Here is a 57671-nt window from a genome sequence, read left to right as displayed (position 1 = left end):
TCCGTGGGCGCTGGCCGGGCCCTCGGGAGCCGACGCGACGGTGCGGCACTACAGCCACGACGCGTGGAACTCGATCAGCGCCAGCATCAAGCTCCCGACCCGCGGCGTGGCGATGGGCGCCCTGGCGCCGATCCTCGCCCCGAGCGAGTCCGGTGAGCGACGCTCGTTCGTCGTCGCCTTCCCGATCGTGTCCCAGTCCAAGGCCGACCGGCAGTCCGGCAACGCCGAGTGGGCCGCAGACCTGGCTGAGGGAATGAACGAGAGGCTCGGCCGCAAGACCCGTGCCAAGCAGCGCGAGGAGGCCCACAAGGCCCGCGGCCTGGACGCCAAGCTGGCCCACGGCAACGCGCTGGTCCGGCCTTACGCCGTGTGCACGGTCACGGTTCCCAAGACGCTGCGGATCACCGAGTTCGGCCGTCGCCTGGACGCCTCGATCCGCCGCGCCGGGTTTGCGCCCCTGCGGCTCGACCTGGCCCAGGACGTCGGTTTCGCCGCCTCGACCATCCCCGTCGGGATGAGCCTGACCCGGAGCGGAGACGCCTGATGCCCACCACGACCCGCCGGAACCGCGGCGGCGCCGATCGAGGCAGGGACATGGCGGCCTTGTTGTCCGACTTCGGCCACGACCTGCCCACGATCCCCCCGCTCGCCCCTGAGGCCAAGGAGCCCCGGATCTTCAAGTACGCCCCGCGCCGCGGTGCAGCCCGCCGCGGCCGCGGCTGGGCGCCCGCCACCGCCCCGGCGCAGGCCTGGCGGATGACGAGTGACCAGGCACCGGTGTTCTGGCCGTTCGTGTCCGCGCCGGCCCTGCCGCCGACCGGGGCGCAGATGGGCGTCGACCAGCTCTCCGGCGGCTCGTTCTACTGCGACCCCTTCGGCTGGGTGCTGCGCGACGACGTGTCGGCGACCAACCCGAACATCTTCCAGTTCGCCAAGCCGGGCACCGGCAAGTCCGGCACCACCAAGGCGTTCTGCACCCGGATGATGCCCTTCGGCTACCGCACCTTGGTCCTGGGTGACCCCAAGGACGAGTACGAGTCACTGTGCCGCGCGCTCGGCGTCGAGCCGTTCGTCATCGCCCCCGGCTTCTGGGCACGAATCAACCCGCTGGCCATGGGCCCGCTCGGCCACGACTGGGAGAAGCTCTCGGCCGAGGAAGCCCAACGGCGCACGACGATCATCTTCAAGCGCTGGCTGGTCCTGATCCGCGGCCTCGTCGGCAGCATGAAGCTCGACGACCAGCGCCGAGTGCCGTTCGGACCCGACGAGAGCGACGTCGTCCGCAACGCCTTGGCGATCCTCACCGGCTACGCCGCCGGCAACACTGTCCTGATTGAGACCACCATCCCGCGGCTGTGGGACCTGCTGCGCAACCCCACCGAGGAGCTCGTCCGGGCGTGTGAATACGGGAACACCCGCCAGTTCCTCGACCAGACCCGGCTGCTGCGCAACGCGCTCGGCGAGCTGGTCACCGGCACCCTCGCCGGCCTCTTCGACGACTTCACCAACATCGAGGTCGACTGGCGCGCCCCGATCCAGTCGTTCAGCCTCTCCCGACTCGATGGACTCGGCGACGAGGCGGTGGGCATCGCGCTGCTGTGCATGAACTCCTGGGGCCGCGGACTGCGCGAGATCGCCGAGCCCGGCGACCTGCGCATCGTCGTGCGCGACGAGGTCTGGAAGCAGATGCGCCTCGGCGTCTCCGCGGTGATGAGCTTCGACGCCGACCTGCGGCTCTCGCGCGGCATGGCCGGCAAGGGCGGCGACATCCAGTTCGCCAACCTCCACAAGCCCTCCGACCTGCTCTCTGTAGGCGACGCCGACTCCCAGGCCGCGATGATCGCCAAGGACCTCCTCGAGCTGGCCGACATCAAGATCCTCGGCGGCCAGAAGCCGCGGGTCGCGCGCGAGCTCGACTCGATGCTCGGCTTCGGCCCGATCGCCCAGGACCTCGTCTCCGGCTGGGCGATGCAGGACAAGGGCCGCGCGCTGTGGTGCGTCGGAGACGCCACCTACAAGGTCCAGACGGTGCTTCACCCGCTGGAGAAGAAGCTCTACTACACCAACCAGGCCATCGAGGCCGCCGGCTGAGGCGCTCGGAACTGACCTGTCGTGAAGAAGCTACTCCTCGCCGGACTGCCGGTCCTGATCGTCTTCATGGCCCTGCCGTTCGTCGTGACCCTGATGGTGGTCATGTCCACGACCGCGGCCGCCGAGTGCCGCACCCAGACCAGCGAGACCGCACCCACCGAGCTCGGCGACCTCGGTGTCATCGACGGCCCCGTGGGCGGCCCGGTCAAGGGCAACATCACCATGGCGCACGCCAACATCCCGCGCCGCTCCGGCCTCGACGGCTTCCGCGCCTCCATGCCCCGGGTGCTGTCGACCAACCCCGACTTCGTGAGCCTCAACGAGGCCAGCGGCTGGAGCTTGGCGCAGATCGAGGCCGCCGCCCCCGGCTATGGGGCGTTCCGGGTCACCGACCACACCGGCGACAACAACTCGATGGGCAACGTCGTGCTCTGGAAGCGCGACACCTGGTCCAAGGCCAACGGTGGCCGGGTCACCCTCGCCGTCGACGACAACACCTACTACAAGGGCCGCCCGGTCACCTGGGACCGGTTCGCCACCTGGGTGATCCTCGAACGCGCCGACGGCGCCGTGTTGTCGGTGATCTCCACCCACCACATGACCAACCCGCACAAGTACCCCCGCCAGCACGGGAACCCGCCGCTGACCCGGCCCCAGCAGTACGGCGCCGGCATGGACATCCTGCTGCAGCTGCGCAACTCCCTGGTCACACACGGCCCGGTACTCATCGGCGGCGACATGAACACCCACGCCTCCTACACCGACCTCCCGTGGACGGCGGCCGCCAAGATGAAGGCCGTCGGCTACGGCTGGCACAACCACTCGGTCGACTTCATCTTCTTCCCCCAGCACCAAGGCGTCCGCCTCGAGCAGGGCTGGGACGGGACCATGGTCTCCGACCACCACTGGATCGCCGCCCGCATCGCAATGAACGGAGCCGGCCCCGAGAGCGCTCCCACGACCGCGGCCACCAGCGAAGGTGTGGTGAACGCCGCCCACACCACAAGGACGTCGGCCGAGCCCCCGTCCGGCGACGTGCTCGCCCAGCTGATGCGACTGCGGTTCGCCTCCAGCTACCCGACCCTGACCACCGAGCAGGCCCGCAACGCGATCACCATCGCCCAGGTCGCCCGCGACCTCCAGGTTCCCCGATACGGGCTGCAGATCGCGATCGCCACTGCGATCCAGGAGTCCAAGCTGGTCAACCTCACCGGCGGCGACCGCGACTCCGGCGGCCTGTTCCAGCAGCGTCCCTCGACCGGCTGGGGGAGCCGTGCTGAGGTCACCAACCCAGTGCTCGCCGCGCGTGCCTTCTTCGGCAAGGCCCAGCACACCGGCAACCCCGGCCTGCTCGACATCCCCGGCTGGCAGGACATGCCGCTCACGCATGCGGCCCAGGCCGTGCAGCGCTCCGGCTTCCCCGACGCCTACGCCCAGTGGGAGGACGTCGCCGGCGACGTCACCGACCTCCTCGGCGGCGACCTACCCGACCTGCCAGACGTCGACGGCGCGGTCTCGAACGCGAGCAACTGCGAGGACACCGTCAACCCGATCACCGTCGGGACCTTGAACATCCTGGGCGCCGGCCACACCGACAACGAGGCGGGCGGCGGCAACGAGAAAGCCGGGTACGCCACCTGGGACAAGCGGCTGCCCGGGGCACTCAGCGCGATCGAGAACGCCGGCGTCACCATCGCCGGCCTCCAGGAGGTCCACGGCCCCCAGGCCAAGGCCCTGGCTGACCGCTACTCGGCCAAGTGGGGCATGTACCCGGCCACCGGAAACACCCAGAACAAGGTGATCTGGGACCGCGGCAGCTGGGAGATGACCGACTCACGCCTCGTCCAGATCCCGTACTTCAACGGCAAGGAGGTCGGGATGCCGGTCGTCCAGCTGACGGGTGCGGCCGACAGCGTCAACGCCGGGCAGGTCATCTGGGTCTGGAGCATCCACAACCCCGCCAACACGCAAGGGAACGCCGCCGGGCACCGCAAGGAGGCGCTGCGACGCCAGCTGGCCACCATGACGGAGCTCGCCGGCACCGGAACCCCGGCGGTGATCCTGGGCGACTTCAACGACGGCAAGGACGGCCAGAACTCCTCACACTGCGCGCTGACCCCTGAACTGAGCAACGCCTTCGGCGGATCGGCCGAGCCCTGCGAGAAGCCCAAGCAGGACGCGCCGATCGACCACGTCTACGGCGCCAACCTCACCTGGGCCAGCGCCGAGGTTGACAACAGCACCCAGGCCGACAAGATCGCCGACCACCCGCTGGTGACCGCCACCACCGCCGGCAGCAGCGCGGGCTGCGCGGTCGCGACCGAGACCAACTACAACCTCGGCCCGGTCAAGCCGCAGCTGACGCAGTTGGTCAACATCCTCGGCCCGATGTTCGACATCAAGACCGTGGGCGGCTACCGCGAGAGCGCCACCGACCCCCACGGTCACCCGGCCGGCCTGGCGGCCGACTTCATGGTCCCGCTGACTCCCGCCGGCAAGGCCCAGGGGGACGCGCTCGTGGCGTACGCCCAGGCCCACGCCCGCGAGCTCGGGATCGACTACATCATCTGGTACCAGCGCATCTGGTCGGTCGCGCGAGCCGACGAGGGCTGGCGGCCGATGGAGGATAGAGGCTCGGCTACCCAGAATCACCTCGACCACCCGCACATCAACGTGCTCCCCAACGTCCAGGTCTCCCCGGTCGGCCTCGAGGGCGCATCCTGCGACGAGGTGGTCTACCCGGTTCCCGCGCAGTACATCGGAACGGACCGGAAGAATTGGCACGACACCGGCCCCTACTGGATCAACTGGCACACCGGAACCGACTTCTCCGCCCCGTGCGGCACGACCGTCTACGCCGCCCACGCCGGCACCATCGAGATCGACACCAGCCAGGGCTGGGCCGGCCCGCAGCTGGTCAAGGTCACCACCGGCGCCGGCTCTCTGACCACCTGGTACGCGCACATGCAGAGCGTCACCGTCAGCCGCGGCCAGACCGTCGCTGCCGGCGAGCCGATCGGCCAGGTCGGCAAGGAAGGCAACGGCTCCGGGTGCCACCTCCACTTCGAGGTCCACCTCGAGAACGGCTCCATCTACGGACCCGACAACGTCGACCCCTCGACCTGGCTGGCTGAAAACGCCTCGAAGCCGAGTCGGTCTGTGTGATCGCTGCCGGGCCCTCCCGACACATAGGTGACCAGCCAGAACTTCGACCGCGAGGTGGAATCCAATGCAGCGAGAGCGACGACGCGACCCCTACCCCTGGACCTGGGAGATCCCTGTAGCCGTGGCCCTGGCGACCCTGTTCGTCATCGTCATCGGCATCCAGCTCGGCCGCTCCGTCGCTAACCTGTTCGCCGGCGCCGGCTGGACCTGGCCCGACGCCAACGCCGGCGCGTTCCCCTCACCCATCGGCACCGCCTTCTGGACCAGCCTTCCCGGCGTGGTCGGCGGGCACGCCGACGCCGGCCTGCCCACACCAACACCGGACGGCCTGGCTGGCCGCGGCCTGGTGTGGGTCAGCCTCGCGATGACCGAGGTCGCGCTGCTGACCGCCACCATCTGGGTCGGCGTCTGGGCCTACCAGCGGTGGGGCCCGGGACGCATGCGCGGCATGGCCACCGCCGCAGAGGCCGAGAAGATCCTGGGTGTCACTCGGCTACGCAAGGTCGCCGGCATCGTCCGCCCCGACCTCTACGGCAAGCACGCCACCCCCACGGCGGCACCCGTTCAGCGCACCGCCGGTGACCTCACCGAACGGACCGGGCCGCAGCTCGGCCACGGGCTCAGCCCGTGGCTCCTGAACGGCCGCCGAACGAAGGAGGAGCGATGAAACTGAGGTTCAACCCATGGGACGTGGGCTGGCGCATCGGGGACGCGCACGAGCCGCGTGGCGGCGAGCTGTGGGTGCCTTGGGACCGCACCGCCGGGGTGATCGGACCGCAGGGCTCCGGCAAGACCCTCGACCTGCTCACCCCGGCGCTGCTCAGTGCCCCGGGCGCTGCCCTGGTCACCCTGACGAAGGTCGAGGACCTGCTGCTCAGCCTCACCGAACGCTCCCGCGACGACCGGCCGTGCGTGGTCCTCGACCCGTTCGGCCTGGCCGAGGGCGTCGTCGACGAACTGATCTGGGACCCGATCGTCGGGTGCGTGGACCCCAAAGTCGCCGAGCGGCGAGCGAAGGCCTTCACGGCCGGCACCGTCAAGGGTGCGATCACCGGCGGCACCGGCGACGATGCTGCGCGCTTCTACGCCGCCGAGTCCGCGAAGGTGCTGCAGGGCTACTTCCACGCCGCGGCCCTGACCGGCAAGACGCTCGAGGACGTCCTGCAGTGGGTCGCGAACCCCACCGCGGCCAGCCAGCCGATGGAGATCCTGCGCCGCCACCCGCACGCCGAGCCGTTCTGGCACGGCCTGCTGCACGGGGCGCTCAACGGTGACGATCGCACCGCCGGCAACACGATCACCACGGTGCAGCAGGCGGTGTCGCTGTTCTTCCAGGCCGACATCCGCCGCCGCTGCGTGCCCAGCCCCGGACACCCCGCCACCGACCTGGCCGACGTGATCCGCCGCCGCGGCACCATCTACCTGCTGGGCCGCGAAGACCCCTACGCATCGGCCAGCCCGCTGATGACGGCGGTGGCCGAGCACGTCTTGGACACCGGCCTGCTGCTGGCCAACAGCTCCCCGTGGGGCGGGCGGCTGTGCCCGCCCCTGGCCTCGGTGCTCGATGAGCTCCCGTCGACCGCGCCGCTGCCGACGCTGCGCACCCGGATGGCCAACGAGCGCGCCCTGGGGCTCTCGTTCATCTGGGCCGCCCAGACCCGCCCCCAGCTGACCAGCATCTTCGGCGAGCACGAGGCTCGCGCGCTGCTCGGCCTCACCAACACCCTGGTCATGTTCGGCGGCTCCAAGGACGTCGCCTTCAACCAGGAGATCTCCGACCTCCTCGGCCAGGTCCGGATCGGCCGACGGACTCACCGTGGCAGTGGCGGTGGATACGAGGGCGACGACATCGCGATCATGCGGCCCGAGGAGGTCCGCCAGCTGCCCGAGCGGCGAGCCCTGGTGATCGCCGAGAACGGCAAGCCGATCATCGCCAAGCTGCACCGCTGCGTCGAAGGCAAGGCCGGCGAGCGCCTGCTGGCCAACCAGCGGGCGCTGCGAGAGCGCCTCACCAGCGACCGGCGCATGGTCATCACCCCCGAGGCCCGAGCGAGTGCCGCGCTCGTCGAGGCCCGCCGACTCGGCTTCGTCGACGACGAGAACGACCACGCAAGGAGTGAACTGTGACCACCGAGCAGCAGACCCGTCGGGCGACACCCACACTGATGGTCTTCCCGTTCCCCGTCCCCGGGGACCATGTCCGGCTCGCCTACCGCGAGCTCCACATCGCCATCAACGGCACCGAGGAGCAGAAGAAGGCGCTGGGCAACCACGGGCTGTTGCCGCGGCCCTGGGAGCCGGCGTCCTGCCTGGACCCCGAGCTGCGGCACGACCTGTGGGAGTGGCTCGACGACGTCGTGATGTGGCTCAACCGCGAGTACACCTGGGACGTCTCGGGCCTCATCCCCAGCTGCTGGCCCCTGCACCCGCACCTGGTCCACGAGATCGCCGTCCTGGCCGACCAGCGCCGGCGAGCCGGTCTGGCGCTGACCAGCGACGCGCTCGAGGAATGGCACCGCTACTGCCTGCCCGCCTTCACCGACCGCATGCGCAATCGGCTGCGCGCCCACTGCGAGGACGAGCACAAGAGCTGGCCGGCCAAGCCGCGGCACAACGAGCACCTGGCCGACGCCAGCCGCCTGCGCCGCGAGAACACCTTCGCCCACGACATCGACGCGCTGCCCGTCAACAGGCGAGCACACGAACAGCCGCCGGCGCCGGCCGGCCCGCCGCGGCTGGGCCTCGTCGACCTCGACACGGGCGAAATCCAAGACGACGAGCTGGACGGCGCGCAGCCGCGCACCCGCACCGAGAAGGGACCGAGGGAATGACACAGGCAACGATGCACGTGAAGGAGCGCTCCGAGGCGATCCAGCGTGCCCAGCGCGCACTCAAGGCGCTCGGCGAGCACCCGCGCTCGAGCAAGAAGGAACTCGGTCACGCGCGCGAGCACGTGAACGCCTGCTACTCCCAAGGCTCCGGCGAGTACGTGTGGAACGCCGTCGCGCAGGTTGAGGCGATGGCCGAACGCCGCTACGGCGTGCCGAGCGCACAGGAGCAGGTTCAGGTGGCGGAGGCGCGTGAGGACATCGAGGAGCCTGCGACAGCCGCCCGCGGCCGCGCAGCGGAGGACCGCGCAATCCCATCGACGTCGTTGACCACGGACGTGGAGCTCGCGCCCACCACATCGCGATGAAGTGGGTGCGACAGGCTCAAATCGCCCTCAGAACGCCGCTGAGACACGCTGAACCACGTCTTGAGGGCACTCTCGGCCCGCTCGGTTGTCAGAGAGCGATTTTGAGCGCCCCTCGTCGCGGCCGCCGCCACCGCCACGTATAGAACGGGGCTGATCCTGTTGGACTCGGCACTACTCCTCACCGTGGCGATCGCCTACCTCGGCGGCGCCTTCTTGGTGATCGCGGCGCTGGCGAAAGCGCTCACGTCCGTGTTCGCCAACTGGCGCACACGCCGTCACGCTGAGCCCGTCAACGACGCGCTGCAATGGCGGGCCGCCGCGGCGATGGCGGCCGCCGCCGCCCTGGCGAACGTCGCGCCGCCGGTGACGGACGTGGTCGCCTACCTCGGCACGCCCCCCGGAGACGACGCGGGCACCGCGGGCGATGGTGGCCTGGCTGTGACCCGCTTCCGGGCCGGGCGGCCGGCCACCGTGGTGTTCGCGCAGGCCGCGCTCACCGGCCTCAGCTGGGCCGCGGCGCAGAGTCTGGCCGCGCACGAGCTCGCCCATGTCATCCGGCGCGAGCGGTCCTCGGCCGCGGCGCGCTACGGCTGGCTGGTTGGCTACCTGGCTCTGATGCTGGCTGGCGCTGGGCTCACCGTCGCCGCCCTGGTGGCTGTGCCCCAGCTGGCCGGCCCTGCCCTGGTGGCCACGATGAGCTCCGCGGTTGCCTTCCTCGCTCTCCAGGTCGCCTTCGACCGGCGCGAGGAGATCGCCGCTGACCTGTTCGCCGTCGACCTGACGCGCGACCTCGAGGCCGCCGCCGAGCTGATGCGGTTCTACGAGGACAACGTCGCCAAGCCCCGGCCGGCCGGTCGTCTCGGCCGAGCGTGGGCGCAGCTCGAGCGCCGCTGGTTCGCGACCCACCCTCACCCGCAGGTTCGGCTCTCTGCGATGCGCCGCCACCTGGTCGACGAGCAGGCCGACTAGCTCTCGACGCCTCTCTCAGTCGCTCTCGCGGCTGCGGCTAACGAGCGCGGCTCGGCCCTCTCGGCGTCGCGGGTGGCGGTGTCGCGAGCAGCGGAGGAAGCCTCCGCGCGGGACTGTTGCTGCTGACGCCAGGCATCTTCGAAGACCTCCAGGGAGGGCGCGGCCCACCCGGGGGACTGCGCGGTCAGGTGGACTGCCAGGCGATGACGGGGAAGCCCGGGGCGGCCGGCGGCGCCGACCAGGCCGACGTACTCGGTCACAAGGTCGTCCGGGGGAGCGCCCTCATAGCCGGCAGCCGCGAGGAACTGCCGTACCTGTGCACGCGTCGCGCGCCGGGGCTGCTTCGTGTCGGGCATGGCACCTTGATCAGCCGGGGACTGGGCCGCCCAAGGCTAGCGACCGGGCCGGGTCGCGACGCGATTTCAGCGGCGCGGAGTGCCGCGGCGGGGCGGCCGCGGACGGTTCACGTCCTGGCGGTCTCGTGCCGCGCCCTGCGACTGGGCCGGAGCCGGGCTGCCTGCGCCGGTGTCGTCGATCGGGATCTCGAGGCGGGACACGATCCGGTACCGCAGGTCCCGGGCGGGGCTGTCGCCGAGCGGCTTCTCAGCAACCAGGCCGCGCGTGGCTGCGCCGACGTCGTGACCCTGCTCGTGGGCTTGCTGCAGCATCGCCGCGGTGGCGGGCCAGTCGCCCTGCTCGAGCAGCCGCGGGTCGAGCTCGCGAGCCAGCGGCGCCCACCGTTCGGCGGGGGTCTTCTCGGCCGCGTCCGTAAGCCGTGCGCGAACCTCGCTGCTGTTGTGCAGCTCGGCCAGTGCAGCCTTGCGCGGGTCGGCATCCCAGTTCTTGACCGCGTCGCGCAGGTCTCGGCGGGACTGCATCTGGGAGAGCTGCAGCCGGGCCCGGACCTGGTTGACGCCCGGCTCCCAGGCGCGGCTCGGGCGGGCCGACAAGATCTTCATGGCCGCCACGCGCGCCTGCTCGGGGGCGAGGTTGTCTAGGCGCTCGGTGAGCAGCTGGTCACCCAGGGACCGGAAGGCCGGCTGGCCGCTGGCCACCGCGGCGGTCAGCGCGGCGGGTCCCCGCTGGGCGAGCAGGTCGGCCGGGTCGAGGCCGTCGGGGAACCGGGCGTAGCCGGGGTCGAGGCCGTGCGGGGTGAGCATCCAGAAGTCCCGCTCGGCGGCGACCTGGCCAGCAAGGTCGGCGTCGGTGGCCACGATCGGGTCGCGGCCGACTGCCGCCAGCTGGGCGGCCTGCTCGTCGGTCAGCGACGTGCCGAGCGGGGCCACGCCGAGGTAGAGCCCGGCGCTGGCCAGCGTGACCGCGACGGCGTCCATCGGGCCCTCGACGATCACCGGGACGGCGCCCTCGTCGAGCAGCTCGTCGACGACGCCGAACAGCTGGGCGCCCTTGTGGAACAGCGGGGTGTCGGCGGTGTTGAGGTACTTCGGACCGCCCTTGTCCGCGTCGGTGAGATCGGGCCGGCGGCGGCCGACGAAGCCGAGCACCTCGCCCTGGTGGAGCACCGGGAACATCACGCGGTCGCGGAACCGGTCGATGAGGCGGCCGGTGCTGGCCTCGGTCGCAACCCCGGTGGCCACCACTTCGGCGTCGCTGACGCCGCGGCCGCGCAGGTGGTCGACCAGATTGGTCCACCCGGCCGGCGCCTGCCCGGGGCGGAACCGCTCGTCGCCGGCGAGGTCGACCCCGAACCGGCCGGTGAGGTAGTCGCGGCCCCACGAGTCGGCGAACCGGGCCTCGAAGAAGGCCTGCGCCGTGTCATTGATCTCGAGCATGCGCTCACGCGAGACGGGGGAAGAGTGCCACTCGTCAGCTCGCTGGTACATGAGCCGGAGGTCGGCCTCGGTGGGCTCCAGCCGGGTGCCGCCGAGGTCGCGGATGTAGGCGGCGAGGGTGAGGTCGGGTTCGACGTACTGGTCCTCGTCGACGTCGACCGGGTCGCCAGCGGCGGCGTCGACCAGGTGCTCGTCGACCAGGTCGACGGGCGACTCCGGCTCCGGGCCGGGGTCCTCCGTGAGCGGCCAGTCGGCCCAGTCGGGGTCGGTGGCGTGGTCGACGACCGTGGCCGGGTCGGGCTCAACGCCCTCCCACAGGTCCTCGGGAGGCTCCTCGAAGTGGTACTCCTGCGCGTGCTCGTCGGGGGCGGTCTCCAGCGCGATCGAGGTCCGCCACACCAGTGCCTGGCACTCGTCGACGCCGTCCCAGCCATCGCTCGGCATCGCCCGCCCGGCACCCAGCAGGGCCTCGATCTGCCAGCCGCGCTGCACGCCGTGGTCCACGTTCGACACCAACGCGGGCCACCATGTGCTGGCCTGGATGCTCGCGGCCCGCTCGGGACCGAACAGGTCCACCAGCCGCGGAGTCCAGTCGGCGGTGACGCCCTCACCGTGGGAACCGTCGCCGATCTGGGCGGCAACGGCCGGCGTGAGCTGACGGGCCATGCGCCACCACACCGCGGCCGCAGCGTGCTCGTCGGGCAGCGCCCCGGCTGGGTGGTCGGGCGCGGTGGCGGTGCGCAGCAGCTGGTGGGCGGTGACGCCGGCGCGCGACATCGCGGCGAGCCGCTCGGCCAGCAGCGGCGTGAACTCGTCCTCGCGGACCTGCGGGGCCAGCGAGTAGAGCAGCTGACGCCATTCCTTGAGCGCCGGGGTGTGGTCGCCGGTGACAGCGCGGTTGAGCTGCCGCTGCCAGGTCGCGGGAGCCTTCTGCAGCTGCGGTGCACCGGTCGGCCGCCTGTCGTCGACGGGGACCTGCATCGCGGCCCGCCAGACCTCGACGTCGGCCAACGTCGAGGTCTCCGGCCGGATGCCGTTCTGCGCCCACACCGGCAGTGCGCCCGTTCCGGCCTGCTCGGTCGCCCGCGTGCGGACCTGATCGGAGAGCTCGGTGACCAGGTGCGCACGCTGAGCGAGGTAGGCACCCCAGTGCGGGTCCTCGGACAGGCGGCCCGGAACCGCGGGCATCCACGGCAGCGGGCCAGCGCCGGCGTTGCGCAGTCCGGAGGCGTCCAGTCGCCAGTCGAGGACCGCGGCGCGGTCGTGCGCGCTCTCCAGCTCGCGGTCGCCGGCGGCCGCCCGGAGCGCGTCGACGGGGTTCTCCCCGGCCGCGCCGAGCAGCAGCAGATGGGCCCGCAGGGTCGGCCAAGCAGCCTCGTCGGATAGCCCTGGCACGAGCGTGTCGACCGCGTTGTCCAAGGCATCGACCATGTTGACCGGGGTGCCGTCGGCGCCGGTGAAGGTGTCGTGGCGCAGCAGGTCCTCGGCGGCGACGTAGAGGCTGTCGAGGTAGCGCTGGGAAGCGTCGCCGAGCCGGGTGGCCGGGTCGGCCTGCTCGCGGATCAGGCTTGTCGCGGACCGCGGCGCGTCGTCGCGGGCCAGCATCGACTCGAGGATGTCGGTCGAGGTGAGCGGCCGGACGAGCGTCGGGTGGATCACCGAGTGCGGGTCGCCGTCGCCGACGACCTCGAGGTAGACGTGGTTGGCGAGAGCTCCGCGGGTCATCATCGTGTAGAGCTGCTGGCGCGACTCGGTGCCGGTGGCCAGCCCGTGCATGCTGTCGGCGGTAACGCCCTGAGCGGTGTGCACCGTGCAGGCGTAGCCCAGCTCGGTGGCCTTGGCGACGTAGTCGCTGGGCAGACGGACTGTGCGACCGTGGCGGGTGTGCTGGACGGTCAGATCGCCACCGTCGTGGATCTCCAGCACGCTCCAGCGGTCACCGTTCTTCACCCAGTCGGTAGCCGACGTCCGAAGCCGACGGTCGTTCTCGCGGGTGATGATCAGTTCCCCGACCGAGGCCTCGTTGCCGTCGGCGAGCCGGCGAGTAGGGCCTACCTCTGCGGGGTCGACGCCGTCCAGGCGGTGCGCGCGGGCCTGCTGGTTCAGCTCGCTGACCAGGTCGCGGGTGGGGGCGAGCATGATCGCGTCGAGCCCCTCGGCGCGGTCGGCCTGCCAGGCCGCGAACACGTCCTCGGTCATGGTGGCCAGGTCGCCGACGTGGACGCGGTCCCGGTCGAGGTAGAAGCCCAGTGCCTCCGTCTTGCCCTCGCGCAGAGCGAGCGAGGCGGCGCCCTCAGCGGGGTCCTTGAACCGGACGAGCTCGGTCAGCTGCAGCGCTCCGTGGGTGGCCTGGATGTCGCGCAGAACGCCGCCGGCGCCGATCGCGGACAGCTGCTGGTCGTCGCCGATCAGACGAACGCTGCCGCCGCGTTCGAGGATGAAGTCCACGGCGGCGTCCAACGACAGGGTGTCGGCCATGCCGGCCTCGTCGATGACGACGAGGGTCGACGAGTCGATGCCGGCGACCCAGTCCGGGAGCGCCGCGCCACTCTGGGCGGCCTCCTGCAGCGAGTGGGTCAGCTTGGCCAGGGTGTCGGTCTGGGTGTCGATCTGGGAGCGCAGGGCGGCCGCGGCCGCGGCCGAGGGCGCGAGGCCGATGATCGTTCCGCCGCCGTCAGCCCATGCGGAGGCGAGGGCACGCATCGCGGTGGTCTTGCCTGATCCCGCGGGCGCGATCGCCAGCTGGAGCCGTGCCCCGGAGGTGGCCATCTCCCTGACCAGGGTGGCCTGTCCGGCGTTGAGGGTGATGCCGTTGGCGGTCGACTCGAGCAGGGCCAGGTCGACCGAGGCCGGCTCCACGGCGTATCCGTCGTGGCGGCCCGCGGCGTCGACCAGGCGCTGCTCGGCGGCCAGCACCTTGCTCGAGGTGAACAGGTGGACCCCGCCCACGGTGTAGACCGAGGAGCCGTCGACGCGGCGCAGCTCGTCCGGTTCGATGATCGAGTCGAGCGGCTGAGTGATGCGCACCGACTGACCGTCGAGCACGTCTTCCACCAGCATCGAGACCAGCTGATCGGCTTGGTCCGAGGGCACGTCGACGGCCCGGACCTGGCGCTGTGCTTCGGCGTAGACGTGCCAGTACTGCCAGGTGGAGCGGGCCCCTTCCATCGTCGAGATGATCTGGCTGATTGTCTTGGCGAACCATGCGGAGTCAGTCAGCGGCGCCCGGGGCCCCTTCGGGTTCAGCGCCTGGTGGATCATCTGGTCGATGCGCTGCGGGGTGCCGAGAACGTCGAGCGCTTCGCGGCGCCACGCCTGACGCTGCTCGGCGAGCGAGCGCGGCTCGTGCTTGGCCTCGCGGGTCTCGAGCGTCGCCTGCTGGGACAGCTGGATGGTCTCCACCGGCGTCGGAGGACGGCCGTGGGTGGCCTGAAAGTCGGCAGCCAGTTCCTTGCGTCGCGCCTCCACGCTGGCGCGGCGCTTCGAGAACCGGGTGTTCAGCTCGGGGTCGACGCCGGTGATCTCCCGGATGGGACGCTTGCGGGCGTCGGGGTTCGGACGCTCGGCGAACTGGACGCCGAGCGCCTGGGTGAGGTGCCGCTCGAGGGCGGTGTTGTAGGTCTCGGATGCAGAGACCTTTGCCTTGAACATGAGCCGGCCGTCGATGGCCAGCCACTTGCCGTCGAGCGTCTGGACCTTGTTCGCCACCGCGACGTGGGTGTGCAGATCGGGGTCGCCGGCGCGGGAGTCGCGATGCGTGAAGGCGGTGGCGACCAGGCCGCGGACGTTGACCTGGCGCACGCCGTTGGTGCCCTCACGGGTGAACAGAGCCTTCTTCTCGATGAAGTCCAGCGCGTCCTTGATGGCCGCCTGGTGGCAGCGCTCGATCACCGCGGCGGTCTTCGGGTCGGAGATCGCCCACAGCACCGAGACGCTCTTGACCGGCGAGAACGTCAGGTCGTAGCCCGCCACAGCGTTGGTCTTCGGGCGGGAGTGCTTGGCGATCGCGGCCGCCAGCTCGCGGGCGTCGGCGGGCTCGCGGCCGTGCTCGGCACGGAAGAACTCGGTGCCGACCTCGGTGCGGATCCTGGCCCGGTCGGCCGCGGGGACCGGCCAGTCGCCGGGCAGGCCGGCGGCCTCGTTGAGGGCCGCGATGCGCTTGGCGACCTCGATCCGGAACGGGCTGATGTCGTTCTCGTAGACCTTGTACGGGGTGCCGAGACGGACGGCGCTCTTGTAGTCAGCCTCGGTAGGCCGGTCGACTCCGTCGCGGCCGATGCGCAGGTCCAGTTCCTTGGTCCGCTGGGTGGCCAGCGGGTGGTGGCCCGAGCCGAACAGGCTCTGCATGTGGTCGGCGGTGACGATGTCGCCGGCGTCGAGGCCTTCGAGCCCCTCCAGGCCGGAGCCGACCCACACGCCGGGGGTCTCGCCCTTCTCGGTGTAGTAACTCGCCAGCCCGGTGTGGCCCTTGTCGGTGGCGTCCATCGCTGCGACCTGGCGGGTCAGGTAGTCGTACCCCGACCCCGCCGTCAGCTTGTGGAGGCTCATCGTCACGGTCACCTACGTGCGATCGGGCATCCGCTGCGATCACTTCCGGCCGGATTTCTTGTGTGTTCTTTCTATTCGACAAACCGAGAATGCACTAGGTGTGTGGCACTTGGTCGGTCGCGGAAATCTGGGGGGACGCTGAGAGGCGTGGGTGACGGCTGGGGCGTCGGGTTCGGATCGGGTGGGCTGGATGGGTCGAGGGAGCGGGTTTGAAGGTTTCTGCGGTTCGGTGATCGCTCGGGGTCGGGGAAATGTCGTAGGTGACTGTCAGAGTCCATGTCGACAGAGTGAGGACCGGATGAGTCAGCAGACGATCAAGCAGCAGGCGAGGCGTACGGCGCGGGAGATGGCCGATAGGCGGCGGCGCGAGCGCGAGGAGCGGGAGCGTCGCGTGATCGACCTGGCCGAGCGGGTCATGGTCGCGATCGGTGAGCGCGACGCGGCGGTGGCCGAGACCGAGAAGCGAGCCGGTGAGGCGCTGCGGGAGTTGACCGAGCGCGAGGGCCTGTCCCTGGGCGAGGCCGTCGAGTGGTGCGGCGAGACGATCACCGTGCGCGAGGCGACGCGACTGCGGCGGCTCGCCAGTGAGCCGCAGGCAGGCGACGACGGCGACCAGGGCGGCGACGGCGCGGCGCTGGCGAACGCTGGGAGTGGGGGAGCGGGTGCCGGTTCGTCGGCTGGATGACGCCGGCCTCGCGGCGGTCGCGGCAGCGATCACCGATTCGGCCGTGCTCGCGCGGTACCGGGCGAAGGTCGCCACGGTGCCGGGGAGCGAGTGCCTGTGGTGGACCGGAGCGGTTGCCGGGCGGTCCGAGCGCGAGGGCACGGACGGCGGAGGGCATGGCCGGTTCTGGCACGCGCCGGGACGGGTGATCATCGCGCACCGGTTCGCTTTCGCGGTGATGCACGGCGTGGACACGCTCGCGGAGGCGCGGCTGCTCGGGCACCGCTGTCACAACCCGCTGTGCCAGCGGATCGCACCGGATCACGTCGTGGTGTCGAGCGCGGCGCAGAACCGCCGGGAGTGGTCGGTGCAGCGACGGCTGCCTTACAGCCCGCTGGCCGACCCGCGCGGGCCGCGACGGCGGGCGCGGGAACTGCGCGACCTCGCGCGTGAGGACCCGCAGCTGGTGGCCGACGACCTCGCGCGGCTCCAGGAGCTGCTAGGAGACCAGCTGACCCTGTGGTGAGGCCGCTGCGGGAGGTGCCGCGCTCACCACAGGGTCACACCTCGTGAGCGGTCGTGTGGAAGGTGAGAGAGGAGACCTGCCCGTCCTTGGGGACGCGCGCGGTGTGGTCGGGGCACAGGTGCCCGCCGTCGCGGCTGGTCCTCCGCTCCGGGAGGTCGGCCCGATCGGCGGTGAGGAACAGGTCGCCTTGGTCCAGCCGCACCTTGGTGGCGGCGCGACAGGCTGAACGGTGCCCGGGCTTCCCTCCGATGAAGTCGCAGGTGAATTACGCGGACTGGTAGGCGGGCAGGGCGTGGACGCTCACGCGGGTTCCCCGTCCAGGAGCCGCCCGAGCGTCTCCCACAGGTCGAGGTAGCCGTCAGCGTCCTCGGGTGACTGCTCGCCCCACTTGGCGTGAAGGGCGCGGATGCGGTCGAGTCGGTCGAGGCGGTCGGGGAGCGCGTCACGGGCGGCGGCGATGAACTCGACGTCGGCGGCGTGGCCGGTGGTCTTGAGGCCAAGCCGGTGGTCGTGGCCGGTGTAGTAGGCCACGAGGGTGTTGTCGGGCAGCAGGGCGGCGGTGGCGGTGGCGCGGATCTTGTCACCGTCCGGAGTCCAGGGGCCGGGGGTGGCGCGTGCCTCCAGCGCGCGCAGGGCGGCGTCGTCGCTCATGCGGGCTGGTCCTCCCGGGCGGCGAGGTCGAGGCGTCCCGATGCGGCGGTCGCCACGGCGGTGATCCGCGCGGCGAGCGCCCGCAACTCGGCGGGCGTGCCCTGGATCGCGACCACGTCGTCACCGGCGAGGGTGAGGGCCGGCTGACGGTGCTCACCGGCTCCCACCCAGTCCTCGCCGGGGGTAAACACCTGGACGCTGGTCTCCCGAGCGGCCAGCCACTCGATGTGCGCGCTCATGGGGTCACCTCGGCGGGCGCGGTGCCGATGAGGCGGCGCTGGTCGCGCTCGCTGATCACCGTCGTGGTTGAAGCTGCGTCGTTGGTCATGACTACTCCTGTTCGGTGGTGCGGTGGGTGTGCTCGGCGTGCAGGGCGTCCAGCGCCGTGGCGACGCTGGACAGGGCCGCGTCCAGGTGGGCGCGGGCGGTCTCGGGGGTCCAGCGGCGTACGTCGCGCAGCCGGTGCTCGATCACGATCAGGTCGCAGGCCGTCTCGCTGAGGGTGTGCCGGTCCTTGGCGGCGCTGGCCTCGACGTCGGCGGGCGTGGCGGTCGGCTGGCTCATCGCAGGACGTCCTCGACTGCGCGGCGCTTGGCCTCGTCGAGCGTGCGGGTGTCGATCGCCCAGTGCTGCCCGTAGCCGCCGTCGATGTCGGCGTAGAACCCCGGGGCGAGGTAGGTCGCGTGGTCGCCGGGCGTGATCCGGATCAGGTACGTGCGCCCATGGGCGTGGACGCTGGCGATGTGCGCGGTCCAGCGCCCCGGCCAGCGGTCGTCGGCGTCTGCGGTGTGCCACTCCACCGGCGTGCTGTCGGGCGTCGTCGGGGCGGCGCTGGCGTGGGTGGTCGTGTCGGTCATGGCTCCTACTTCGGTTGGGCCGGTGGCGGGCCGGACTCGGGGTCTCAGCCCGCCACCGGAGGAACTGGCGGAACGGTCAGGCCGGGGCGAGCGCGGTCCAGGCGCGGCGCTTGATCCGGTCGGGGTCGTCGCTGGTGAGCACGCGCGTGGCGCGGGCGGTGTGCTCGTCGCCCTTGGTGCGGACCGGGGCGTAGTGGTCGACGTACTCAGCCACGGCCTGGTAGCCGGCCCACGCGGTGTCGCGGATGCCGGCCTGCGTGTCGGCGTCGGCGAACAGCCAGTGCAGTCGGGAGCGACGGCGGCGCTCGGTCTCGCGGACTCGCTTGGTGGCGTTGCCCTCGGCCTCGCCGAACGTGGCGTCGATCAGGGCGTCGAACGCGGCGTCGGTCATGGTCTGCTGGATCAGCCGCTCGGCCTCGACCTGGAACGCGTCGACGTAGGTGAAGGTCAGCCCGAGCGCGTCGCGGGCAGCCTGCACGGCGGCCTTGGCGTTGCGGGTGTGCCGGATCGAGAACGACGACTCGTGGTTGCGCAGGGCCGCGCTCTGAGTGTTCGCGCAGACGACGCGGACCGGGGTGACGAGGATGCGGAACGCGCTGGTGCCGTCGTGGCTGTTGAGCGCGGCGATGCTGAGGTCGACGCGGTCGGTGCCGCCGACCGTGAGCGAGTTCGGCAGCTGCATGGTGATGAACACCTGCCGAACGCCGCGCAGTGACCCGGCGGTGTCGAAGATCGCGCCCGACTCGTCGGCCAGCAGGTTCAGGAACTCGGCGTGGTCCTCGTTCTGCAGCGGGGTGTAGCCGCCGCCGACGACGCCGAGCGCTTCCGGTGCTCCGGTGAACGGGTTGGTGCGCACCGTGGCGAAGCCGGGGACCTCGATCGGGGTGACACCGCCCTCGCTGACCTCGGCGGTGGTGAGCGGCAACTTGCGGACGTCCCAGCCGCCCAGGTGGCCGAGCCTCATGGCTTCCTCGGCGGTGAACGCGCGGTCGCGGACGGTGGTGCCCAGGCGGTGCCAGGCGTCCTTGCGGGCGAAGACGGCTGCGGCCTGCGTGCCGTGGGTCTCGATCTCGTGTGACATGTCGGGGTCCTCCGGGTAGCGGATCAAACGAACTGAGCTCATTCTATGGTTTCTATTCTACTGAGGGCGGTTCTCCACAGGAAGAACCGCCCTCAGATGGGGGGAGGGGAGCCGGTCAGGCGGCGCTGTCGCTGGCCTCGTCGGGGTCGTCGTCGCTGTCGTCCTCGGTGCTCGGCTGCGGCTCCTCGCCGAGCAGGATCCGCTCGACCTCGCTGGGCTGGTAGCCCCACTCCACGAGCGCACCGAGCACGCGGGCGTCCCACGCGGTCGGGTTGCGCCACGAGTGCTTGCCGGTCGTGGCCTCCCACGCGGCGACGATCGCGGCGAGGGTGGTCATGGCCGCGGCCTTCGGCGTGCTCGCCTTGGTCGTGATCTTGTGGCATTCCTCGTACCCCGCGCCGTAGTAGCCGGTCGGGACGTCGACCCCGAGCAGCGTGAAGAGCATCGGGTGCCGGTGGTCCATCGCCTTGCTCAGCGAGTGGTGGCCGGTCACGACGGCCTCGCAGATCAGGGCTTCGGCACCCTTCGGGGCGGTCTTGCGGGCCACGAACGTGGCCAGCCACTCGCGGCGCACCGTCTCCGCGCTCGCCCAGGCCTTGTTGTTGGCGATCACGCGGCGGCGCTCCTCGCGGCGGGCCTCGGCCTCCTCCTCGCTCTCGCCGCCCTCGTCCGCGCTGGCGGTGCTGCTGGGCCCGCCGCCGCGACGACGCAGGCCGGACGCGTCGAGGTCGGTGACGACCCACACCGGCACGTACTGCTGGTAGGGCTCGGCGGGCTCGTCGTCCTCGTGCTCCTCGTCGCTGTCGTCCTCGTGCTCCTCGTCGCTGTCGTCCTCGTGCTCCTCGTCGTACTCGTCCTCGGGGTAGACCCACTCCTTGACGACCTGGAGGCGAGCGCCGGGAACGTTGGGCCACTCCTCCTCGGGCAGCGACTCGCCGTCCTCGGCGACCAGCCGCTCGATGCGCAGCACCTCGTCGGCCTCCGCGACCTCCTCGGCGCTCAGCACCGGCAGACCCTCGGCGCGCAGCCGCTCGACCTCGGCGGCGTCGGCCTCGCGCTCGGCGGCCTCGTCGCGCAGCCGCTGGGCCTCGTGCGTGAGCGAGCGACGCCACCGCTTAGCATTCTCCAGGCGCTCGACGGCCTCGGGGTCGTGCTCGAACTCGGCGAAGGTCGCGGCCTCCTCCAACGTCAGGTCACCGGAGTCGAGCCGGTTGCGGCTCTGGTCGGCCTTGGTGACCACCAGGGCGGCGTTCACGGTCGGGCGGTCGATGCTGGTGCGCTTGGCGATCTGCGCGGCGCTCACGCCGAGCAGGGCCAGCTGCTCCACGCCAGCGACGATCTCGGCCTCACGCATCCCGGCGCGGTGGATGTTCTCCACCATCTGGTCACCGATCCGGTCGGCGTCGGCGGGCTGGGGGACGACGCGGGCAGGGATCAAGCCGGTGGGGGTGCCGACCTCGGCGGCGGTGACGGTCCGGCGCTGGCCACGCAGCAGGACGTACTGGCCGTCCTCGTTGCGGTAGACCGTGACGACCTCCAGCACACCGCGCTCCTTGATCGACTTGCGGAACTCCTTGTGGTCGGCGCGCAGGTCGGTCCGGACGTTCGTGCCGATGATGATCTCGGCGGGGTCGAGGTACAGGAACTCCTCAGCCTGGACGGCCTTGGAGGCCTCGTCGGTGGCGGTCGCGGCGGGGGTCTGGATGGTGTCGGTCATGCGGCTGTCCTCCATGAGTAGAATAGAAAGAACTGACAGGACTAAGTCTCCCAACGGGGGCCGACGCCTACCGGGACACAGGGCGGACCTGTGGAAAGGTGGGCACCCGGCGAGGGTGGGGAAAACCCGGCCTCACCGGGCGCGGACTCCGCTGCGGCGGCGCGGCGCAGCTGCACCTCGTAGCTGGCTGGAACGGAAGGAATCGAGCGAGGGTGGGAACGGCTGCGCAGGGGCCCGACCGGGAATGCAGCGGCGTTGGTGTTAGCCGCTGCAGCTCGACGCCGGCGGAGAAGACCAGGGGAGTGATCAGGTGACGAGCCAGACCACGATCCCGGTCGGGATCTACTGGAAACCCGGCGTGTGGGACCTCGCACGATCGGCCTACCTCGCAGACCTGGACACCGATGCCGGCTCACCCGGCTCGTTCGTTGGCTGGCTCGCCCAGGCGCTCGAGCTCCACGCCCGGCGCTCACCGCAGCAGCGGGCCGAGCTCGCGGCCGCGGGCGAGAACCATCCCGCCCTGGTCAGCGTGACCCGCAAGAACTTCAACAAGAAGCACGACCTGCCCGCCTCGACCATCGAGGCGGTCGAAGACGCGCTCGTGGCCGACCGTCAGGAGCTCGGCCGGATGCTCGCCCGTTCGGTGTTCGCCCAGGAGGCAGTGATCGTCGCGGCCGAGGAGGCCCGCCGGCGCCTGGGCCGCGAGCTGCCGCCGCCGCCGCAGAAGCTCAGCAACCGACCGCCGCGGCGCCGGCCTGCCCGGTAAGCCGGCGAGGACGACGCCGGCAGTTTGGGCCGGCACCTGGTCCTAGCGTGCTTCCCAGCGCCCCGATCCGATGCCCGAGAGCCGGTCGGGGCGCTTCTGCGTGCCCTAGGCCCGCTGCACGGCCAGCCGCGCTCGTCGAGCGGTGGAAACGACTTCGGCCGATGTGATCGCTGCCAGGCCTGGATGACACGTAGGTGACTGCGGGACCCATCAACGTCTCGCAGTCACCCAGGAGGAAGCCATGTCCACCACCGTCACCTTCGCCGGCAACCTGGCCGAGGCACCGGAGCTGCACCACACCCGGGAGAGCAAGCCGTTCGTCACCTGCCGCGTCCTGGTCAACCGCCGGGTCCAGAACGACCAGGGGGAGTGGGTCAGCGACGAGCCCACCGCCCACAACGTCAAGATCTTCGGCTCGGCCGCCACGCACGTACACGACAGCTGCGGATCCGGTGACCCGATCTTCGTCCACGGCCTCGAGCGCACCGAGAGCTGGCCGCACAAGGAGACCGGCGAGAAGCGCACCAAGGACGTCGTGGTCGTCGACAACCGCTTCGGCGAGGTTGGCATCTCGCTCAAGTACGTGTCCGCGCGCATCGACCGCGCCCCGCACGCGGCCCAGGCCAGCTGAGGAGGTTCGCTCCGATGGATCTCGTCGTTCAGTCCCCGGACGAGCTGCTCGCCGCGGTGCCGCACGTCCTCGGCTTCAAGCCCGAGGAGTCGATCGTCCTGGTGCCCTTCCGGCCCGGGCTGCCTATCACCCGCGTTGACCTGCCCCGGACCGCCGCCGATCGCGAGGAGGTCTGGGACGCACTCAGCGGCCCGTACGGCCGCCACGCCCGGCCCGGTGCCCGCCTGGCCATCATCTGCATCACCGAGGACCGCCGCAGCGCCGAGCTGGCCAGCCAGCACCTGTCCAACCGTCTCCAGGACGTCGGCATCACCACCCGAATCAGGCTGTGGTCCGACGGCGAGCGCTGGCGCGAGTTCAACACCGGCCAGACCGGGCTGCAGACCCCGTCGACCGCTGAGCGGATCGCGGCCGCGACCGTGCTCACCGGCGCCGCCCAGCCGGCCGCCAGCCGCGAGTCCCTGGCCGACTCGATGGTCGGCGACCGCGAGCCCATCGCCCAGCTGCTCCCCGCGGCTCGAGCAGCGGCCGCGGCCAGCACACCCGCTGCGGAGCGGGACTGGGCCCTGGACCGGCTCGAGCAGTTCCACGCCGACGGCAACCGGCTCTCCGACGTCGACGGCGCGCGGATGCTGGTGGCTCTGGAGACGATCAGCACCCGGGACGCGCTCTGGGAGGACATGAGTCGGGAGAACTCCACCTCCTACATGGCCATCTGGACCGACCTCACCCGCCGCGGCCCGGACGAGGTCCGCGCGGCGCCGGCGTCCATGCTCGGCTTCGCCAGCTGGCTGCACGGCGACGGCGCCAAGGCGTGGTGCGCGCTCGACCAGGTGCCCGTCGACCGGCCCTACTCCATGGCCGCCATCGTCGCCTCGGCCTTGCAGAACGGCATCCACCCCCGCGAGTGGGAGCGATACCAGACCCAGATGCGCGACATCGCCGCCGACCTCGACGAGTCCTTTGTCCCCAAGCCACCCGGCCAGCAGCGCGACATCCCGGGCACGCAGCCCGTCACCGACCGCCCGGCCCCAGGCCGCTGAGGAGGACCGCGATGAACCACGACGACGACACCCCGGTGCAGCACAGCGCGACCGAGCGACAGCTGCGACGCCTGGTCGTGCCCGAGCCCGCAGCTTACGCCGCCGACAAGCGTCTTGACGTCATCCACGAACCCGACCTCGACCTGCTGTGGGGAGGCCAGGAATGAGCACCCCTCGCACCGACGTCGACGAATGGGTGCTCGCGAGCGCGGCGGAGGCCGCCCGGAATGTTGCACGCCACGGCGTGCCCATCACGTGGTCGGAGGCAGCGGAACGGCTGCGACGCACCGTCGAACTGTTGTCCGGGCCGGTTTTCGTCATCGACGACGGTGGCACGTTCACAACCGCGGCCGCCGCCGGCGGCCACCAGCTCAGCTGGCGCCTGCGGCCTTTCTGGCCTTCGACCTACTGGCCGCCGACAACGCCGACGTGCGGGGGGAGCCGTTGCGGGTGAGGCGATCGCTTCTCGAGCAGCTCGCCGGGACTTGGCAGCCGCCGCTGCAGTTGACCCCGCAGACCGCCGACCCCGCCCAGGCGAGGCGGTGGCTGGAGGCATACGCCGCGGCCGACGTCGGCGTTGAGGGCCTGGTCGCAAAGGGCGCCAACCAGCGATACCTCCCCGGCCAGCGAGGCTGGGTGAAGCTGCGGATCCACAACACACGGGAGGCCACCGTCGGAGCAGTCATCGGTCCTGTCGAGCAGCCGGTGCGGCTGATCCTCGGCCTGGTCGACGCCGCCGGCCGCCTACGGGTTGCCGGTGCGACCCATCCCCTCAGCGCACGGGAGTCGGCCGAGCTCGCCGCAGTCCTCGTCGGCGCCGACGACCACCCGTGGCCGGCAGAACTCAGCACCCGCCAACTGGGCCGGTTCAGCCGCGAGCCCGTGGCGATCACCCGAGTCACGCCCACAGTGGTCGTCGAGGTCGAGGCAGACACCGCATTTGAGCACGGACGGTGGCGGCATCTCACCCGCTACCGCCGACTGCGCCTTGACCTCTCCAGCTGAGGATCGACCCCCTCAGCGGTCGACGCGGAGCGAGAGGGTGCGCCGGCCCGGCCGCAGCTGCTCCTGGATGCCCTCGAGCGCATCCTCGTAGGTCGCCCCGTCGGCCTCGATCCCGTCGCGGCAGCTCGTAGCCGCCGCGATGGTCCGGGGGGCCGACCTAGCGCCCCACTTCCGCAGGGGTCCCGTCACGTCTGGTTGGCCGGAGTCCGCCCCACCTGGGCGTGGGAGTGGATATCGTCGGCGGGAGAGTCCACGAAAGGGAACCTGAGTGCCGAGCATCTTCGACAACATCACCGATGAGTCGAGGCTCGGCCCTGCTCTCCAGGGCGACCTGACGAACTTCGATTCCGTCGACGTTGCAACTGGGTACCTCGACTTGCGCGGATGGAGCGGGTTCGCAGACATCGTCGACGCCAAGCCCCGGGAGAGCCGCGAGACGCCGACCGCGCGGGTGCTGGTCGGGATGGTGATGCCGTCCGAGGCAGCGGCGATGTTGAGCGCCCTGCAGGAGCAGGTACAGCCGGCGGCATACGGCGCCGACCTCAACAGCCTCGAGAAGGCCATGGCGGCCAAGGACCAACTGGTGCGGCACCTGCGGACCCAGTTGATGCGTGGCATCCCGAACCAGGCCGAGCAGCGGACCCTGCAGCAGTTGCGTGACCAGCTGGAGTCCGGGGCAGTGGAGATGAAGGTCTTTACTGACGCGCCTCTGCACGGCAAGACATACATCTTCCACGCGCCGGAGAACCCGATGGCCAAGCAGCGGGCCTACGTCGGGTCGTCCAACCTGACCGCCGCCGGGTTCTACAGAAACCTCGAGCTGAACATCGACGTGCGCGACGAGGACGCCACCCAGAAGCTGGCGAGTTGGTTCGAGGACCGGTGGAACAGCAAGTTCTCCCTGCGGATCACCGCCGAGATCATCGACCTCATTGCGGAGTCGTGGGCCTCGGATCAGCAGCCGACGCCGTACGAGGTCTACCTCAAGGTCTGCCACAGCCTGTCCGAGGATGCCCGCGAGGGTATGGGGTACGTGCTGCCGCCGTCGATGCAGAACCTGCTTTTGGACTATCAGGAGACCGCAGTGCGCACGCTGGCCCGCCGGATCGTGCGCCGCGGCGGAACGATGCTGGGCGACGTGGTCGGTCTCGGCAAGACGCTGACCGCCGTCGCGACCGCGCTCATGCTCGAGGCAGCCGAGGACTACACCACGCTCGTGCTGTGCCCGAAGAACCTCGAGCGGATGTGGGAGGAGCACATCGAGCGGTACGACCTCACTGGCGCCCGGGTGATCCCGTACTCGATGGCCGACAGGAAACTCCCCGAGCTCAAGCGGTTCCACCTGGTCATCTGCGACGAGTCACATAACCTGCGCAACAACACCACCAAGGCCTCGGAAGCCATCAGGGAGTACGTCCGGCGCAACGGGTCGAACGTGCTGCTGCTGACCGCGACGCCCTACAACCTTGCCTTCGCCGACGTAGCCAACCAGATCGGTCTGTACATCGAGGACGACGAGGACCTTGGGATCCAACCCACGGTGGCCATGCAGAAGGACCCGACCCTGGCCGACCGGGTTGACGGGAAGGTCACCACGCTGGCGGCGTTCCGGCGTTCGGAGGAGGCCGAGGACTGGAAGCGGCTGATGTCCGACCACCTAGTGCGCCGTACCCGGTCGTTCGTGAAGCGGACTGCGAAGAAGGAGCCGTTCACCCTCCCGGACGGAACGTTGGGGGAGCGGGAGTACCTGCAGTTCGCCAACGGGCAGCGGTTCCACTTCCCCACCCGTGTCGCCAAGCCGCTGACCCACAAGTTCGCCAAAGACGACCCGGCGCGGTTGATGGAGGCCGAGGACACTCTCGACGCGATCCGCGACCTCACCTTGCCCCGGTACCGGCTGGCCGACTACGACGACCCCAAGGCACCTCACTCGGATCAGGACGCCAAGATCTTGGCCGACATCCGCTCTGGTCGCGGCAACGTCAGCGGATTCGTGCGCATCGGTCTGTTCAAGCGACTGTCCTCATCTGGGCACTCGTTCATCCTCAGCCTCCAGCGGCAGCGAGCCCGTAACGAGCTGTTCGTCTACGCCATCGATCAGGGCCTCGACGTCCCACTTGGAAGCTTCAGCGACCACCAGTTCATGGTCAGCGACCGCGAGCTCGATGACGAGACCGATCTGCACGGCTCGATGGAGACCCGCTACAACGAGCTGCAGCGGAAGTTGCCGGCTTCGACGAAGTGGCTGAGCACCAAGATCTTCAGGAAGACGCTGCGCAAGGACCTCGAGAGGGACAACCGGATCCTCACTGGGCTGCTCGACATGTTCGGTGCCTGGGACTCGAGCAAGGACTCCAAGGTCAACGCCCTCGTCGACCTGCTGCGCACCGAGCACCCGGGTGAGAAGGTGCTGATCTTCACCGAGTACGTCGACACCGCCGAGTACGTCGCCGAGGCCCTTCGGGAAGCCGGCATCGCGAATGTCGGGATCGCCTCTGGCCAGACCGAGGACGCCTCGAGCATCGCCCGCAGGTTCTCTCCGGACAGTAACCAACTGCCGGGTGACGTGGAGGTGCACCACGACGTCGAGCACCCGATCGACGTGCTGGTAGCCACCGACGTGCTTTCGGAGGGCCAGAACCTCCAGGACTCCCACATCGTGGTGAACTACGACCTGCCCTGGGCGATCATTCGGATCATCCAGCGGGCCGGTCGTGTCGACCGGGTTGGGCAGAAGGCCGAGGAGGTCTTCATCTACCTGATCACTCACGAGAAGGTCGAGCAGGCGATCCGGCTGCGCCAGCGGATCCGGCAGCGGCTGGGGGACAACGCCGCGGCGTTCGGTTCCGATGAGCGGTTCTTCGGCGACGACGACGAGATCAACATCCTCGACGACCTGTACAAGGGCAACGTGCCCGACGAGGACGAGCTCGACTCCGCCGAGGGCGAGGCGGACGCCGTCAGCGAGGCCTGGCTGGTCTGGTCCCGGGCAAAGGACAACAAGCCCGAGCTGGCACACCGGGTGACCCGGATGCAGGACATGATTCACAGCACCCGCGAGCCCTACGACCACGAGACCCGCACCGGTGTCACCTGCTACGCCAGCACCACCTCCGGCGTTGACGCCTTCGCTACCTCCTACAACGATGGCGGCGGCAACCTGGTCGAGCGGCTGCTCACCCCGCTCGAGGCTCTGCACACTTTCCGGGCCCAGGAGTCGACACCCACCGCAGAGCTACGAGCTGACCACTTCGAGCGGGAGACCCGTCTCGTGCGAGACAAGCTGACCACCGAGATGGTCACGGCAGGCAACCTCAAGGCCATCCGCAAGTGGGCGGTCGAGCGGCTCGGCGGCACGATCTTCGGAGCCGACGCGGCGGAGGCTCTCTCCGCGATGATGGACCGCCCCCTGACCGAGCACGCGAACCTGCGACTGCGCCAGGCGCGAAGAAGCAAGTACGGGGAGCAGGATCTCGCGGACCTGGTGAAGCAGCTGCACGAGGAGGACCGCCTCGTGATCGGTGCAAGCCAGAAGGACGAGATCAAGATCGTGTGCTCGATCGGAGTAACCGACCGATGACCCAGGACCTGGTGGCCAAGTCCGAGAAGCGCAACTACGGCGAGCTGTTCCGGTTCGACCTGAATTGGGGAGCCCCGGACCACCCACCCGTCAGTCTGCGTCTCGAGGACGACACAACGCTCACCGCCACGAACGTCTCCTCCTATAAGGGCTTGCGGGTGTGGGAGGTTCCCGCCTTCCCGGGCACCTCTGTGGAGGCACAGCTGGACCAACTGATCGCGAAGACCACCACTAACCGGCTGGTGATCTTCCATGAGGACGACAAGCAGGCCTGGCGATGGCCGTCGCGGACCAACAGGGGCGCCGGTGTCGTCTCGAGGCCGGCGCGGCACGTACACAGGACCGGGTCGAACGATCCCAAGTTCGCCGCCAAGCTCGCGGCGATCCGGCTGCCCGACGATGTACTGCTCGACGTCAACGCGGTCCTCGCCAAGGTGCGCGGTGCATTCGACGTCGAGAGCAAGAACGAGACCAAGCGGGCCTCGAAGCTCATGGCCCGGATGTACGCCGCGGTGGAGAAGGCGTACCCCGCCGGCTTCGACCCACGGAAGCGGGACCACGAGATCTCCGTCAGCTTGGCGCGGGTCCTGTTCCTGCTCTTCGGTGACGACACCGAGATGTGGGCGCCCGAGCTCTTCCAGGACTTCATCAAGGACCACACCGCCCGGGATGGGACGGACGTTGGCGAGCGCCTCAACGACCTCTTCGAGGTCCTCGACACCCCGCCAAGCACCCGGGTAGACCTCGCTGCCGAGCTGGTGGCCTTCCCGTACGTCAACGGCGGGATCTTCGAGGAGAGCATCAGGCTTCCCGCGTTGGATCACGAGTTCCGCACGGCCGTACTGGACGCGGCCGCGGTCGACTGGGCCGCGATAAGCCCGGCGATCTTCGGTTCGATGTTCCAGTCGGTCCGTGATGCGCAGACCCGACGTGAGTTGGGGGAGCACTACACGTCGGAGGAGAACATCCTCAAGACGCTGAACCCGCTCTTCCTCGACGAGTTGCGCGCAGAACTCGCACACATCCAGTCACTGCAGCGCAAGGGAGATCGCGCGAAGAGGCTGCACGCTCTCTGGAGCCGACTAGGCGAGATCCGCTACATGGACCCGGCGTGCGGCTGCGGCAACTTCATCATCGTGGCCTACCGGGAACTCCGTGAGCTCGAGCTGCAGATTATGGAGGCGCTCACCGACCTCCAGCACGGCGAGGAGAGCCAGGCACTCGACGCCGACTGGACGAGTCTGCTCCGGGTGACCCTGGACCATTTCTACGGACTTGAGATCGACGAGTGGCCAGCCAGGATCGCAGAGACCGCGATGTTTCTGATGGACCGCCAGTGCGACCTGCGGATGCAGGAGCGGTTCGGTGTCGCGCCCGAACGGCTCCCCATCCAGCGTCAGGCGCGAATCGTGGTGGGCAGCGCACTCAAGCTCGACTGGCGTGAGGTGCTGCCGCCGACCGAGAGCGTGATCATCGCCGGAAACCCGCCGTTCTTGGGAATCTCGCTGCGCTCCGCCGAACAGACCGCGGAGCTCCAGGCGGTCTGGGGCGAGAAGTACCACGGCACCCTCGACTACGTCACCGGCTGGCACGCATGCGCTCTGCGGTACTTCGGCCGCGTCGATGGCAAATGGGCGTTCGTCACCACCAACTCCATCACCCAGGGAGAGGTCGTAGCTCCACTCTTCCGGCCAATCCTGGACCAGGGATGGCAGATCAAGTTCGCCCACCGCACCTTCAAGTGGACATCAGAGGCGTCAGGTCAAGCAGCAGTCCACTGCACCATCGTCGGCTTCCAGCGGCATCCCACCACCAAGCGGCTGTTCAATTACGAGACCGTCGACGGCGTGCCCGTCGAGGTCCCCGACGTCAAGAACATCAGCCCCTACCTGACCGACAGCGTCTCCGTGATCGTCAACCCAAGCACTCGGCCCATCAGCTCTCAGATGGGCGAGGTCGCCTACGGCAACAAGCCCACCGACGGAGGATGGCTCATCGTCGAGTCCGAGGACCGCGATGAAGTCCTCGCTGACCCTGTTGCTGCGAAGTACCTCCGGCCGTACGTAGGCGCGCGTGAACTCCTTCACGGCGGTGATCGCTACTGCTTGTGGCTCGTTGACGCGCCCGCAACTGACCTTCGCCGGAGCCCCGTTCTTCGCAGGCGCCTCGAGGAAGTGCGCCAGTTCCGCGCCGAGAGCAAGGCGCCGTCAACGCGGGTTGCTGCCGGCACACCCCACCTGTTCCGGCAACTCGCCCAACCATCGGCCCCCTACCTTTGCATCCCAGCCCACGTCTCAGAGTTCAGGCCGTACTTCCTCGCCGCCCGCTACTCGCCAGACGTGATCACGAGCAACGCGAACTTCCTCAGCGAAGACCCGAGCGGCCTGGTGTTCGCGGTCATTTCCTCCAGCATGTTCATGAGCTGGCAGAGAGCGGTTGGCGGCAGACTTAAGTCAGACCTGCGGTTCAACAAGCTCCTGTCGTGGAACACCTTCCCGCTGCCCGACCTTTCGCCGAGCGCCAAGGAAGCGATCCTCGCCGGGGGAGCTGAAGTCCTAAGGGCACGTGAACAGCAGAACGGCATCTCATTGGCTGACATGTACCCGCCGGCGGGACCAGCGCCTCCATTGCAAGAGGCACATGACGCGCTGGACCGCGCCCTCAACGCGGTGTTCGGCGTGCCCGCCGGCCCGGTCACCGAGCTCGAGCGCCAGGACATCCTCTTCGAGCGCTACGTCGAGGCAACCGCAGGCCTACTAGCACCCAAGTCGGGAAAGCGTAGGAAGGCAACGGCGTCACATCCGATCTGACGCACGGTGCGGCGCCGACCTGCGGTATCGCCAGATCGCGCATCCGCCTCGATGGTTTGCCGCTGGCGGGGCTACGTGGCGCCGGGCCGTGTTCGGTAGACCTGCACCTGGTCGCGCAGCTCGTCGCTGGGGATCGCCAGTCCGGCGTACGCGGCGGCCGCCGCGGCCAGGTTGAACGAGGACGCCGGTGAGCAGACGACATCGGAGCGGCTCAGGGTGGCATCCTCGAGGCGGTCGGCGAAGGTGTCCGCGGCGGCTGCGGCGTCCGCTGCGTGCTGGGTGATCCCAGAGGGGACCGGCTTGCCGGTGCCGGATACGAAGGCCTCCCAGATGAACAGTTCCGCGTCGCCCCTCAGCCACGACTCCGGGCGAGTTGTACACCGGAGGCCAGGGAACCCCGAGCCGATGCGCTCGAGCACCCACGCGAGCTGAGCGAGACCCGTCGCCAGGGCTCCACTGCCGGCACCGGCCGACCAAGGCCGCGAGCGGCCGTCGACGGTCTCGCCCTGGCGCGCCTGTCCGAGTGTCACCCACCCGTCCACTGGCCCAACGGGGCTGACCGGAACCATCAGGGGCGCCTCGAATCCGAGCGCCACCGGCACACTGTCGTCGAGTGCCTCGAGTACGGCAAGCGCCGCGCCCTCGGGGTGTCGGCCGCCTTGGCCAACCGGCCGACGGCCAGGGAGGTCCATGCCCGCCCACGCGAAGTTCTTCCGCACCGAGCCGACATCGACAGCAACGACGCGTGGGGACATGCCCGGAACGCTACGCGCCATCAGCGGCGAGGGAATGTGAACGATGCGCTGGGGTGGGGTTCGAAGACGGCGACCAAGACGCGAGCTGGGTCGGCGGCCGCGACGGAGTCTGCTGAGACGTGCCAGTAGCCCTCGCCGTGGGCGCTGCGCACGATGCAGCGTCCATCGACGATCGCCTGGTCGTAGACGGTAACGACCTCGCCGTCTCGGGCGGGGCCGCCCTCGAGTCGGACGGGGTACGGCCGGGGCGGTGGCGTGGTGGAAATGGGGACGTTGCCGGGGATCAGTTCTGGGCTCATGGAGACAGCCTGTGCGGCGCGGGAGCTTAGTGTCTCGCCGGCGACCTCATAGGGTGATCAGGACGACTCCCGCGACGTGGTCCGCAAGCCTTGCTGAGTGCCGGCGGCCGCGAGGGTCAGGGTTTCGACCAGGTGAGCTCGAGGATCCTGAGGGCTTCCTGGACGTCCGGGTGCTCGGGGGAGAGCGGGTGGTGCTCGATGTCGTCGAGGGTGCGACTGATCGCGGGATCCTCGGCTCGCTCGAAGATGGCCCATAGGGCGAGGTCGTCGCCGTGCCTGGAGGCGAAGGTGACGCCGTCGAGCTCGGTCGTGGCGTGCAGGTGGGTGGCCACGGACTGGGTGAGGGCACGCGGACGTCCGTCCTTGAGCGCGGCCGCGTCGAAGTCGTGCAGGTTCAGCAGGTGCGCGAGGGCCACGAACTGGGGACGCAGCGCCGCGATGGACTCGGCCGCGGTGACGGCGCAGAAGCGGCCGATCAGTGTTGCGCTGGCTGCTGAACGGGGCTCCAGCCAGGAGTAGGAGATCTCGCCGGCACGGGCGGTCGGATGCACTGCGGCGTCCTCGTCATCCTCCACGATGTCGTCGAGCTCGAGCGCGAGCGTCGGGTCCGGCCGGAAGCCGGCGAGGACCTCGAGCAGGCAGGCCAGGAGGGTGGAGCCGGAGTAGATGGTGCGGAAGTTGCCCTGCCGGTCGTCCCACCGGCCGTGAAACCGGCCATCGGCGCCGGCCCACTCCCAACCCGACCAGGCCCAGGGCTCCGGCTTGAAGCCCACTCGCCAGACCTGCTCGGCCGCGTCGACGACGATCAGCTGGGGCGGCTCAGTCACCGCCGACGTCATCCGGCAGCGGCGAACGCGCGCGCGGCCGCCAGGACACCTGGGCCGACCTGCTCGAGGTCGCCCTCACGCAGCAGTCGCGCCGGCGCGACGTCGTCGAGGCGGGGGTTCATGCCCTGGAACCACGCCTGGACGACCGCGGCGGAGTCCTTCTCGCGCAGTAGCGCCGCGATCCGGTAGGCCATCCGCAGCCGGTTGACCACGTCGGTCGACGGCGTGCGCGCGTCGCCGGGGTCAGCCCACTGCCGCACGGCTCGGGTCTCCTGGACCGATCCGAGGTAGGCGACCAGCTTGGCGCCGAGCAAGTCGCGCAGCCGCTCGACGAGCTGGGGTGTGGCCAGCCGCATCGACTCCTCGTAGGCGCGAAGGTCGCCGCGGGCGATGGTCGACTGAGTGCTCATACCTGCAGTGTGCCACCTGTCGCAGCCCAATCCAATACCTAATCCCGTGCGATGTCACACCCTAAATCACACCGCCGATAACACTGACTATGTCAGTCCCAGTGTGCGTATCCGGCTTCCGTCACTCTCCCGCGCCGCTTGATTGATCACGGCAAGGGAGCGCGCATTCTTCACTTCGGCCAATGAGACGAACTATTCCTTGGTGGCGCCGCACTCCATCAACCAGGCCGGATGGGCACGGACACTCGCGAGCGGCTCCGAATGTAGCGGCGAGCGGGATCGTGCGGAGTCCGCGGCCTTTCGCGGCGCCTGGTAAGCTCGAGCCGAGGCTCGGGAAGTAGGCGCGTGTGGGGCCTTGAGCCGATCGGTCACGCGCACGCACCTCGAGACGAAGGTCAGCCATTGGCAGCGGGTGTCAGGCGCTGCGCTACTCGACCGGGTCCGACGCCGCAGCGGTCGTGCTTCTGAAGCCCCCGCGGGACCTCTCGGACGCCCAGGAGCGGTCCTCCAGCCTGGGCGTAGGCCTCATGGCCGACGGCCGGCCTGTGGTGAGGCCACGCATCGGCCGGCGGCACGCCGGGCTGCCTCTCCCGATGTCCGAGCAGTCCGCGCGGCTGATCCTCGAGTCAGAGTCGTTCTGAGCATGCGTACGCCTCCAGTGCACCTATAGGCCTCGGCCGAGACGACTTGCCGTCGATGACCTCGACTACGACCAGGCGTTCGCCGCCGCGCGGCGTCGCGTGCCTGAGGGATGGCGGATCATCGCGCTGCGCGTTGAGCGGAACCATTCGCCATGGGTTGATCGCTGAGGGGCCTCCTGCGCACCTAGGTGACCACGAAGCGAGGTGGATTAATGACTCCTTCCCCAGCCGAGAACTCGGTTCCCGGAGTCGTCACCTTCACCGCCCGTGGCAACTCTGCCCTCGATCGGCTGGCCGACGCACTGGTGGCCGAGTGCGACGGCTCCCCCACGAGCATCGCCAACCTCCTCGAACAGGTGCTGGAAGCCGACATCGAGGACCTGGCGGAATCCCTCAGCCAGACGGCCCAGCCGGCGCCGCCCGCGAGCTTCGACGTCGACGAGCTCGGGCCGCCGGCCGAGAGCCCCGACGACGCTGCGCGTCGCCGCCTCTTGACGCGGTCGCGGTTCGCCGGCGGCAAAACCGGCGCCCGGCATGGGCAGCCCCGCTGAGGGGACGAAAGCTATAGGCCGCAAAGCCGCTAAACCTGCGGAAATGGATTGTGGAGGTATGTCCCGGTCAGCGTGCGTGCCGCCGCGACGGAGCGCTGCTCGTCGCGGGCCTGGGGTCTTTCGTGTGGGACCGAGCCTGAACGATCGCCTTCCCTCTCGCCGGCCATCCTGCGGATCCGGATACTGCCTCGCCACCGACGACGCCTCCCCCGGGCGAGTGGATCGTTGCGATGGCGGATGCCGTGCTGGAGGCCCCGGTTGTGGCGTCGCCCGCGGAGCGCAGCGCCTCGGTAACGGGTGGGGGCAGCGGGACCAGGCGTTTCGCGAGAATCTGGGCTGGGGGGACCCAGACGACGTCACCCTCGGCCGGTGTGGTGACCAGCCCGGCCTCGACGTCGTTGTGCGCTCGGCGCGAGAGGGCGCGGGCGGGACCGACGAGGTTGGGGGTGTCTGCCTTCTCGACGACGACGTGCGCGAGCTCGGAGCCAGCCTCGATCGCGCGTAGCGTGGCCATGGTGGCCTCGGGGAGTCCTGGCCGGGTTGCGATCACCTGCGGTGTCGCCAGGGCGGTGGTGTCGTGGGTGATCTGGCGGTACGCGGCGCGAACCTCCGCAGCCGCGCGGGCCAGTGGGTCCTCGAGGCGGGCGCCGGGGGGAGCGAGGTCGCCCCAGCGGCTGGCCAGGTTGTTCCAGGAGCGGCCTGCTTCGGCGATCGCGGGGACCAGACGGTCCGACGGCTCAAGGATGCCGGCGGTGGCGGCAGCCTCGACGAGCACCATGCTGGCGCCGGCGATGAGTCCTTGGGTGCGGGTGATGAGCACGATGTTGGACGGTTCGAGGTCGCGGGCCAGCGCTCGATGGGACTGGATGTCCCAGCTGGCCAGGGCCTGCGCGAGGCGGCCTGGGTCGACCGGCCTCATCGCCTCGCCGGCGAGGGCTTGGGCGAACCCGTCGGTCGGGTAGCTGCGTGCGGCGTTCTCGCACGCAGACATCCGATCGACCCAGACCCCGGCGGGTGCGATCGCGTAGGGGGAGTGGTGCTGGGCCAGCTGGACCCGGCGGCCCGAGCCGCGGGCGTCGTTGACGCGGTCGCGTCCGTTGTCGTGCAGGGCGACGTTGACGGCGTGGGCGGTCAGGTAGAGGCCGTGCATGATCCTGGTCCGGGCTGCCTCGAGGTCGCGGTGGGCCTCGGTCTGCTCGTGGGGGACCTCGGCGCCGTAGCGGCGCACGAGAGCCGCGGCGTTGAGCAGGGTCTGGGTCATCTGGTCGATACGGGGGTTGGTCGGTCCCTGGCCTGGCCAGGCCTTTCGGCCGGTCAAGCTGGACTCAATAGTCGACGCTTGCGCCGACAGGCGGGTGATGGGCCGATCTCGATCGTCGACGCCAGACCGGCGACCCGGTAGCGAGGCCCAGAGGTTCTCCGCGGCCGCGACCATCGTCGGCCAGCTCCGTAGGAGCGTGCCGGCGTCGTCGCCGTCGACGTCCATGAGCAGCTGGCGGGCCTGGTAGTCGACGTCGACGAGCATCTCGCCGACGCTGCGTACGTCGCGCGGGGTCACCGGGATGTGGTTGATGTCGAAGAGCTCCTCTTCGATTTCGGCGTATGCCGGACGCGGGTCAGTAGCCAAGGTCGCGGGCTTCCCGGATGAGGTCGCACAGGTCGACGACCAGCTGCGAGCCGTGGACCAGGTCCGGCTGGTGTAGCGGTAGCGGGCGGGTCAGCTCCTCGGCCTGGGTGAGCAACTGCAGGGGCGTTCGGTCCTCGAGGTCGGGGAGCGGGTCGACGTCGGGTAGCTCGTAGTCGTCGGGCAGCAGGGCGCTGGCCTGGGAGTGGGCGAGGTAGACACCCAGCCCGAGGTCGTGGAGCGGGGAGTCGGGGGCGGCCTCGTCGGCGTCGCTCCACACCTGGGCAGCGGTCTGGTGCAGCAGCTGGGCGATCGAGCCGAGGCGGTCACAGGTGGCGCCGGCGTTGAGGGTGTCCACAGGTGTTCCTTTCAGTCGGAGGTCGGTCTGGGCCATGAACCCACGTCCCGGCCGTGGCCTGCTGCGCGGAGCGGCGGGCTGTGGATAACTCGGGGTGCTGTCGGCACCTGGGCACAAACTGGTCTCGTTCGCCTATGTCGTTCGGTGGTTGTCGGACGATCACCGCGCGCAAAGTCAAGAGGCCCGCACTAGTGCTGGAAGATGGGGGAGGGGCGAGATGAGGTTCCCAATGACCGTGCTGAGAGCCGTGACGTTGGCGCCGGCACTGCTGGTGAGCTTCGTCCTCACCGTGGTGGTGTGCGCCCTGCTCCCGCCGGCGCTGGGACTGATGGCGTTCATGGCTGCGGGCGGCGTGCTGGTGGCGCTGGCGCTGGGGCAGCTGCAGGAGCCTACGGTCGCGGCGTTGACCAGGTCACGGCCGGCGACGGAGGCCGAGTTCCGGGGGATGGCTCCGGTGCTGGCCGAGCTGGGCGGCCGCGGTGTAGACGTCGGTGCGCTGTTCGTGCGCCGGATCCAGCGGCCGAGCACCCCGGTGGCGGTGGCGATCGGCCGACGCACCGTGGTGGTCAGCCCTGGGCTGGTCGAGGCGACGTACCGCGGCGGTGTGACGGGCGCGGAGGCGGCCGCCGCGCTGGCTCATGCCGTCGGCCGGCGCCAGGCGATCCAGCCGCGGCTGGAGCTTGCCGTGCTCGCGGCGACGACGCCGTGGCGGCTGATGGTGGCGACGTTCCGCGGCGTCGGCCGTGCCTCCGCCTGGATTCCGTTTATGCGGCTGGCCTGGACGCTGCGCTGCGTCGTGGGGGTTATCTGCGTGGTGCAGTCGGTCGCCGAGGACCGGGCCTGGGCCGGTCTGCTCGGGGGCGCAGTCATCGCGCTGACCTACCTGGTGCCGGCGGCCGTCCGGCGGATCGAGCTTCACACGGAAGCCGAAGCCGACCAGTTCGTGCTCGCGGTCGGCCTCGGCCTCGTGCTGGCGGGTCTGCTGCGGCGCTACAGGCACCCCATGACGATCGAGCGAATGCAGCGCCTGGAGGCGGCCGCCGAGCAGCCCCAACGGCCGCAACTGCACCTAGTGCACGGCTGAGGCCGTTCTCGGGCGACCTCTACAGGGGCGCTTTGAGCGAGGGAGTGCACTGTCCCGATGCTGGCGTCTGCGGATGCGTTGGTAGTCGCTCGGGCGCATCCGGGGCCATGGTCAAGATGTCACCGATCCGTGCAGCAGCCCCATACGACGTCGTCACTTTCCGGCCGTGGTCTCTCGTTAGACACGCTGTCCGAGCTACAAACCTGGACGAGGTCAACGACGGAGCCGAACTTTGCGACTTATCCGCTTGTCGAAACCGAATTGCGTGGGTACGACCACGCGGTACCTACCTCGCGGGAGGTCGACCCGTCTCTGGTCCGCGGGCCCCCTAGTGTTGGTCTTTTGGATCGTTCGCCACGCGTTGTCGATACGTCGTTGAACACGGATCTTGTAGTCGCGCTCCGTCGAGTCGGGGCCGATGTCGATGTGGAGCTTGGATCGGTTCTTGACGGCCTGGACCGTCAGGGACAGCTCGGCAGGCGCGGGCGGATTGGGTAGAGCCGGGCTGGGTGCCGCGATGAGGAATGTGGTGGTGGCTGGCGAGGGGTCCGTGTTGCCTGCCGAGTCCGTCGCACGTACGCCAAAGCTGTGGGAACCCACTGGGAGCTCTTGGGTCGCCGGGCTAGTGCACGGAACCCAGGCCGCGGCGTCCCACTGGCACGTGAAGGTGGCACCCGGCTCGTCTGCTGCGAAGGCGACGGCGACCGCTGTTGCGGTCCCGTTCGTAGGCGGTTGCGCCGTGATCGTCGTTTCGGGCGCGGTGACGTCGGCGGCCACGGTCACCGTCTTGCACCCGAGCTGAGTGTTGGAGGTCCCCACGCCGATGTTGATCCCGTAGGTGCACACGGCATAGGTGCCTGGCGGCGCGGCGAGGGTCGAGTCGTAGCCATGGAGGTTGCCGTATCCCGGGAAGGCTGCCCCCACGTCCGGCCTGGACTGGTCGGCATTGATGGAACCAAAATACTTCGTCCCGCCGTAGACGTGGACGGCCAGACTCGTTCCGGGGCCACTTGGATCGGCTGCCCACCCGCTGACCCGGAGCCAGCCCGGCCTAGGAGACGCCACACGGTCGAGTGACCCGAACGGGTTGGGCTGCGGCACGTGAACCGTGCGTGAGTCGATGAGCACGTTGTCGCCCGGCGTGCCCGGCGCGTTGATGGCGTAGACGTAGACGGACTGGTTGCCGAACTTGGCGACGTCAAGAGTCTTGTCGTACCCATGGAAGTTGCCGACGCCGGGGAAAGCGGAACCCACGTCGGGACGGTGCACATCGGCAGGGCCGATGTCATAGCCTTGGGCGGCAGGGTCGCCCGCTTGGCCGCCGATGTAGACGTGTATGCGGATTGAGGCGGTGGGAGCGTCCTCGTCAAAGGCCCATCCACGCACACGCAACTGACCGGGGGTGGGAGAGCTGCCCTCGTCAAAGGACCCCCGGATCCTCCCAGCGCTTGATCCGGGCGTGCGCGCCGCCAACCACGGGATTGGGTCTACATAGCCGGGGTTGGATTCGGAGGAGCAGTTGCGTCGTCCCTTGGGGACGATACTTCCTCCGTCGACGCCCGCCGCTAGCGGGTAAATACCTAGATGCAGGTGGACGGGGCTGACGCTAGCCAGGGTGCCGACTTGCTGTCCTGCACCGACTGCCTGGCCAACGGCCACTGAGACATTGACGTGCCCGTAGATAGCGAGGAACCGTCCCGCTTGGGAGGTGTGCTCGACGCTCACTGCCCACCCGTTCCCTCCGCCCCAGTCTACGACGCGTCGGACGGTCCCGGCAGCAATTGCCCGGACGGGAGTGCCAGACGGATTACTGCCCTGCGAGTCGGCGCCAAGGTGCGCAATTCCGGTGAAGTAGGAGCCGCTGCATGAGTCGAAACCCCAATCTTCGAACGTTTCGTTCGGGATTGGATGCGTCCAACCCTGCGCTGTCGGGAACGCGCGGTTGGCAGCGGCAGCAGGGTCGACTGGTATCGCGAGCCATGCGCTCGCGGCGAGCAACAACGTGGCGAAGGTGGCAGTGATGCTGCGGGCCCAACCCCGTGAGCCGAGACGAGTTGGGTCGGGAGCCGTCTCCCCGCGTCCTTCCGAGCGACCAGCACCGTGCAGGCTGGTGAGCTGACCGCCTTGCTTCCTCGCGCCGCGACCGCGGACCCCGTGCCTAGCAACCATACGAACTCGGGGTCACGCTCACGCGCGACGCCCATCCCCTTCCTCTCGGAAGTATGCGGACGCCAGGCGACCCCCGACAGTGCTTCCCAGAAACGAGCACCAAGAGTCACCTATCTCGGGTATTGCCCGGGTCGGCGCGTTGGGGCTGCTGCCTGATCGGCTGGCGTCGACGGTTCGGACCGCAAGGCAGGTTGCTGCGATCTCTCTATTGCCCGCTCGCGGGACGCCACGCCGGACGGGTCAGTCAGAAGGCGCAGAGGGCGCGGGCGTCGCCGAAGACGAGGTATCCGCCCCCGCTGGTGGTTTCGGTGTTCTCCAGCCGGAGCCGCAGCGCACCTGTCACATCGATGGTCACGGGGTGCGCCTGGCCTAGGGCGATTCCTGATGCGGACCACTTCGTCACGGCGTCCGCGGCGATCCGGACCGTGGATCGCGTCGAGGTGGACGACTCGTCCTGGAGGCCCACGACGGTGGCGAGGCGGATGCAGGATCGACCGAGGTTGTACTCGACGTACTCGGTGTAGCCCGTACTTCCGTCGATGCCCACCGACTTGGAATAGATGACGCCGTTGACGTTGAAAGAGCTGGAGTAGTCCTCGTAGGAGGTCGCGACCTCGTCCGGCGGCCCGTCGTAGAGGTAGTACCAGCCGAAGACCGCGATGCTGGCGCTGTTGCTGACTGAGGACTTGCGGCCGGTGACGCCTGGGAAGTAGGCGCGCAGCGGCACCGCCTTGCCGGCCGTGGTGAGGGAGACGGTGGCGACCCACGAGCCGCCCGACACGCCGGCGTTGCCGATGGTGCTCCATCCTGAGGACCCGGCGTCGTACGCCTGAATCGCGACTGAGTAGCCGTTCAGCCCCGTCGCGGTGCCCTGGACGTTGAAGGCTTGGCCTGCCTCGACGCTCGACGCGCTCAGCGAGCTGAGGGACACCGACGTAGGCTGGCTCGGCGGCGTGCCCATCCGTATCCGCACGGCCTTGCTGCACTTGCCCCGCACGCAGGCCTTGTAGTCCCGGGTTCCCGACTTGATGTCCTCGTGGTGCTTGAAGAATCCCTTACGCGACGTCCGCTTCTTGGCCTCGACCGTCCAGCTTTTGCCCACTGTGCGCTGCATGATGGTGACGGTCGTGGCACCGCGGACCCCGCGGACGCGGCCGTTGAGGTACGCGGTCCCACGGCGCTTCACCCAGGGGGTGGAAGTCTCCAACGAGATCCGGACGGCTTGCTGGCGAGTCTGGACGGCATCGGTGGACGGACTAGCGACAGCCGTTCCCATGGACAGCAGCGGTACCAGTAGAAGGGCTGGCAGGGCATGGACAACACGCATGGAAGGCTCCCCCGTAGGCGGTGTGGTGTCGCGATCCTCGCCCGACGGTCGCTGCGCGGTCAGGAAATTGCGGAAACCTGAGGAAAGTCTTTCCCCGACCGGCCGTGCCGCACCCGATGCGCGACCAGTCGAGCTCATATGCACAAGGACGGTCGACATCCGATCGTCTCCTGCGGATGACCCGACCGTCGATACGGCGGGATCGATCGACTTGGCGCGTTCGTGGCGGATGTTACGAACACTGCGCACAATGAGGCAACGTCGCCCATCGGCGCCTCGATTTCTTGCTGCACGCTGACATTCGGGTGGACGCAGCATGGGAGCGTGGCATCTGAGTCGGGCCCGGATCCTTGCTGTTCCGCCTACGACGACAACCGTCAGATTCACTCACTTCCTCGGAGCCCGATGCTGTCTGGCGGCGCAGCCACCAGCGCAGACACGGTGACGTCGCGTAGCCGCTTGGCGGTGGCCTGAACGGTCACCGCGTACGGGTAGTACCGATAAACCGCCGTCCACCGCCACGGCTGGTCGCTCTCGGTCAGCCGGGTGGTCCATCGGCGTCCGGCGAACTGGTCCCCGACCCGCCACTCCTGACCGTCGACCAGTAAGGCGTTGTCGTAGTACGCGTATCGGTCCGCACCGCGCGTCCAGCGGCTATATCTGATGGACATCCCTGGACGTGCACACTCGTAGACCTCCTCGACACCCTTCACGTTGGGCGGGATGGAGGTGCAGTCCTCCTCGAGCCCGGGGAAGATTGTGGCGAGCCCGACGCGCCCGGCGGGCAGGGAGCACGCTTCGCGAGTAGGGGCGGTGGAACCGTCCCAGCACGTCAAGCCCGACGATGCCGGATCAGGCTCAGTCGGGGATGCCGCCGTTGACGGTGCGATGATGGGTTCACCCTGCTCGCCGTCCGCGACCTGGTCACCCGTCGGCCGCTCCGGGTTCTCCGCGACCGCCACTCCGGACGCTGTCGCGTGCATTGGGAGGCTCGCGGGGCCAAGAGACGCGAGCCCCGCTCCCGCTGCGGCCGCGACCAGCGTCAGGCCGACGGTGACAGCCACGCGGAGGAGTGGGGACCGGTCCCGCTTCCGTTTGCGTCGAAGGATCGCCCCGCATGCTGCCAGCAGCAAGACCAGCGCAGCACCCCCGCCAGCGGCGAGCAGCACCCTCCAGCGTCCGTACCACTGGATCGAACGGCCCACGGGCGTCAGGTCTGCGCGCAGAACCGTGCCGTAGTGCCCTTCGGCGTCCATGGGCGTCAGCGAGACGCTCCACGGGTCAGGCTGAGCCGGCACGGCGACCCGGGCGCGCACGGAATCACCGGACGCGATCGCCACTGGGTCTCCGTCGACCTCCACCACCCACTGGTGAGGGGGTGCCCCGGCGCTTTCCCAGCTGGTGGTGAGAACCACATGGTCGTCGCCTGCTCGTGCGGCTACCCCCATGCTCGCGGCCGAGGGCACTGCAGGTGCCGGGCCGTCCGCGACCGCCTCTTGCACGAGCACGCTCGCCGAGGCGTTTCCCGACCTGCCGGATCCGTCCACCACCCACATCTGCATGAGGCCTGAGTGGCCGGCGGGATAGACGTGGCTGACCACTGGGGTCGTGGTGACCTCGTCCTCGGTCCCGTCGCCGTCGAAGTCCCATCGGTACTCCCCAATGGCCCCCTCCGCTGCACTCGACTGAGATGCGTCGAACGAGACGATGCCCTGCGCCGACGCAACGTACGAGGCGTTGTTGAGGAGAGCGACGGGGCGCTGGGCAATATGATCGAGTGCGCTGGTCAATGCCGTCGCCGTGTCGCCGCTTCCTTTGTCGACGACCTCGCCCGACGTGCGTGCGGCCAACGCCTCGTAGGCGTCAGGATCGTCGACCACTGGGAAAACGTTGACCGGATCGATCTCCAGCGAGCGTCGCTCCACCGATGCGAGGGTCTCCCCGCCGACCGGGTCGGGCTCGTGAAAGGTGGCGTCGGTGAGTACGACGGCGGCCTTCGAGGCCCCGAGCTGCCAGTCGAGCTCGTTGAAGCCGTAGGTAAGCGCGTGCAACAGTGCCTCGGGGTCGTCCCCGCCGCCATCGGCGCTCAGTGCCGCGAGCCCAGCCTGAAACGACGTCACGTCCTGGGTGAAGGGTGTGACAACCTCGGCAACGATTGCGTCCTCGGCATCGCGGTACTGAACCAGTGCCACGCGACCGTCGAGTGCGATTATCCGTCCTGCCTGCTCCTCGGCGAACTGGATGGCCCCGCCGATGTCTTCACTCATGGAGCCGGTCGTGTCGAGGAAGAAGGCGACGTCGCGCCCAGTGGTGCCGGGTACGGCGGTCGATTCATCCAATGGTTCTCTCACGAGGTTGCGCAAACCGAGGCGCCAGGTCACTCGATCCGCCATGCAGGTGATGGCCGATTCGAGAGGCCTCTCAGGCCTGTCGCTAGGGCAGATCACGGGGTAGGCGACCCCGTTCCGGTATGCCTTCGTATGGATGATCCCGCCCTCGGTGAGCTCGGGCCGAATCGTGAAACCCTGGCCACAGACCGGGTCGCCGGGCAGGCAGATCGAATCGGTCACGCGTGACATCGGCTCAGGGATTCCGCGTCTTCTTCCGTTCAACCCACGCTTGGCCGCCATGGCGGGGTCCACGTTGGTGTAGGACTCGGGGTCGTCGGGGTCGTGGTTGGGGTCAGCGATCAGCGCGACCGCGGCGATCTGTTGCTGGATGTCGGGACTCGGCCCGAGGTACTCGGTGTTCGTGAAGAGGCCGAACTGTGAGGACCGGGTCAGGATCTTTCCGCGCAGATACGAGTTGACGACATCGGCGCCTTGGGAGTACCCCGCCAGGACGTACCGTGTGCGAGTCCCGCACAGTTCCCACTGGCGGCGGAGACTCCGGTGGAGCTCCCTGATCCCCGAGGTCACCGAGTTTGGATACCCGTGCAGCGCCCACAGTGACTTGGATGCGAGATTGCCGACGTCAACGGGGATCGCCCGGTACTGGATCGGGGCCCAGGAAAGACGGACCTGACCGCCGACGCGCTGCCTGATCTTCTGCACCAGGTCGTAGAGATACGGCGTTCCGGTTGCGACAGTCAGCCCGCCGTCCGATCCCACATCGAGCACTCTGCCTGCATCGATGCTCGAGCCGCCGGTCACGGGGTCGAGCGGATCGAAGGCATCCCATGCTTCTCCTACGGACGGATGGGGATTGTCGGCGCTCGGCTGAGGCGCCTCACCCGACCCCCGCACGACGTACACGATCACGTCGGCACAGATGTCGACCGGGTCCGAACCGGTGGCGGTCTGAGCATGGACAGGATTGACCGCTCCCAGACCGAGAACAACCATCAGTGCCGGTGCAGCGCGCCATCGCCATGAGATCCCCACCAGCGAGAGTATGTCCGGGACGTGCGGTGGTCGACGACAAAATCGGTCGTGATGCGAGCTGGACAGGCACTGGTCTGTACAACTGCAGGTCAGGACCCTCGGGACTGCTGCATGATGGAGCGACAGATTGACCTGCCCCACCAGAAAGGTTCCGGTGTCGGTGGCTAAGTGACTGCCTTCACCGGAAGGCTGAACGCCGTGCCCCGTGCCTACCCGCCCGAGTTCCGTGCTCGAGCCATCGCGCTCGTGAGCGCGGGCAACCCGCAGAAGCAAACGGCCCACGAGCTCGACATTTCATCCCGTCACGCTCTCGAGTGGGTCAAGCAGGCCCGCATCGACCGCGGCGAGATCCCCGGAGTCAGCACCACCGAGTCCGCCGAGCTGCGCGCGGCTCGTCGCCGCATCCGCGAGCTTGAGACCGAGTTGGCGATCGTCCGCCAGGCGGCCAAGTTCTTGAGCGAGGACCGGCCCCGCCCAAAAGGCTCTACCCGGTGATCGACCGACTCGTCGACGCCGGGGTCCCGGCCGATCGCTGCTGCCGGGTCCTCGGCGTAGCGAGACAGAACTACTACAAGCAGAAGCGGACTCCCACCGCCCCGACCCGGCTGCGCCCCAGTGGCTCATCGGACTGATCCGCGAGATCCACGTCGCCTCGCGCGGCACCTACGGCTACCGGCGCGTGCACGCCGAACTCACCATGGGGCATGGGGATCACCGTGCGCGAGCGCACCGTGTGACTGCGGATGAACCAGGCCGGTGTCCATGGCCTACCGAGACCTACCAGAGTCAGACGGCTGCGAGTCGTCGTCACCGCTGACGACCTGGTGACCCGGAAGTTCCATCGCCTCCATCCCAACGAGCTGTGGGTCACCGACATCACCCAACACGGCACACGGGAAGGGTGGATCTACTGTGCCGCGGTCCTCGACGCCTACAGCCGGCGGATCGTGGGATGGTCGATCGACTCCAAGCAGGACGCCACCCTCGTGGTCAACGCCCTCGACATGGCCATCCGCAACCGCCGCCCCGAGCCCGTCTGGATCGTCCACGCCGACCCCGCCCAGTTCACCTCCTGGGTCTTCGGCGAGAAGATCCGCTCCGCCGGCCTCCTGCCATCCTTCGGTACGGTGGCCGACGGCCTCGACAACGCCATGATGGAAAGCTTCTGGTCCTCGATGCAGATCGAACTTCTCGACCGCAAGAAGTGGAAGACTCGAGTCGAGCTCGCCAACGCGATCTTCGAGTGCATCGAGATCTTCCACAACCGCCGCCGACGCCACTCCGCACTCGGCTACCCCCATCGAGTGCGAACTATTCTTCGAGAACGACCCCACCACCGCAGTCAGTTAGCCACCTGAGCTGGAACCCAAACGGTGGGGCTGGCCGGTCAAACTTCGGTGACGATGCCGGTGACGTTGGAGGCCGCGGAGACCGATCCGTGCGGCAGACTCATGTGCTTGCGCCAACTGCTCAAGGAGGGCTTGCGCAGCGAGGTCCAGGCCGTCATCACCTTTGCTGTCAATGCGTCGGAACTTCGGGAGGTGTCAAGAGGGAGCTTCTGAGCAAGTACGTCCTGGTGTTCTCGCGCACGGAACCGCCAACGGCAAAGGCTGTCCTTGACCGCGGCACGCGGCGGGAGCAGGCTTTTCGCGACCGCGCGTGTGAGCGCCGGGCAGGAACGAGGGGGTTCTTAATGCTGCCACGAGACGACGCTGCATTGGCCGAGTTGCGCCAGCTGTTGTACGACGAGCACGACGTGGGGCCGGCTGGCGGTCTGCCGTCGGTGTCCACTTACGATCACGTGCCAATCAATCCGACCCTTGGCTGTGGGCGGTCCAGGAGAAGGCGGTGCCACCGCTGACCAGTGCCGGGGCCTATGCGCTCGGCCACAACGCCGACGCCGACGGGGCGCTGCACCAGCCGCCTGCTGCCGCACGCGAGACCGATATGTACGCCGACTATGCCCGGCGCAGCGTCGACGTCACGATGCGCGGGGGCACCACGAGCGGGGTCGTCTACCCGCTTGCTGTCTGCGAGATTGCGCGACGCTTCCGGCTGCGCAACGTCGGCGGGGCTTCGGCGGGTGCGATAGCGGCGTCCTGCGCGGCGGCGGCCGAGGTAGGCCGCACGCGATGGGACCTTGCGGGACGACCCAATGTTGACCCGCCCGCGGACCTCGCAGCGGGGAACTTGCGGCAGGGCTTTGCGGGGCTCGCCGACGCTGTCGCTTGGTATTGCCAGCTCGATGCCCCCGAGAAGCCCGACCAGCACCGGATTGCGCAGCTCTTCCAGCCGACCGATGCGGGGCACCGGCTGTTCCGGCTTTTCATCGCGACCATGCAGGAGCGACGCAAGGTGCTGCGGGTGGCGCTACTCGCGATCGGCGCCTTCGGCCGGATCAGCAAGGTGGTTACCTGGGCCGTGCTGGCGGGAGTGATCCTGTGGTTTTGGTGGCATCGCGAGCTGATGCCGGGGGAGGCGCTGAGCCACGTCTGGTCGGTACTTGCCGCCGTCGCGTGGACCGTCGGGCTGGCCCTGGTCGCGGTCGGGCTCGGCGTCGCCGCCGCATCGCGCCCAGCTGTCCAGACCGGGCCAGCCGAACAGGTACCCGCAGAGCCTCCGGCCCCACCCGGCCGAGGCCTTCCCCCGTTGGTATCGGGCCTGACCATGGTTGCGGTCGTCGTGCTGGTGCTGGGCCTCGAGCGCGGCGCGGAGCCATGGCGATTCCTTGGCCTCTCGCTACTCGTGTGGGCTACCGCCGTCCTAGTGCTAGCCGTCGCGAACCTGACCGCAATTGCCAAGATCACGCTGGTTGCAGCCAAAGACCACAGATTCGGGCTCGTCGCCGGCACCGGCGCCTGGCAGCCGACGTGGTGGGGCCGGTTGTGGAACCGGGTGGCCGGTCTGCCGCGCGACAGCACAGCACCCACCCTCATCGCCTGGCTCGACCGCTCTCTGTCGCAGCTCGCCGGTCAGCAGGATCCGCTACTCTTCCGCGACCTTTGGCAACCGGCGCCGAACGTCGGCGACGCCGTGGCCGGCGCAACCGAGGTCGCATGGCGATCGGTCAACCTCGAGCTCGTCACCACCGAGCTCGTGCACGGCGTCCCTCACCGCTTCCCGCCGATCGAGGACACCGGGTTGTGGCTCCGCGCGACAGACCTCGAACGGGCGGACGACCCCAGCACCGCGACGTTTCCACCCCGAATTGTCGACCTGCTGAAAGCGGGAGAGAGCCTCACGAACGTCCAGGACATCCAAACGGGAGAGGACCTGGGTACCCTTCACCGGCTACCCACCGGTGGTGAGCTTCCGGTAATCGTCGCCGTCCGGCTCAGCATGTCGCTTCCAGGGCTCTTCGAGGCGATCCGCTTCTATCGCATCACGATGACCCCCGGGACGCAGGCGCGTGTTCGCGACGAGTACGGACGTGAGGTCGTCCACCGCGACAGAGCAATCCCTACCCACTACCCCGCCGACACGAGCGTGAGCTGGGCCGAGGAACTGTGGTTCACCGACGGCGGGGTAGCTCAGAACTTCCCGATACACCTCTTCGACAGCGTGCTGCCCTCCTGGCCCACGCTCGGCATCAACCTAGGCGGCTACCCGCGCGGCCACCGACACCAAGACGTCTGGGCACCTGACGACAGCGGCTCCCGCAGCAGCCCACCCACGCCGCTGTCACGCTCCGTCGCGGGCTTCGTCGGCTCGATCATCAACACCGCTCGCGGTTGGTCTGATACCAAGCAGACATTCATGCCCGCGACGCGGGGACGAGTCGCTTGGGTTCGCCAGAGCCCCACCGAGGGCGGCACCAACCTGCTGATGACCCGCCAGACCATCGCGGCACTCGCCCTGCGCGGCGCTCTCGCCGGCCAGCGCCTGGCACGGCGCCACGCGAACGACGCCCACTGGCGACGTCACCAGTGGCTGCGGCTTCGGGTGGCCGCAAAGAACCTGGCCGAGCTGGATCGTTCCCTCGGACGGGCCGACCTGGCCGGCAACTACACCCATCGCCTCAACAGTGCCGAGCTGGCTCCATGGCTGGCGGGTCTGACCGAAATCGGCGGGGATCCAACGCCGCCGGAACTGCTGGAGTGGCACGAGCCGACAGAGGACGGGTTTTGGCAGGAGGTGCGGGCCCTCGTATCCGGCACACCTCAAAGGGAGACGACATATACAGCCGGTGGGCCGACTCCTTCTCCAGAACTGCGGCAGGTGCCCGGCTCCTGAGGGATTCTGAAGGTTGACCTCCACACGCCATCGCCTCGATGCCGACGTTCGGGTGCGCAGGACGCAAGTTGGCACCACCAGGCCCAGCCAAAGACGGTAGGGACAGGCGCAGGTTCGAAGGGCGGCCGGAGTCGCGCTGAGAGATCGTGCTTTACGACTATGTCTCTCCAGCGCGAGTTCCGCCGATACCACGTTGCGGCCTCACCGTCGCTTCAAGCTCAGCACGACCAGCCCCAACTCGTCGCACCCGGAAGCCTCGTCTCCTGCGCGCGGACAACGGTAGTTCACCACCCACTCATCGATCTGCAGCGGCGAGGGGGGTTGAAGCTTCGGGGGGTATCCCATGCATCCACGACACACCGCACGACAAGCATCGTCGATCTCCAACAGCACGAGGTCGTCCGCAACGCGGCGTCGGTCCCCATCAGCTCGAGGATCCCAACGCACACACTTCCTCATAGTGCGGCCCTCCAAGTTGCTTGTCGCCATCCAGAGTATGGGGACAGAATGCGAGGTGCCAAGCGTTCGAATCAAAAAGGTGGCGTGACCATGGCGAGTGAAGCTGGTGCCCTTCCAAGCGGCGATCCCGCACGGGAGACAGACTCACAAGGAATTGTGGCCGCCCGTAGTCAAGAGCAGTTGGAGCACTCTCAAACAGTCATTCGTGAGACCACGAAGTGGCTCGTTGCGGCGGCCGGGGCAGTGGGAGCGGTTCTTGTCGCTGGCCTGCAACTGTCATCTCTCCCGAACGGATTGTTGGGTGGATCTGTCGCCCTAGTTGGCTTCTTGTTGGCGATACTTGGCGTCGCTTGGATCATCCTGACAGCGGCTGGTGTCCTATCAGTCGGCTATACGACGCTCGGTCAGCTAGTCGATCTACGGGAGTTCGACGTGCCGCGTCAGAAGAGAAATCGTGAGTGGGACCGGAAAATTCTTTCGGCGAGAGAGAACTTGGCGTCTTACCGCGCGAGTTCGTCGCCAATGCGGCGCTGGCTGCTTGTCCCTGTCACGCGTTTCAAGCTGCTAATACTCCGCCGCCTGCGCGGCCTGACTGAGCGATTCGCCAAGTCAGAGGGCGTGAAGATTCGCGCAATGTTGGACTATCTGAATCGTGACGCAATCCTCTTCTCGAACGGCCTGGCTGGAACGATCTACGACGTTTATGATCAACTGCGGGCATGCGATGACGCGGTGCTGAGACTTCGAACTGACGCCGATTCCTCGTTAATCGTTCGGGACGCGTCGAACTCAGGTGAAGGTTCCGCCACCGCAAGTCGCCAATTGCCACATTCTACGCAAGATGCAGAGTGGATGCTGATTCGACTCGAGTCCGCAGGGGCTCGCCTAATCGCATTCGCAAATCAGAAAGTCATCGAAGCGAAATTCGACGCACTGAAGAAGGCAGTTCGATTCGGAGGGTTGGGAATCGTGCTCGGGATCGCAATCTTCGTTGCATCGCCCAGGTGGGCCACCCCGGTCGCGTTAACGGTCGACAAGCCGACCGACGTCACCGTGTTTCTGTACGAGCCGAGTCTTCTTGGACCGCGATGCGAGGCAACCGAACTCGTTGGGACTGCGGTGGGCGGCACGTGGAGCAGACCTGTCGTTGCCATCCGACCTTCTGGCAATTGCCGCGGAGATCAGTTGCAACTGGAGTCTGGTCAGGGTTACGTCGTTCCGAAGTCAGCGGCCGTCCCCACCCCTACGCCTGCCCCCTAGATTTGCGCCGTATTAATTCGACTGATCAATTTTCGTATTGCCTCAAAGCGTTTCACTCACTGGGCGCTCATTCCTCAATTCGTCGCGTACTCGCACTCATCGTCACGTAGTCGAACTCGGCAGCCAAGTCGTCGACAAGGTCCGCAGTAGCGCCCAGCAAGAAGTCTCTAGACACGGCGACGCAAACACGTCGTCGATCTAACTTCTCCGCAGCCAGAGCCTATTCATCGACGACCCAATGCCTCCCGGTGGTTGACGCGGGCCATTGAGTCACGCCGGCCGGTCACCGCTGGCGTGGATTCGCCACCCCCGGACCGTCCATCCAACTTCGGTGATCGCCGCAGCGGCAAGGACGGCGAACGCCACGAATCTGGGCCACGACTCCACCAGGCTGCCTGGCGGGATCATCGTGACGGCGAGCGCGGCGTAGACCGCTGTGATCCCAATTGTGTACGTGATCCGGGCGCGCAGCGACCACTCAAGGTAGATCGCGTAGTACGAGCGTTGCTCCTCATGAACACGTTTCTGCCGCTCGGGATCAGAGGCGAAGTCCTCAAACCAGCTTGATGCCTCGTCCGGGGATGCAAAGTACTGCCGCGCCCAAAACCCGCACTGCACACAGGAAAGTAGTAACACGACCGCGATCGACAGCATCATGAGAGCGGCGTCCGGAAACCGGAGCTCGTCGGGCGCCTGAATGATCAACGCCGTCACGGTGACGCAGAATCCTGCGAGCAGGGGAGCTGCAACGCCGCTCAGGCTTTGCACCGCGGCCGGTGCCCCAAATGGCGCGGGCTTGGCCCAGCCCTGATCGGAATCTTCAGGTGGGCTGTTCATCACGGCTCGCTACATGGCCTCATGCTGTTGATCGCGCGCTGGCCGACGAAGGGACGATTGAGGCGACCAACACCGAGGCTGCCGGGGCGGTCATTGGGCCGGTTGCAGGGCACGCCCGTGGTCGTCGGCGGGCCGGCCAGTACTAGCCGTCCCATGTTCCTGGATACCACGGGCAGGACTTCATGTGCCGCTGCCCTTGCGCCACGCCGCAGTTGGGACACCGGCCTCGCTCCGGGGGCGGTGCTGTCCTCATCTCGGTAACGTACGACTGGGCAAGCACTTCGATCAAGAAGCGGTGGTGGCGTCCCGCTGAGTGGTGGAGTTCTCGACACCGTGCGGGTCAGTGTTCTGATCATGCCGTCATGAGTTCGGGCTTGGCCACCTCCTCGGTCGTCTTCTCGGCCAGCTGGGCCATGGAGTGTTCGGACAGGTAGCGGCGTTCGGCGGTGACCTGCCACTCGTCGTGGGCCTCGACGAGCACAGCGCCGGCCAGCCGCAGCAGGGCGGCGGGGTTGGGGAAGACCCCGACGACGTCGGTGCGTCGTTTCACCTCCTTGTTGAGCCGCTCGAGCGGGTTGGTCGACCAGATCTTCTTCCAGTGGCTGACCGGGAAGTCGGTGAAGGCCAGCAGGTCGTCGCGGGCCTCGCGCAACATCTGCTCGACCTTGGGCAGCTGCTTGCCGAGCATCGTGGCGATGACCTCGAACTGCTCGTGCACGTGCTCGGCGTCGGGTTGGGCGAAGATCGTGCGGATCGCCGCTGCGACCATCTCGGAGTTGCCCTTCGGGACGACCGCGAGGACGTTGCGCATGAAGTGCACCCGGCACCGTTGCCAGGCGGCGCCGAGCAGGACCGAGGCGATCGCGCCCTTCAGGCCGGTGTGGGCGTCGCTGATCACCAGCTGCACCCCGCCCAGGCCGCGGGCCTTCAGGCCACGCAGGAACGCGGTCCAGAACGCCCCGTCCTCGGAGTCGCCGACGTCGAACCCGAGCACTTCGCGTCGGCCGTCGGCGGTGACACCGGTGGCGATCACCACCGCCTGGGACACCACGCGGCGGTTCACCCTTGCCTTGCAGTAGGTGGCGTCGAGGAACACGTAGGGGTAGTCGATCCCGGCCAGGGACCGGTCCCGGAACGCGCCGACCTCCTCGTCGAGGTCCGCGCAGATCCGCGACACCTCGGACTTGCTGATCCCGCTCGCGCCGCCCAGCGCCTGGACCAGGTCGTCGACCTTCCTGGTCGACACTCCGTGCAGGTAGGCCTCCATGATCACCGCGAACAGGGCCTGGTCGACCCGACGGCGCCGCTCGAGCAGCGAGGGGAAGAACGTCCCGGTCCGCAGCTTCGGGATCCGTAGCTCCAGGTCGCCGGCGGTGGTGGCCAGCGTCCGCGGCCGCGACCCGTTGCGCTGTGCCGTGCGCTGGTCGCTGCCTTCCCAGGGGCCGGTGCCGATCACCGCGGTGAGCTCGGCGTCGATCAACGCCTGGTAGATCGTCTGCGCTGCGGTCCGGACCCGGTCCTCGACTCCAGCAGCCTGCATGGCTACGAGCACCTCGAGTAGTGCAGCATTGTCCAAGGCCATCGTGCTTCGTGTCCTCTCGTGAGTGTCTGTCGCAAGTACTCACTGACCGTTGCACGGTGGCCGCCTACGTCGTGGTCAACACGACGATCAGCGGCCGGAACTACACCACCTCACGGGACGTCACCGAGTGTGAATCTGCACCCTGCCGCTGTTGTCGCTTTGGCGAGTCGCCCGTGGGAGGAGGGGTCGTCGTCCCGTGGAGGTCGAGGTGAGTTGTCATACCTATGCGGGCAGCAGACCCCCGCGGACTAGACCCCATAGACCTGCTGATGACGACTGGTGCGATCGCTGGCATCGTGCAGCCAGCGGATTGGGTCACGTTTGAGCGGGGGCACGATGACAGCGCCAACTAGGTTTGCGATCCCGAGGGAGTCCGTCCCGCTCGTACGGCTTCTCCTCATAGCCGCTCTGCTGATAGGGCTCATTTCACAGCCGAGCATCGCCCAACCCGCGGATGACACTACAAACCTAAGACTGGTCCCGTCGTGTGGTGACGTGCTGGTCATCGGCGCACGCGGCTCTGATCAACCGTCGGGACTGGGCAAGCAAGTCTCTAGCGCCACGGACACGCTTCGCAGTCTCCTCAACGGAACCGGTCGAACGGTTCGCCAGCAACCCGTGTCCTACGAGGCCAAGGCAATCCCCAAGACGCTGCTGGGCTGGCCATCATGGTTCAAGGGGCTCAACGATGGTGTCGACGAGGCTGCTTCGTGGCTCCAAGCCCGCCGCCGAGAGTGCCCTGGCGAACGACTCGTTCTGGCTGGCTACTCGCAGGGTGCGATGGTGATGCACCGGCTCACCAACCGGTGGTTGCGAAATGACAACCGTGGGATGCTCGACCGGCTGGACGGCGTCCTCCTTATCGCGGACGGCGATCGCGTCAGCAACGACCACACCGCCACATACGGGACAGCAAGTCGCTCGGCGTCGGGCATCGGACTCCAGTACCCCGCCGCCCTATCAGGGTCGGCGACAACGCGACTACCTAAGCAGTTCAATTCTCTCGCGCACAGTGTGTGCAACCGCAACGACCCGGTCTGTGACTCAAAGGGATCCCTAATCGAGATGGCGGGTCTTCCCGTTCACTACGGCTATACCGACGGACGTCCTTTGCGACAAGCCGTGAAGGCCATCGTGGCTCGGATCAGGGCCCGTCCACACCTGACGACGAAGACGGTCACTGGACGTGTCGGCGAGGCGCTGCGCGTCCGGCTCAGCGCCGACATCGAGAGCGGTTACTCGCTGGAATGGCGCCTACTCACTCCGTTCAAACTGCCGGGTGGACTTACTCTGACTCGAAGCGGCGATGTCTCGGGCACCCCGGTCGGCGTCTTCTCGGGCACCGTTCCCATCCAAATCAGGGGCACGATATTAGGGATACACGGAGATTGGGTAACCGAGAAACTCTCACTTGCCATCACCCAAGCTTTCAATCCCGCCACCTGCTTGCGTCCCGACAATCGACTCATCGCTGGCGACGCGCCGAACCTTGAGAGCATCTACCTATCCACTGACGGAGGCGGCGCGAAGCAGATCTGGGGTGACGTGCGAAACCGCTCAACTATCTCTGGTCAGTTCTCAGTCTTCAACGTCCACATTTGGCCCGGGACGTGCTTCGCCCCCGCGTCGACCATCCACTGGACTGTTGGGGTCGCGCCCAATCAACTACTCACCCGCGTACTGATGGGGCCCGTCAGCCCGAGAGAGGCCGACGTGGTCACTTGCGTCGCTGTCACGCTGGAGACGGGTCCGAACGGTCAGCACAGCCCGTTTTCCAACGCTCGCTGCTTCGCGCCGGATGGAGGGATCGCGCCCACGTACCTCGTTGACTGGGAAGCGATGTACCAGGTAGTGACGCAATAGCCCCTGATGAGTCGCGGACAACCTTCGTGGGCTTCTTCGAACGGATACCCAGGGGAGCAGTCGGCCGCGTCTCGTCCCTCTCGACCTCAATGTGTTACGCCCTGATGCCGTTCGGCGGCCTCGTCGGTGCCGCGTTCATCACGGGCGTCGGTTTCTCTCCCGCCTTCATCGTCATTGGTGTCGCATACCTCGCGACCACAATGGCGCGCCATCCTTCGTACCGTCATTCCGGCAAATGAACCGGCAGAGCCAAAACGCCATGGCGACTCACACGGCGGCGTGATCACACCGCTGGCGCCGGGGTCTAGCCCGGCCCGTCGAAATAGGTCGAGCACGTCAGGCGGGCCTCGATGCACCCGTGGACGCTCGCACAAGGGCGTCGTCGCGGCACACACCCATTCCGGCATGCCACGAGTGTCGACGACGCTTGAAAACGAGGCCATAGTGACGGTCGAAAACGAGGCCACCCAGACAGATTGGATGGGTGATCTCTGTGGAGGATTGGGCTCTGATTCGGCGGCTGGTTGCGGACGGTGTTCCGCAGCGTCAGGTCGCACGGGACCTGGGCGTGGGGCGGTCGACGGTGGCGCGGGCGTTGGCCTCCGACGGGCCGCCGAAGTACGAGCGGCCGGCGGTGCCGACGGCGTTCACGCCGTACGAACCGGCGGTGCGCCAACTGCTGGCCAAGACTCCGGACATGCCGGCCACGGTGATCGCCGAGCGGGTCGGCTGGACCGGGTCGATCACGTGGTTTCGCGACAACGTCCGGCGGCTGCGGCCTGACCACGTGCCGGTCGACCCGTCTGATCGGCTGACGTGGCTGCCGGGTGACGCCGCGCAGTGCGACCTGTGGTTCCCGCCGAAGAAGATCCCGCTCGAGGACGGCACGAAGACACTGTTGCCGGTCATGGTGATCACGTGCGCGCACTCTCGGTTCATGGTCGGACGGATGATCCCGACCCGGCACACCGAGGATCTGCTGCTGGGGATGTGGGTGCTGCTGCAGCTGCTCGGCCGGGTCCCGCGCCGGTTGATCTGGGACAACGAGTCCGGCATCGGTCGCGGCAAGCGGCATGCCGAGGGCGTTGGGGAGTTCACCGGCACCCTGGCGACCACGCTGCAGCGGCTCAAGCCCTACGACCCTGAGTCGAAGGGCATCGTGGAGCGACGCAACGGGTTCTTCGAGACCTCCTTCATGCCCGGGCGTGACTTCACCTCACCGGCCGACTTCGACGCCCAGTTCAGCGACTGGCTGACCCAGGCGAACAACCGAATCGTGCGCACGATCAAGACCAGGCCGGTCGACCTGCTGAACGCAGATAGGGCGGCGATGCTGCCGCTGCCACCGGTTCCACCGGCGGTGGGGTGGACCAACCGGGTCCGGTTGGGACGCGACTACTACGTCCGCGTCGACTCGTCCGACTACTCGGTCGACCCCGCGGTGATCGGCCGGTTCGTCGACGTCCATGCGGACCTGACACGGGTCGAAGTCCGCCACGAGGGGCACCTGATCCGCACGACGGCCTGGCGCGGGACCTGGCCGACTACGACCGCGCCTTCGGTCTCATCGACGGTGACCTGACCGAGGCTCTCACTGACGGTGAGGAGGTGGCCTGATGGCGACCAAGGCGAAGAGTGACGCCAGCGAGGCGCTCAAGCAGCTGACCTACCTGGGCGTCGGCGTTGAAGGCGCCCCGGATCACCGAAGCAGCCGGCCGGCTGGCCGATCACGCCCGCGATGCCGGCTGGACCCATGAGGAGTACCTCGCCGCGGTCCTTGACCGTGAGGTCGCCGCCCGCAACGCATCGGGTGCGCAGCTGCGGATCCGGGCCGCCGGGTTCGGTTCCCGCAAGACGCTCGAGGAGTTCGACTGGGACGCCCAACCAGCGGTGCGTCAACAGGTCGCCTCGCTGGCATCGGGTGGGTTCCTGACCGAGGCACGCAACGTCGTCCTGCTGGGTCCGCCCGGCACCGGGAAGACCCACCTGGCCACCGGCCTGGGGATCGCGGCCGCGCACCACGGCTCGGATTCGGCGGCAAACATGACGTCGTCGAGCTCGTTCGACGCTTGTCCCGTGTCTGGGTCCACTATGACGGCCATCGCCCACCAGCCAGCCCGGTGCCGGAGCTCGACCAGAAGTAGCTCGCGCGGCGACACATGAGCCCCTAGGACGTAAGAACGCCGACCGTGCTGACGGACCTCTGGCGCGAGGACGGGGGCGACGCTGTGGAGCGCGTCGGCAAGTTTGCGGTACGGGAGCGATCGCAACTGGCCCATACCCGACATCCTGCCCAAACTCGCCTGCGAGCGTAGCCAATCACCGCGCGAAGTCGCAGATCCGCCAGAACTCGACTGTCGTCCTCGGGTCGCGGAAGCGGGAGCGGCACTTCGGTCGAAGGCGTCGGCTGACGGGGGGCGGAGTAGTTCGAACCCATGGTGTTCTTAAGGGGCCATACGCGTCGCTATTCGGACATGGGGTCGCGACCGCGGGCCAGTGCGTGACAGCAACGGCCCGTCATTGACGCGGCCAGGATCTGCTCTGCACACTGGAACATGGTTGTCCATGCCGCTGCGTCTACTACGCCACCGGGGGTTGGGATTGCCCTCGGCGTTCTCATTGGCGTTCTCACTGGCGCCGTCGCGATCGCGCTCTTCCAGGCCGCATGGAACGAATCAGACCGGACCGGCATCCTCAAAGTCACCGGCGAGATCCTGGCGATTCCTACCTTTTGGTTCGGCGGCCCATGGCTCACGACGACCATGTTCGCCTCAGTTGGATTGGACGAGATTCGCGGCTCTTCACAGTTGAGGGTGTAGATCGGTCGGGCGCGTCGGTCCCGGGATAGACGTCGAGGTCTCCCGAGGATGAAGGCTCCTACACGCTCATCCTGGAAGACCTCGACTTGTCTGACGC

General features: G+C 68.5%; 45 protein-coding genes and 3 pseudogenes (1 of these 48 running past the window's edge). 28 read left to right on the top strand and 20 right to left on the bottom strand.

Annotated features, from left to right (window positions below; translation table 11 throughout):
* The 8 genes from AC57BS_RS04685 to AC57BS_RS04650 form a co-directional block, all read left to right on the top strand.
* A protein-coding gene (locus tag AC57BS_RS04685) for an SCO6880 family protein (protein WP_496410300.1) crosses the window boundary here: on the top strand, positions 1 to 544 show its final stretch. The gene continues 962 nt to the left of window position 1, outside the view; only the last 544 of its 1506 coding nucleotides appear in the window; the start codon falls outside the window, past its left edge; it ends in the stop codon at positions 542 to 544.
* The gene (locus AC57BS_RS04680) at positions 544 to 2091 is read left to right on the top strand and encodes a putative type IV secretion/conjugal transfer ATPase (RefSeq protein ID WP_496410299.1); all 1548 of its coding nucleotides are present in this window, start codon (positions 544 to 546) and stop codon (positions 2089 to 2091) included. The genes AC57BS_RS04685 and AC57BS_RS04680 overlap by 1 nt, the downstream gene beginning before the upstream one ends.
* A 21-nt stretch (positions 2092 to 2112) precedes the next feature.
* Positions 2113 to 5256 carry a VldE C-terminal domain-containing protein gene (locus tag AC57BS_RS04675; protein WP_496410298.1) on the top strand — a complete coding sequence of 1048 codons (3144 nt, stop codon included), beginning with the start codon at positions 2113 to 2115 and terminating at the stop codon, positions 5254 to 5256.
* 64 nt (positions 5257 to 5320) lie between these two features.
* A complete protein-coding gene (locus AC57BS_RS04670) occupies positions 5321 to 5923 on the top strand; it encodes a hypothetical protein (protein WP_496410297.1) in 603 nt (200 codons plus the stop codon).
* Positions 5920 to 7383, top strand: a complete 1464-nt coding sequence (locus tag AC57BS_RS04665; RefSeq protein ID WP_496410296.1) for a type IV secretory system conjugative DNA transfer family protein — start codon at positions 5920 to 5922, stop codon at positions 7381 to 7383. The genes AC57BS_RS04670 and AC57BS_RS04665 overlap by 4 nt, the downstream gene beginning before the upstream one ends.
* A complete protein-coding gene (locus AC57BS_RS04660; protein WP_496410295.1) occupies positions 7380 to 8087 on the top strand; it encodes a hypothetical protein in 708 nt (235 codons plus the stop codon). Before AC57BS_RS04665 ends, AC57BS_RS04660 begins: the two co-directional genes overlap by 4 nt.
* Before the next feature lie 17 nt (positions 8088 to 8104).
* Positions 8105 to 8452: a hypothetical protein gene (locus AC57BS_RS04655; RefSeq protein ID WP_496410294.1), complete on the top strand. Its 348-nt coding sequence runs from the start codon at positions 8105 to 8107 to the stop codon at positions 8450 to 8452.
* Positions 8453 to 8611: 159 nt separating this feature from the next.
* On the top strand, positions 8612 to 9421 hold the full coding sequence (locus AC57BS_RS04650; RefSeq protein WP_496410293.1) for a M48 family metalloprotease: 810 nt from the start codon (positions 8612 to 8614) through the stop codon (positions 9419 to 9421).
* A gap of 422 nt (positions 9422 to 9843) precedes the next feature.
* Here AC57BS_RS04650 and mobF read toward each other — a convergent pair whose 3' ends face one another.
* Positions 9844 to 15762, bottom strand: a complete 5919-nt coding sequence (gene mobF / locus AC57BS_RS04645) for a MobF family relaxase (RefSeq protein ID WP_496410292.1) — start codon at positions 15760 to 15762, stop codon at positions 9844 to 9846.
* 298 nt (positions 15763 to 16060) lie between these two features.
* Between mobF and AC57BS_RS04640 the strand changes: the two genes are divergently transcribed.
* Both AC57BS_RS04640 and AC57BS_RS04635 read left to right on the top strand, forming a co-directional pair.
* Positions 16061 to 16447: a hypothetical protein gene (locus AC57BS_RS04640; protein WP_496410291.1), complete on the top strand. Its 387-nt coding sequence runs from the start codon at positions 16061 to 16063 to the stop codon at positions 16445 to 16447.
* Positions 16425 to 16952, top strand: coding sequence for a hypothetical protein (locus AC57BS_RS04635; RefSeq protein WP_496410290.1), 528 nt, complete (start codon positions 16425 to 16427; stop codon positions 16950 to 16952). The genes AC57BS_RS04640 and AC57BS_RS04635 overlap by 23 nt, the downstream gene beginning before the upstream one ends.
* A gap of 34 nt (positions 16953 to 16986) precedes the next feature.
* Here AC57BS_RS04635 and AC57BS_RS04630 read toward each other — a convergent pair whose 3' ends face one another.
* The 7 genes from AC57BS_RS04630 to AC57BS_RS04600 all read right to left on the bottom strand — a co-directional run bounded on the left by AC57BS_RS04630 (position 16987) and on the right by AC57BS_RS04600 (position 21258).
* Complete coding sequence (locus tag AC57BS_RS04630; protein ID WP_496410289.1) at positions 16987 to 17154, bottom strand: hypothetical protein; 168 nt, start codon at positions 17152 to 17154, stop codon at positions 16987 to 16989.
* 98 nt (positions 17155 to 17252) lie between these two features.
* Positions 17253 to 17603 (bottom strand): hypothetical protein, encoded by a 351-nt coding sequence (locus AC57BS_RS04625; RefSeq protein ID WP_496410288.1) that lies wholly within the window; start codon positions 17601 to 17603, stop codon positions 17253 to 17255.
* Positions 17600 to 17842 (bottom strand): hypothetical protein, encoded by a 243-nt coding sequence (locus AC57BS_RS04620; RefSeq protein ID WP_496410287.1) that lies wholly within the window; start codon positions 17840 to 17842, stop codon positions 17600 to 17602. The genes AC57BS_RS04625 and AC57BS_RS04620 overlap by 4 nt, the downstream gene beginning before the upstream one ends.
* Positions 17843 to 17933: 91 nt before the next feature.
* On the bottom strand, positions 17934 to 18167 hold the full coding sequence (locus AC57BS_RS04615; RefSeq protein ID WP_496410286.1) for a hypothetical protein: 234 nt from the start codon (positions 18165 to 18167) through the stop codon (positions 17934 to 17936).
* The gene (locus AC57BS_RS04610; protein ID WP_496410285.1) at positions 18164 to 18460 is read right to left on the bottom strand and encodes a hypothetical protein; all 297 of its coding nucleotides are present in this window, start codon (positions 18458 to 18460) and stop codon (positions 18164 to 18166) included. Before AC57BS_RS04610 ends, AC57BS_RS04615 begins: the two co-directional genes overlap by 4 nt.
* A 76-nt stretch (positions 18461 to 18536) precedes the next feature.
* The gene (locus AC57BS_RS04605; RefSeq protein WP_496410284.1) at positions 18537 to 19583 is read right to left on the bottom strand and encodes a DUF932 domain-containing protein; all 1047 of its coding nucleotides are present in this window, start codon (positions 19581 to 19583) and stop codon (positions 18537 to 18539) included.
* 73 nt (positions 19584 to 19656) lie between these two features.
* A complete protein-coding gene (locus AC57BS_RS04600; protein ID WP_496410283.1) occupies positions 19657 to 21258 on the bottom strand; it encodes a ParB/RepB/Spo0J family partition protein in 1602 nt (533 codons plus the stop codon).
* 310 nt (positions 21259 to 21568) lie between these two features.
* Between AC57BS_RS04600 and AC57BS_RS04595 the strand changes: the two genes are divergently transcribed.
* The 6 genes from AC57BS_RS04595 to AC57BS_RS04570 all read left to right on the top strand — a co-directional run bounded on the left by AC57BS_RS04595 (position 21569) and on the right by AC57BS_RS04570 (position 24703).
* Complete coding sequence (locus tag AC57BS_RS04595; protein WP_496410282.1) at positions 21569 to 22024, top strand: hypothetical protein; 456 nt, start codon at positions 21569 to 21571, stop codon at positions 22022 to 22024.
* Positions 22025 to 22265: 241 nt separating this feature from the next.
* The gene (locus AC57BS_RS04590; RefSeq protein WP_496410281.1) at positions 22266 to 22655 is read left to right on the top strand and encodes a single-stranded DNA-binding protein; all 390 of its coding nucleotides are present in this window, start codon (positions 22266 to 22268) and stop codon (positions 22653 to 22655) included.
* 14 nt (positions 22656 to 22669) lie between these two features.
* Positions 22670 to 23698, top strand: a complete 1029-nt coding sequence (locus AC57BS_RS04585) for a DUF4192 domain-containing protein (protein WP_496410280.1) — start codon at positions 22670 to 22672, stop codon at positions 23696 to 23698.
* An 11-nt stretch (positions 23699 to 23709) separates the two neighbouring features.
* Positions 23710 to 23865 (top strand): hypothetical protein, encoded by a 156-nt coding sequence (locus tag AC57BS_RS04580; RefSeq protein WP_257424473.1) that lies wholly within the window; start codon positions 23710 to 23712, stop codon positions 23863 to 23865.
* Positions 23862 to 24152, top strand: a complete 291-nt coding sequence (locus tag AC57BS_RS04575) for a hypothetical protein (RefSeq protein WP_496410279.1) — start codon at positions 23862 to 23864, stop codon at positions 24150 to 24152. Before AC57BS_RS04580 ends, AC57BS_RS04575 begins: the two co-directional genes overlap by 4 nt.
* Positions 24128 to 24703 (top strand): ATP-dependent DNA ligase, encoded by a 576-nt coding sequence (locus AC57BS_RS04570; protein WP_496410278.1) that lies wholly within the window; start codon positions 24128 to 24130, stop codon positions 24701 to 24703. Before AC57BS_RS04575 ends, AC57BS_RS04570 begins: the two co-directional genes overlap by 25 nt.
* Positions 24704 to 24715: 12 nt before the next feature.
* Here AC57BS_RS04570 and AC57BS_RS04565 read toward each other — a convergent pair whose 3' ends face one another.
* Positions 24716 to 24892, bottom strand: coding sequence for a hypothetical protein (locus AC57BS_RS04565; protein ID WP_496410277.1), 177 nt, complete (start codon positions 24890 to 24892; stop codon positions 24716 to 24718).
* A 79-nt stretch (positions 24893 to 24971) separates the two neighbouring features.
* Between AC57BS_RS04565 and AC57BS_RS04560 the strand changes: the two genes are divergently transcribed.
* Positions 24972 to 28283 (top strand): helicase-related protein, encoded by a 3312-nt coding sequence (locus AC57BS_RS04560; RefSeq protein ID WP_496410276.1) that lies wholly within the window; start codon positions 24972 to 24974, stop codon positions 28281 to 28283.
* Positions 28280 to 31093 (top strand): class I SAM-dependent DNA methyltransferase, encoded by a 2814-nt coding sequence (locus AC57BS_RS04555; protein ID WP_496410275.1) that lies wholly within the window; start codon positions 28280 to 28282, stop codon positions 31091 to 31093. The genes AC57BS_RS04560 and AC57BS_RS04555 overlap by 4 nt, the downstream gene beginning before the upstream one ends.
* Positions 31094 to 31164: 71 nt before the next feature.
* Here AC57BS_RS04555 and AC57BS_RS04550 read toward each other — a convergent pair whose 3' ends face one another.
* From AC57BS_RS04550 to AC57BS_RS04535, 4 genes are all read right to left on the bottom strand, one after another.
* Positions 31165 to 31623, bottom strand: coding sequence for a hypothetical protein (locus AC57BS_RS04550; RefSeq protein WP_496410274.1), 459 nt, complete (start codon positions 31621 to 31623; stop codon positions 31165 to 31167).
* Between the two features lie 245 nt (positions 31624 to 31868).
* Positions 31869 to 32147, bottom strand: coding sequence for a hypothetical protein (locus tag AC57BS_RS04545; RefSeq protein ID WP_496410273.1), 279 nt, complete (start codon positions 32145 to 32147; stop codon positions 31869 to 31871).
* A 116-nt stretch (positions 32148 to 32263) separates the two neighbouring features.
* Positions 32264 to 32974 (bottom strand): hypothetical protein, encoded by a 711-nt coding sequence (locus tag AC57BS_RS04540; protein ID WP_496410272.1) that lies wholly within the window; start codon positions 32972 to 32974, stop codon positions 32264 to 32266.
* 8 nt (positions 32975 to 32982) lie between these two features.
* Positions 32983 to 33384 (bottom strand): hypothetical protein, encoded by a 402-nt coding sequence (locus AC57BS_RS04535; protein WP_496410271.1) that lies wholly within the window; start codon positions 33382 to 33384, stop codon positions 32983 to 32985.
* A gap of 853 nt (positions 33385 to 34237) precedes the next feature.
* On the opposite strand from AC57BS_RS04535, the gene AC57BS_RS04530 reads away from it, so the two are divergent.
* A complete protein-coding gene (locus AC57BS_RS04530) occupies positions 34238 to 34576 on the top strand; it encodes a hypothetical protein (RefSeq protein ID WP_496410270.1) in 339 nt (112 codons plus the stop codon).
* A 67-nt stretch (positions 34577 to 34643) separates the two neighbouring features.
* Here AC57BS_RS04530 and AC57BS_RS04525 read toward each other — a convergent pair whose 3' ends face one another.
* Positions 34644 to 36203: a hypothetical protein gene (locus AC57BS_RS04525; RefSeq protein WP_496410269.1), complete on the bottom strand. Its 1560-nt coding sequence runs from the start codon at positions 36201 to 36203 to the stop codon at positions 34644 to 34646.
* Positions 36193 to 36558 carry a hypothetical protein gene (locus AC57BS_RS04520; protein ID WP_496410268.1) on the bottom strand — a complete coding sequence of 122 codons (366 nt, stop codon included), beginning with the start codon at positions 36556 to 36558 and terminating at the stop codon, positions 36193 to 36195. The genes AC57BS_RS04525 and AC57BS_RS04520 overlap by 11 nt, the downstream gene beginning before the upstream one ends.
* Positions 36559 to 36787: 229 nt before the next feature.
* On the opposite strand from AC57BS_RS04520, the gene AC57BS_RS04515 reads away from it, so the two are divergent.
* A complete protein-coding gene (locus AC57BS_RS04515) occupies positions 36788 to 37642 on the top strand; it encodes a hypothetical protein (protein WP_496410267.1) in 855 nt (284 codons plus the stop codon).
* Positions 37643 to 37855: 213 nt separating this feature from the next.
* Here the strand turns inward: AC57BS_RS04515 and AC57BS_RS04510 are convergent, their stop codons facing one another.
* The 3 genes from AC57BS_RS04510 to AC57BS_RS04500 form a co-directional block, all read right to left on the bottom strand.
* Positions 37856 to 39811: a peptidoglycan DD-metalloendopeptidase family protein gene (locus AC57BS_RS04510; RefSeq protein WP_496410266.1), complete on the bottom strand. Its 1956-nt coding sequence runs from the start codon at positions 39809 to 39811 to the stop codon at positions 37856 to 37858.
* A 244-nt stretch (positions 39812 to 40055) separates the two neighbouring features.
* Positions 40056 to 40925: an NPCBM/NEW2 domain-containing protein gene (locus AC57BS_RS04505; RefSeq protein ID WP_496410265.1), complete on the bottom strand. Its 870-nt coding sequence runs from the start codon at positions 40923 to 40925 to the stop codon at positions 40056 to 40058.
* 596 nt (positions 40926 to 41521) lie between these two features.
* Positions 41522 to 44521: a cutinase family protein gene (locus tag AC57BS_RS04500; RefSeq protein WP_496410264.1), complete on the bottom strand. Its 3000-nt coding sequence runs from the start codon at positions 44519 to 44521 to the stop codon at positions 41522 to 41524.
* Between the two features lie 198 nt (positions 44522 to 44719).
* Here AC57BS_RS04500 and AC57BS_RS04495 point away from each other — a divergent pair.
* The 3 genes and pseudogenes from AC57BS_RS04495 to AC57BS_RS04485 all read left to right on the top strand — a co-directional run bounded on the left by AC57BS_RS04495 (position 44720) and on the right by AC57BS_RS04485 (position 50473).
* Positions 44720 to 45879 (top strand): annotated as a pseudogene (locus AC57BS_RS04495) (IS3 family transposase).
* A 490-nt stretch (positions 45880 to 46369) separates the two neighbouring features.
* Complete coding sequence (locus AC57BS_RS04490; protein ID WP_496410263.1) at positions 46370 to 48754, top strand: hypothetical protein; 2385 nt, start codon at positions 46370 to 46372, stop codon at positions 48752 to 48754.
* 507 nt (positions 48755 to 49261) lie between these two features.
* Positions 49262 to 50473: a hypothetical protein gene (locus AC57BS_RS04485; protein ID WP_496410262.1), complete on the top strand. Its 1212-nt coding sequence runs from the start codon at positions 49262 to 49264 to the stop codon at positions 50471 to 50473.
* A 270-nt stretch (positions 50474 to 50743) separates the two neighbouring features.
* Here AC57BS_RS04485 and AC57BS_RS04480 read toward each other — a convergent pair whose 3' ends face one another.
* Positions 50744 to 51310: a hypothetical protein gene (locus AC57BS_RS04480; RefSeq protein WP_496410261.1), complete on the bottom strand. Its 567-nt coding sequence runs from the start codon at positions 51308 to 51310 to the stop codon at positions 50744 to 50746.
* Positions 51311 to 51662: 352 nt separating this feature from the next.
* Positions 51663 to 52892 (bottom strand): IS256 family transposase, encoded by a 1230-nt coding sequence (locus tag AC57BS_RS04475; protein WP_496410260.1) that lies wholly within the window; start codon positions 52890 to 52892, stop codon positions 51663 to 51665.
* A 495-nt stretch (positions 52893 to 53387) separates the two neighbouring features.
* Between AC57BS_RS04475 and AC57BS_RS04470 the strand changes: the two genes are divergently transcribed.
* The 5 genes and pseudogenes from AC57BS_RS04470 to AC57BS_RS04450 all read left to right on the top strand — a co-directional run bounded on the left by AC57BS_RS04470 (position 53388) and on the right by AC57BS_RS04450 (position 56918).
* A complete protein-coding gene (locus tag AC57BS_RS04470) occupies positions 53388 to 54755 on the top strand; it encodes a cutinase family protein (protein ID WP_496410259.1) in 1368 nt (455 codons plus the stop codon).
* Positions 54756 to 54781: 26 nt separating this feature from the next.
* Positions 54782 to 54994: a hypothetical protein gene (locus AC57BS_RS04465; RefSeq protein WP_496410258.1), complete on the top strand. Its 213-nt coding sequence runs from the start codon at positions 54782 to 54784 to the stop codon at positions 54992 to 54994.
* A 245-nt stretch (positions 54995 to 55239) separates the two neighbouring features.
* Positions 55240 to 56043, top strand: a pseudogene (gene istA, locus AC57BS_RS04460) (IS21 family transposase); the annotation flags it as partial.
* Positions 56044 to 56076: 33 nt separating this feature from the next.
* Positions 56077 to 56292: pseudogene (locus tag AC57BS_RS04455) on the top strand (Mu transposase domain-containing protein); the annotation flags it as partial.
* Positions 56293 to 56438: 146 nt separating this feature from the next.
* Entirely contained in the window at positions 56439 to 56918 is a 480-nt protein-coding gene (locus AC57BS_RS04450; RefSeq protein WP_496410257.1) for an ATP-binding protein, read from the top strand.
* Positions 56919 to 57671 lie beyond the last annotated feature (753 nt).

Source organism: Nocardioides sp. BGA-UO-ETr-FS32 (assembly GCF_059567905.1).
This window is presented reverse-complemented; position numbering and strand designations above follow the sequence as displayed.

Bases quoted from the DNA above. Each gene is read 5' to 3' on its own strand.
- AC57BS_RS04475 (WP_496410260.1), bottom strand. From the start codon at position 52,892: ATGGCCTTGGACAATGCTGCACTACTCGAGGTGCTCGTAGCCATGCAG.
- AC57BS_RS04625 (WP_496410288.1), bottom strand. From the start codon at position 17,603: ATGAGCGACGACGCCGCCCTGCGCGCGCTGGAGGCACGCGCCACCCCC.
- AC57BS_RS04480 (WP_496410261.1), bottom strand. From the start codon at position 51,310: ATGAACAGCCCACCTGAAGATTCCGATCAGGGCTGGGCCAAGCCCGCG.
- AC57BS_RS04590 (WP_496410281.1), top strand. From the start codon at position 22,266: ATGTCCACCACCGTCACCTTCGCCGGCAACCTGGCCGAGGCACCGGAG.
- AC57BS_RS04640 (WP_496410291.1), top strand. From the start codon at position 16,061: ATGAGTCAGCAGACGATCAAGCAGCAGGCGAGGCGTACGGCGCGGGAG.
- AC57BS_RS04620 (WP_496410287.1), bottom strand. From the start codon at position 17,842: ATGAGCGCGCACATCGAGTGGCTGGCCGCTCGGGAGACCAGCGTCCAG.
- mobF (WP_496410292.1), bottom strand. From the start codon at position 15,762: ATGAGCCTCCACAAGCTGACGGCGGGGTCGGGGTACGACTACCTGACC.
- AC57BS_RS04610 (WP_496410285.1), bottom strand. From the start codon at position 18,460: ATGACCGACACGACCACCCACGCCAGCGCCGCCCCGACGACGCCCGAC.
- AC57BS_RS04585 (WP_496410280.1), top strand. From the start codon at position 22,670: ATGGATCTCGTCGTTCAGTCCCCGGACGAGCTGCTCGCCGCGGTGCCG.
- AC57BS_RS04485 (WP_496410262.1), top strand. From the start codon at position 49,262: ATGCGAGGTGCCAAGCGTTCGAATCAAAAAGGTGGCGTGACCATGGCG.
- AC57BS_RS04615 (WP_496410286.1), bottom strand. From the start codon at position 18,167: ATGAGCCAGCCGACCGCCACGCCCGCCGACGTCGAGGCCAGCGCCGCC.
- AC57BS_RS04670 (WP_496410297.1), top strand. From the start codon at position 5,321: ATGCAGCGAGAGCGACGACGCGACCCCTACCCCTGGACCTGGGAGATC.
- AC57BS_RS04535 (WP_496410271.1), bottom strand. From the start codon at position 33,384: ATGAGCACTCAGTCGACCATCGCCCGCGGCGACCTTCGCGCCTACGAG.
- AC57BS_RS04575 (WP_496410279.1), top strand. From the start codon at position 23,862: ATGAGCACCCCTCGCACCGACGTCGACGAATGGGTGCTCGCGAGCGCG.
- AC57BS_RS04545 (WP_496410273.1), bottom strand. From the start codon at position 32,147: ATGAGCCCAGAACTGATCCCCGGCAACGTCCCCATTTCCACCACGCCA.
- AC57BS_RS04605 (WP_496410284.1), bottom strand. From the start codon at position 19,583: ATGAGCTCAGTTCGTTTGATCCGCTACCCGGAGGACCCCGACATGTCA.
- AC57BS_RS04505 (WP_496410265.1), bottom strand. From the start codon at position 40,925: ATGCAGCGCACAGTGGGCAAAAGCTGGACGGTCGAGGCCAAGAAGCGG.
- AC57BS_RS04555 (WP_496410275.1), top strand. From the start codon at position 28,280: ATGACCCAGGACCTGGTGGCCAAGTCCGAGAAGCGCAACTACGGCGAG.
- AC57BS_RS04580 (WP_257424473.1), top strand. From the start codon at position 23,710: ATGAACCACGACGACGACACCCCGGTGCAGCACAGCGCGACCGAGCGA.
- AC57BS_RS04515 (WP_496410267.1), top strand. From the start codon at position 36,788: ATGACCGTGCTGAGAGCCGTGACGTTGGCGCCGGCACTGCTGGTGAGC.
- AC57BS_RS04600 (WP_496410283.1), bottom strand. From the start codon at position 21,258: ATGACCGACACCATCCAGACCCCCGCCGCGACCGCCACCGACGAGGCC.
- AC57BS_RS04665 (WP_496410296.1), top strand. From the start codon at position 5,920: ATGAAACTGAGGTTCAACCCATGGGACGTGGGCTGGCGCATCGGGGAC.
- AC57BS_RS04680 (WP_496410299.1), top strand. From the start codon at position 544: ATGCCCACCACGACCCGCCGGAACCGCGGCGGCGCCGATCGAGGCAGG.
- AC57BS_RS04510 (WP_496410266.1), bottom strand. From the start codon at position 39,811: ATGGTTGCTAGGCACGGGGTCCGCGGTCGCGGCGCGAGGAAGCAAGGC.
- AC57BS_RS04530 (WP_496410270.1), top strand. From the start codon at position 34,238: ATGACTCCTTCCCCAGCCGAGAACTCGGTTCCCGGAGTCGTCACCTTC.